The 54,761-nt window shown below is 45.2% G+C and carries 68 protein-coding genes and 3 tRNA genes (1 of these 71 running past the window's edge); 40 read left to right on the top strand and 31 right to left on the bottom strand.

Going from position 1 to position 54,761, the window contains the following annotated elements; all coding sequences use genetic code 11:
- Positions 1–104, bottom strand: the 5' portion of a protein-coding gene (locus ICN49_RS04825; protein WP_216166330.1) for an ABC transporter ATP-binding protein. The gene continues 1,003 nt to the left of window position 1, outside the view; 104 of the gene's 1,107 nt are visible here — the first part of the coding sequence; its start codon is at positions 102–104; the stop codon falls past the left edge of the window.
- Positions 104–760, bottom strand: coding sequence for a molybdate ABC transporter permease subunit (gene modB, locus ICN49_RS04820; protein WP_216166328.1), 657 nt, complete (start codon positions 758–760; stop codon positions 104–106). Before modB ends, ICN49_RS04825 begins: the two co-directional genes overlap by 1 nt.
- Before the next feature lie 99 nt (positions 761–859).
- Between modB and ICN49_RS04815 the strand changes: the two genes are divergently transcribed.
- The 7 genes from ICN49_RS04815 to ICN49_RS04785 are packed head-to-tail and all read left to right on the top strand — an operon-like array spanning position 860 to position 4,402.
- Positions 860–1,387, top strand: a complete 528-nt coding sequence (locus tag ICN49_RS04815) for a YeeE/YedE thiosulfate transporter family protein (protein WP_216166326.1) — start codon at positions 860–862, stop codon at positions 1,385–1,387.
- A gap of 1 nt (position 1,388) precedes the next feature.
- Positions 1,389–1,958: a YeeE/YedE thiosulfate transporter family protein gene (locus tag ICN49_RS04810; protein WP_216166323.1), complete on the top strand. Its 570-nt coding sequence runs from the start codon at positions 1,389–1,391 to the stop codon at positions 1,956–1,958.
- 20 nt (positions 1,959–1,978) lie between these two features.
- Positions 1,979–2,212: a hypothetical protein gene (locus tag ICN49_RS04805; protein ID WP_216166518.1), complete on the top strand. Its 234-nt coding sequence runs from the start codon at positions 1,979–1,981 to the stop codon at positions 2,210–2,212.
- A 9-nt stretch (positions 2,213–2,221) separates the two neighbouring features.
- A complete protein-coding gene (locus ICN49_RS04800; protein WP_216166321.1) occupies positions 2,222–2,854 on the top strand; it encodes a DUF6969 family protein in 633 nt (210 codons plus the stop codon).
- A gap of 13 nt (positions 2,855–2,867) precedes the next feature.
- Positions 2,868–3,845, top strand: coding sequence for a sulfurtransferase (locus ICN49_RS04795; protein WP_216166319.1), 978 nt, complete (start codon positions 2,868–2,870; stop codon positions 3,843–3,845).
- 12 nt (positions 3,846–3,857) lie between these two features.
- Complete coding sequence (locus tag ICN49_RS04790) at positions 3,858–4,175, top strand: ArsR/SmtB family transcription factor (RefSeq protein ID WP_216166317.1); 318 nt, start codon at positions 3,858–3,860, stop codon at positions 4,173–4,175.
- A 14-nt stretch (positions 4,176–4,189) separates the two neighbouring features.
- Positions 4,190–4,402 carry a YgaP family membrane protein gene (locus ICN49_RS04785; protein ID WP_216166315.1) on the top strand — a complete coding sequence of 71 codons (213 nt, stop codon included), beginning with the start codon at positions 4,190–4,192 and terminating at the stop codon, positions 4,400–4,402.
- Between the two features lie 42 nt (positions 4,403–4,444).
- On the opposite strand, the gene ICN49_RS04780 is transcribed toward ICN49_RS04785, so the two are convergent.
- Genes ICN49_RS04780 through ICN49_RS04765 form a run of 4 tightly spaced genes read right to left on the bottom strand, consistent with a single transcriptional unit; the run spans position 4,445 to position 7,766 of the window.
- Complete coding sequence (locus ICN49_RS04780) at positions 4,445–5,347, bottom strand: prenyltransferase (protein WP_216166314.1); 903 nt, start codon at positions 5,345–5,347, stop codon at positions 4,445–4,447.
- Between the two features lie 43 nt (positions 5,348–5,390).
- Positions 5,391–5,699: a high-potential iron-sulfur protein gene (locus ICN49_RS04775; protein WP_216166312.1), complete on the bottom strand. Its 309-nt coding sequence runs from the start codon at positions 5,697–5,699 to the stop codon at positions 5,391–5,393.
- Between the two features lie 12 nt (positions 5,700–5,711).
- Positions 5,712–6,521, bottom strand: coding sequence for a sulfite exporter TauE/SafE family protein (locus ICN49_RS04770; RefSeq protein WP_216166310.1), 810 nt, complete (start codon positions 6,519–6,521; stop codon positions 5,712–5,714).
- Positions 6,522–6,524: 3 nt separating this feature from the next.
- Complete coding sequence (locus ICN49_RS04765) at positions 6,525–7,766, bottom strand: NAD(P)/FAD-dependent oxidoreductase (RefSeq protein WP_216166308.1); 1,242 nt, start codon at positions 7,764–7,766, stop codon at positions 6,525–6,527.
- 145 nt (positions 7,767–7,911) lie between these two features.
- Here ICN49_RS04765 and ICN49_RS04760 point away from each other — a divergent pair, with 145 nt between their 5' ends.
- The 17 genes from ICN49_RS04760 (at position 7,912) to mnmH (ending at position 21,119) form a co-directional block, all read left to right on the top strand.
- A complete protein-coding gene (locus tag ICN49_RS04760; protein ID WP_216166306.1) occupies positions 7,912–8,772 on the top strand; it encodes an MBL fold metallo-hydrolase in 861 nt (286 codons plus the stop codon).
- A gap of 51 nt (positions 8,773–8,823) precedes the next feature.
- Positions 8,824–10,185 (top strand): sulfite dehydrogenase, encoded by a 1,362-nt coding sequence (gene soxC / locus ICN49_RS04755; RefSeq protein WP_216166304.1) that lies wholly within the window; start codon positions 8,824–8,826, stop codon positions 10,183–10,185.
- Positions 10,169–11,245 (top strand): c-type cytochrome, encoded by a 1,077-nt coding sequence (locus tag ICN49_RS04750; RefSeq protein WP_216166303.1) that lies wholly within the window; start codon positions 10,169–10,171, stop codon positions 11,243–11,245. The genes soxC and ICN49_RS04750 overlap by 17 nt, the downstream gene beginning before the upstream one ends.
- Before the next feature lie 67 nt (positions 11,246–11,312).
- On the top strand, positions 11,313–11,765 hold the full coding sequence (soxY, locus tag ICN49_RS04745) for a thiosulfate oxidation carrier protein SoxY (RefSeq protein ID WP_216166301.1): 453 nt from the start codon (positions 11,313–11,315) through the stop codon (positions 11,763–11,765).
- A 46-nt stretch (positions 11,766–11,811) separates the two neighbouring features.
- Positions 11,812–12,120: a thiosulfate oxidation carrier complex protein SoxZ gene (gene soxZ / locus ICN49_RS04740; RefSeq protein WP_216166299.1), complete on the top strand. Its 309-nt coding sequence runs from the start codon at positions 11,812–11,814 to the stop codon at positions 12,118–12,120.
- Between the two features lie 25 nt (positions 12,121–12,145).
- The gene (gene soxA / locus ICN49_RS04735) at positions 12,146–12,958 is read left to right on the top strand and encodes a sulfur oxidation c-type cytochrome SoxA (RefSeq protein ID WP_216166297.1); all 813 of its coding nucleotides are present in this window, start codon (positions 12,146–12,148) and stop codon (positions 12,956–12,958) included.
- A gap of 4 nt (positions 12,959–12,962) precedes the next feature.
- A complete protein-coding gene (gene soxX / locus ICN49_RS04730; protein ID WP_255535407.1) occupies positions 12,963–13,607 on the top strand; it encodes a sulfur oxidation c-type cytochrome SoxX in 645 nt (214 codons plus the stop codon).
- 10 nt (positions 13,608–13,617) lie between these two features.
- Positions 13,618–15,348 (top strand): thiosulfohydrolase SoxB, encoded by a 1,731-nt coding sequence (soxB, locus tag ICN49_RS04725; protein ID WP_216861132.1) that lies wholly within the window; start codon positions 13,618–13,620, stop codon positions 15,346–15,348.
- Positions 15,349–15,372: 24 nt separating this feature from the next.
- Positions 15,373–15,825 (top strand): DsrE family protein, encoded by a 453-nt coding sequence (locus ICN49_RS04720; protein WP_216166296.1) that lies wholly within the window; start codon positions 15,373–15,375, stop codon positions 15,823–15,825.
- A 36-nt stretch (positions 15,826–15,861) separates the two neighbouring features.
- A complete protein-coding gene (locus tag ICN49_RS04715) occupies positions 15,862–16,797 on the top strand; it encodes an MBL fold metallo-hydrolase (RefSeq protein WP_216166294.1) in 936 nt (311 codons plus the stop codon).
- A gap of 56 nt (positions 16,798–16,853) precedes the next feature.
- The gene (locus ICN49_RS04710; RefSeq protein WP_255535406.1) at positions 16,854–17,171 is read left to right on the top strand and encodes a hypothetical protein; all 318 of its coding nucleotides are present in this window, start codon (positions 16,854–16,856) and stop codon (positions 17,169–17,171) included.
- Between the two features lie 16 nt (positions 17,172–17,187).
- On the top strand, positions 17,188–18,309 hold the full coding sequence (locus tag ICN49_RS04705; RefSeq protein WP_216166292.1) for a YeeE/YedE family protein: 1,122 nt from the start codon (positions 17,188–17,190) through the stop codon (positions 18,307–18,309).
- 24 nt (positions 18,310–18,333) lie between these two features.
- Positions 18,334–18,771: a YeeE/YedE family protein gene (locus ICN49_RS04700; protein ID WP_216166290.1), complete on the top strand. Its 438-nt coding sequence runs from the start codon at positions 18,334–18,336 to the stop codon at positions 18,769–18,771.
- A gap of 1 nt (position 18,772) precedes the next feature.
- The gene (locus ICN49_RS04695) at positions 18,773–19,210 is read left to right on the top strand and encodes a YeeE/YedE family protein (RefSeq protein ID WP_216166289.1); all 438 of its coding nucleotides are present in this window, start codon (positions 18,773–18,775) and stop codon (positions 19,208–19,210) included.
- A gap of 54 nt (positions 19,211–19,264) precedes the next feature.
- Positions 19,265–19,609, top strand: coding sequence for a protein tyrosine phosphatase family protein (locus tag ICN49_RS04690; RefSeq protein WP_216166287.1), 345 nt, complete (start codon positions 19,265–19,267; stop codon positions 19,607–19,609).
- A 7-nt stretch (positions 19,610–19,616) separates the two neighbouring features.
- A complete protein-coding gene (locus ICN49_RS04685; RefSeq protein WP_216166285.1) occupies positions 19,617–20,036 on the top strand; it encodes an acyl-CoA thioesterase in 420 nt (139 codons plus the stop codon).
- A gap of 9 nt (positions 20,037–20,045) precedes the next feature.
- Positions 20,046–21,119 carry a tRNA 2-selenouridine(34) synthase MnmH gene (gene mnmH / locus ICN49_RS04680; RefSeq protein WP_216166283.1) on the top strand — a complete coding sequence of 358 codons (1,074 nt, stop codon included), beginning with the start codon at positions 20,046–20,048 and terminating at the stop codon, positions 21,117–21,119.
- On the opposite strand, the gene ICN49_RS04675 is transcribed toward mnmH, so the two are convergent.
- A complete protein-coding gene (locus ICN49_RS04675) occupies positions 21,116–22,294 on the bottom strand; it encodes an acyl-CoA dehydrogenase (protein ID WP_216166281.1) in 1,179 nt (392 codons plus the stop codon). The genes mnmH and ICN49_RS04675 overlap by 4 nt on opposite strands.
- A gap of 116 nt (positions 22,295–22,410) precedes the next feature.
- On the opposite strand from ICN49_RS04675, the gene ICN49_RS04670 reads away from it, so the two are divergent.
- Both ICN49_RS04670 and ICN49_RS04665 read left to right on the top strand, forming a co-directional pair.
- A complete protein-coding gene (locus tag ICN49_RS04670; protein WP_216166279.1) occupies positions 22,411–23,121 on the top strand; it encodes a queuosine precursor transporter in 711 nt (236 codons plus the stop codon).
- 99 nt (positions 23,122–23,220) lie between these two features.
- Positions 23,221–24,828 carry an ABC-F family ATPase gene (locus tag ICN49_RS04665; RefSeq protein ID WP_216166277.1) on the top strand — a complete coding sequence of 536 codons (1,608 nt, stop codon included), beginning with the start codon at positions 23,221–23,223 and terminating at the stop codon, positions 24,826–24,828.
- Here ICN49_RS04665 and ICN49_RS04660 read toward each other — a convergent pair.
- From ICN49_RS04660 to ICN49_RS04625, 8 genes are all read right to left on the bottom strand, one after another.
- On the bottom strand, positions 24,825–25,085 hold the full coding sequence (locus ICN49_RS04660) for a DUF1289 domain-containing protein (protein ID WP_216166275.1): 261 nt from the start codon (positions 25,083–25,085) through the stop codon (positions 24,825–24,827). The genes ICN49_RS04665 and ICN49_RS04660 overlap by 4 nt on opposite strands.
- Positions 25,082–26,257, bottom strand: a complete 1,176-nt coding sequence (locus ICN49_RS04655; protein WP_216166273.1) for a GNAT family N-acetyltransferase — start codon at positions 26,255–26,257, stop codon at positions 25,082–25,084. Before ICN49_RS04655 ends, ICN49_RS04660 begins: the two co-directional genes overlap by 4 nt.
- A 6-nt stretch (positions 26,258–26,263) precedes the next feature.
- Positions 26,264–26,650 carry a lactoylglutathione lyase gene (gene gloA / locus ICN49_RS04650; RefSeq protein ID WP_216166271.1) on the bottom strand — a complete coding sequence of 129 codons (387 nt, stop codon included), beginning with the start codon at positions 26,648–26,650 and terminating at the stop codon, positions 26,264–26,266.
- An 87-nt stretch (positions 26,651–26,737) separates the two neighbouring features.
- Positions 26,738–27,532, bottom strand: coding sequence for a peptidylprolyl isomerase (locus ICN49_RS04645; RefSeq protein WP_216166270.1), 795 nt, complete (start codon positions 27,530–27,532; stop codon positions 26,738–26,740).
- A gap of 63 nt (positions 27,533–27,595) precedes the next feature.
- On the bottom strand, positions 27,596–27,874 hold the full coding sequence (locus ICN49_RS04640) for a BolA family protein (protein WP_216166268.1): 279 nt from the start codon (positions 27,872–27,874) through the stop codon (positions 27,596–27,598).
- Positions 27,871–28,419 (bottom strand): septation protein A, encoded by a 549-nt coding sequence (locus ICN49_RS04635; RefSeq protein WP_216166266.1) that lies wholly within the window; start codon positions 28,417–28,419, stop codon positions 27,871–27,873. The genes ICN49_RS04640 and ICN49_RS04635 overlap by 4 nt, the downstream gene beginning before the upstream one ends.
- Before the next feature lie 26 nt (positions 28,420–28,445).
- The gene (gene msrB / locus ICN49_RS04630; protein WP_216166264.1) at positions 28,446–28,856 is read right to left on the bottom strand and encodes a peptide-methionine (R)-S-oxide reductase MsrB; all 411 of its coding nucleotides are present in this window, start codon (positions 28,854–28,856) and stop codon (positions 28,446–28,448) included.
- Positions 28,857–28,883: 27 nt separating this feature from the next.
- Positions 28,884–30,350: a protein adenylyltransferase SelO gene (locus ICN49_RS04625; RefSeq protein WP_216166262.1), complete on the bottom strand. Its 1,467-nt coding sequence runs from the start codon at positions 30,348–30,350 to the stop codon at positions 28,884–28,886.
- Between the two features lie 57 nt (positions 30,351–30,407).
- Between ICN49_RS04625 and ICN49_RS04620 the strand changes: the two genes are divergently transcribed.
- The gene (locus ICN49_RS04620) at positions 30,408–30,890 is read left to right on the top strand and encodes a PaaI family thioesterase (protein ID WP_216166260.1); all 483 of its coding nucleotides are present in this window, start codon (positions 30,408–30,410) and stop codon (positions 30,888–30,890) included.
- Positions 30,891–30,900: 10 nt separating this feature from the next.
- Here the strand turns inward: ICN49_RS04620 and ICN49_RS04615 are convergent, their stop codons facing one another.
- Together ICN49_RS04615 and ygfZ are read right to left on the bottom strand one after the other, a co-directional pair.
- The gene (locus ICN49_RS04615) at positions 30,901–31,758 is read right to left on the bottom strand and encodes an NRDE family protein (protein WP_216166258.1); all 858 of its coding nucleotides are present in this window, start codon (positions 31,756–31,758) and stop codon (positions 30,901–30,903) included.
- A gap of 13 nt (positions 31,759–31,771) precedes the next feature.
- Positions 31,772–32,764 carry a CAF17-like 4Fe-4S cluster assembly/insertion protein YgfZ gene (ygfZ, locus tag ICN49_RS04610; protein ID WP_216166499.1) on the bottom strand — a complete coding sequence of 331 codons (993 nt, stop codon included), beginning with the start codon at positions 32,762–32,764 and terminating at the stop codon, positions 31,772–31,774.
- A 98-nt stretch (positions 32,765–32,862) separates the two neighbouring features.
- Here ygfZ and mltG point away from each other — a divergent pair, with 98 nt between their 5' ends.
- The 6 genes from mltG (at position 32,863) to ICN49_RS04580 (ending at position 37,770) form a co-directional block, all read left to right on the top strand.
- Positions 32,863–33,867 (top strand): endolytic transglycosylase MltG, encoded by a 1,005-nt coding sequence (gene mltG, locus ICN49_RS04605; protein ID WP_255535405.1) that lies wholly within the window; start codon positions 32,863–32,865, stop codon positions 33,865–33,867.
- Between the two features lie 19 nt (positions 33,868–33,886).
- The gene (gene tmk / locus ICN49_RS04600) at positions 33,887–34,525 is read left to right on the top strand and encodes a dTMP kinase (protein WP_216166254.1); all 639 of its coding nucleotides are present in this window, start codon (positions 33,887–33,889) and stop codon (positions 34,523–34,525) included.
- Positions 34,526–35,677 (top strand): DNA polymerase III delta subunit-related protein, encoded by a 1,152-nt coding sequence (locus ICN49_RS04595; protein WP_255535404.1) that lies wholly within the window; start codon positions 34,526–34,528, stop codon positions 35,675–35,677.
- An 11-nt stretch (positions 35,678–35,688) separates the two neighbouring features.
- Positions 35,689–36,477 (top strand): TatD family hydrolase, encoded by a 789-nt coding sequence (locus tag ICN49_RS04590; RefSeq protein WP_216166252.1) that lies wholly within the window; start codon positions 35,689–35,691, stop codon positions 36,475–36,477.
- Positions 36,474–37,178, top strand: coding sequence for an ankyrin repeat domain-containing protein (locus ICN49_RS04585; protein ID WP_216166250.1), 705 nt, complete (start codon positions 36,474–36,476; stop codon positions 37,176–37,178). The genes ICN49_RS04590 and ICN49_RS04585 overlap by 4 nt, the downstream gene beginning before the upstream one ends.
- A gap of 76 nt (positions 37,179–37,254) precedes the next feature.
- Complete coding sequence (locus tag ICN49_RS04580; RefSeq protein ID WP_216166248.1) at positions 37,255–37,770, top strand: ion channel; 516 nt, start codon at positions 37,255–37,257, stop codon at positions 37,768–37,770.
- A gap of 8 nt (positions 37,771–37,778) precedes the next feature.
- Here the strand turns inward: ICN49_RS04580 and ICN49_RS04575 are convergent, their stop codons facing one another.
- The 5 genes from ICN49_RS04575 to ICN49_RS04555 all read right to left on the bottom strand — a co-directional run bounded on the left by ICN49_RS04575 (position 37,779) and on the right by ICN49_RS04555 (position 42,353).
- Positions 37,779–38,741 (bottom strand): DUF3108 domain-containing protein, encoded by a 963-nt coding sequence (locus ICN49_RS04575; RefSeq protein ID WP_216166246.1) that lies wholly within the window; start codon positions 38,739–38,741, stop codon positions 37,779–37,781.
- Between the two features lie 25 nt (positions 38,742–38,766).
- Positions 38,767–39,378 carry a YqiA/YcfP family alpha/beta fold hydrolase gene (locus ICN49_RS04570; protein WP_216166244.1) on the bottom strand — a complete coding sequence of 204 codons (612 nt, stop codon included), beginning with the start codon at positions 39,376–39,378 and terminating at the stop codon, positions 38,767–38,769.
- A 5-nt stretch (positions 39,379–39,383) separates the two neighbouring features.
- Positions 39,384–40,283: a 2-hydroxy-3-oxopropionate reductase gene (gene glxR / locus ICN49_RS04565; protein ID WP_216166242.1), complete on the bottom strand. Its 900-nt coding sequence runs from the start codon at positions 40,281–40,283 to the stop codon at positions 39,384–39,386.
- Between the two features lie 52 nt (positions 40,284–40,335).
- Complete coding sequence (locus ICN49_RS04560) at positions 40,336–41,313, bottom strand: 2-hydroxyacid dehydrogenase (RefSeq protein ID WP_216166240.1); 978 nt, start codon at positions 41,311–41,313, stop codon at positions 40,336–40,338.
- Positions 41,314–41,411: 98 nt separating this feature from the next.
- On the bottom strand, positions 41,412–42,353 hold the full coding sequence (locus ICN49_RS04555) for a 2-keto-3-deoxygluconate permease (protein ID WP_216166238.1): 942 nt from the start codon (positions 42,351–42,353) through the stop codon (positions 41,412–41,414).
- Between the two features lie 524 nt (positions 42,354–42,877).
- Here ICN49_RS04555 and ICN49_RS04550 point away from each other — a divergent pair.
- Both ICN49_RS04550 and ICN49_RS04545 read left to right on the top strand, forming a co-directional pair.
- Positions 42,878–43,483, top strand: coding sequence for a hypothetical protein (locus ICN49_RS04550; RefSeq protein ID WP_216166236.1), 606 nt, complete (start codon positions 42,878–42,880; stop codon positions 43,481–43,483).
- A 141-nt stretch (positions 43,484–43,624) separates the two neighbouring features.
- Complete coding sequence (locus ICN49_RS04545; protein WP_216166233.1) at positions 43,625–44,350, top strand: M48 family metallopeptidase; 726 nt, start codon at positions 43,625–43,627, stop codon at positions 44,348–44,350.
- Here the strand turns inward: ICN49_RS04545 and ICN49_RS04540 are convergent.
- The gene (locus ICN49_RS04540) at positions 44,347–44,811 is read right to left on the bottom strand and encodes a DUF4118 domain-containing protein (RefSeq protein ID WP_216166231.1); all 465 of its coding nucleotides are present in this window, start codon (positions 44,809–44,811) and stop codon (positions 44,347–44,349) included. The genes ICN49_RS04545 and ICN49_RS04540 overlap by 4 nt on opposite strands.
- Positions 44,812–44,858: 47 nt before the next feature.
- Here ICN49_RS04540 and ICN49_RS04535 point away from each other — a divergent pair, with 47 nt between their 5' ends.
- Complete coding sequence (locus tag ICN49_RS04535) at positions 44,859–45,713, top strand: alpha/beta hydrolase (protein ID WP_216166230.1); 855 nt, start codon at positions 44,859–44,861, stop codon at positions 45,711–45,713.
- Positions 45,714–45,763: 50 nt separating this feature from the next.
- Here ICN49_RS04535 and ICN49_RS04530 read toward each other — a convergent pair.
- The 4 genes from ICN49_RS04530 to gltX form a co-directional block, all read right to left on the bottom strand.
- Positions 45,764–45,840 (bottom strand) — tRNA-Asp (locus ICN49_RS04530).
- 54 nt (positions 45,841–45,894) lie between these two features.
- Positions 45,895–45,970, bottom strand: a tRNA-Glu gene (locus ICN49_RS04525).
- A 33-nt stretch (positions 45,971–46,003) separates the two neighbouring features.
- Positions 46,004–46,079 (bottom strand) — tRNA-Ala (locus ICN49_RS04520).
- A gap of 78 nt (positions 46,080–46,157) precedes the next feature.
- Positions 46,158–47,564, bottom strand: a complete 1,407-nt coding sequence (gene gltX / locus ICN49_RS04515; protein ID WP_216166228.1) for a glutamate--tRNA ligase — start codon at positions 47,562–47,564, stop codon at positions 46,158–46,160.
- A gap of 58 nt (positions 47,565–47,622) precedes the next feature.
- Between gltX and hslO the strand changes: the two genes are divergently transcribed.
- Complete coding sequence (hslO, locus tag ICN49_RS04510; RefSeq protein WP_216166226.1) at positions 47,623–48,588, top strand: Hsp33 family molecular chaperone HslO; 966 nt, start codon at positions 47,623–47,625, stop codon at positions 48,586–48,588.
- 2 nt (positions 48,589–48,590) lie between these two features.
- Here the strand turns inward: hslO and ftsB are convergent, their stop codons facing one another.
- From ftsB to pyrG, 4 genes are read right to left on the bottom strand one after another with little or no spacing between them, the layout of a single operon-like run.
- A complete protein-coding gene (gene ftsB / locus ICN49_RS04505) occupies positions 48,591–48,896 on the bottom strand; it encodes a cell division protein FtsB (protein ID WP_216166223.1) in 306 nt (101 codons plus the stop codon).
- Between the two features lie 27 nt (positions 48,897–48,923).
- Positions 48,924–50,210: a phosphopyruvate hydratase gene (eno, locus tag ICN49_RS04500; RefSeq protein WP_216166221.1), complete on the bottom strand. Its 1,287-nt coding sequence runs from the start codon at positions 50,208–50,210 to the stop codon at positions 48,924–48,926.
- A gap of 32 nt (positions 50,211–50,242) precedes the next feature.
- On the bottom strand, positions 50,243–51,106 hold the full coding sequence (gene kdsA / locus ICN49_RS04495) for a 3-deoxy-8-phosphooctulonate synthase (RefSeq protein WP_216166219.1): 864 nt from the start codon (positions 51,104–51,106) through the stop codon (positions 50,243–50,245).
- Positions 51,107–51,115: 9 nt separating this feature from the next.
- The gene (gene pyrG, locus ICN49_RS04490; protein ID WP_216166217.1) at positions 51,116–52,777 is read right to left on the bottom strand and encodes a CTP synthase; all 1,662 of its coding nucleotides are present in this window, start codon (positions 52,775–52,777) and stop codon (positions 51,116–51,118) included.
- A 105-nt stretch (positions 52,778–52,882) separates the two neighbouring features.
- Here pyrG and ICN49_RS04485 point away from each other — a divergent pair, with 105 nt between their 5' ends.
- The 3 genes from ICN49_RS04485 to ICN49_RS04475 all read left to right on the top strand — a co-directional run.
- Positions 52,883–53,335, top strand: a complete 453-nt coding sequence (locus tag ICN49_RS04485; RefSeq protein ID WP_216166215.1) for a DUF2147 domain-containing protein — start codon at positions 52,883–52,885, stop codon at positions 53,333–53,335.
- A 10-nt stretch (positions 53,336–53,345) separates the two neighbouring features.
- A complete protein-coding gene (locus ICN49_RS04480; RefSeq protein WP_216166213.1) occupies positions 53,346–53,534 on the top strand; it encodes a superinfection immunity protein in 189 nt (62 codons plus the stop codon).
- Positions 53,535–53,677: 143 nt separating this feature from the next.
- A partial coding sequence (locus tag ICN49_RS04475; RefSeq protein ID WP_500797042.1) for an aconitate B occupies positions 53,678–54,761 on the top strand: 1,084 nt, incomplete at its 3' end.

The raw sequence follows: 54,761 nt of genomic DNA, 5'->3' as shown, positions 1-54,761 counted from the left end.
CCGCTTCCTGATGGACCCACTAAGGCATGTAGTTCACCTGATAGACACTCTAAGTTCACTTGAAGTGGCATTGGCAAGTCTTGAGCTATCTTAATTTTTAACATTAGATAGCTCGATTCAGGGAAGATGATTTTCTAGGGCTAAGAACACCATATGACAGTGCAATAGCTAGTAAAGAGATAGCCAGCAGCAATAGAGAGAGCAAGCCTGCTCCAGCAGTATCAAAACTTTGCACCTTGTCGTAAATAGCGATCGAAACTGTTTTGGTTTCACCGGGAATAGCGCCGCCAACCATCAGCACGACTCCGAATTCCCCAAGGGTATGAGCAAAGGTGAGAACCGCTGCGCTAGTAATGCCACGCCAAGCTAGAGGCAGTTCAATGAGTCGAAATGTTTGCCAGGCTGACAGTCCGCTAACTTGCGCAGCTTCACGTATCTCTGGATTAATGGATTCAAATGCGCGTTGTATCGGTTGAATAGCAAATGGTAGGTTGACTATCAATGATGCAATCAGAATGCCCGTGAATGAGAACACCAGAGGTATGCCAAAAATACTGCCTCCCCCAAACCCCACTAAGAAGTAATAACCAAGAACAGTCGGTGGCAATACTAGGGGGAGGGCTAATAAGGCCTCAATCCACCCCTTGCATGATCCAGCCCTAACAAGGGAGTGGCCAACCCAGATCCCAAAAGGCAGTAGCAAAACTAGCGTCCAGAGGGCTAATTTGAGTGATAAAAGGATGGCTTCTAGATCAAACACACCTTTATTGTATTGCCACTCAATGCCCTTATTAAACAATTGCTTTACATAATACTTTATGATATATTATAAATAAGTAAATTAATAAAAAGGCAATAAATGTCTAAGACAGAGAGTTCAAGGCTTCCTCAGCCATATTGGAATCCCCTAGTAGCAGGTCTGCTACTGGGCGTGGTTCTGTTGGCTACATTTGTGACGACAGGCCACGGATTGGGTGCAACGGGATTTACAACACGCTTCACTGCTTGGATGGGGATGCAGATCGTGCCGGTTGCAACTAATGCAAACGACTACTTAGGTGGCATGGTGGAGGACGGCAAACCATTAAGCGCTTGGATAACTTGGCAAGTTATAGGTGTTGCACTTGGCGCGCTTATCTCTGCATATTTAGCACATAGAATTCAGTTTCAAATGGACGGTCGCAAGTTTTTAGGTGGCTCTAAACGGCCATTGACTGCCCTACTAGGTGGGGTATTGGCTGGTTTTGGTGCCCGCATCGCCGCTGGTTGCACTAGCGGCTTGGGCTTATCTGGCGCAGCAGTCTTGAGCCTTGCCGGCTTTACTTTTTTATGCACATTCTTCGCCGTGGGATTGCTTGCCAATCTCCTTATGAAAGAGGAGAAATAATATGGAAATGATCATTTCAGGCCTTCTTTTAGGTGGCGCGTTTGGATTTGTATTGGAACGTGCTGGTTTTGGTAACCCCAATAAATTAACTGCCCAATTTCGTTTGAGCGATTGGTCAGTCTTTAAGGTCATGTTTACAGCCATCGTCTTTGCTGCTGTTGGTCTCATGATCTTTGAAAGACTTGGTATTGTGGCTAGCGAGGAGTTATTTGTCCCGCCTGCATTTTTAGGCGCCGCTGCTTTGGGTGGTGCGCTAGTTGGAGCTGGCTTCGCTATTGGCGGATATTGCCCTGGGACCTCTGTTGTTGGTTTGATGTCTGGCCGCATCGATGCAGCTATCTTTTTAGTGGGTTTATTGCTCGGTACAGTGATATTTGCTGGCGTTTACCCAGCCATTGAGTCTCTAACCACCTTAGGTAAATTTGCCAAGGCTGATGCCTTACCAGAAGCTCTCCACGTATCGAGTTTTTCAGTTAATGTGGTGATGGTATTAGCAGCGGTAGGCGTATTTCTTCTGGGATCGTGGATGGAAAAGAAGTCTTCAGGCCCGGTAAGCTCCACAACGAATTAATGCACTTTTAAGGGAAATTTATGTCAAAGAAATCAACTGTCGCAGCTTTAGTATTAGCGCTATCTGGTCTAGCTGCCGCTCCTATTGCGCATGCTGCAGACGCACCCAAAACACCGGCTGGCGCAGAGCAAAAAAATCCTTGTGGACCTAAAAAGGATGCTACAAACCCATGTGGTCCGGCGAAGAAAAAAGCTGCAAACCCATGTGGTCCAGCAAATCCTTGTGGCCCAAAAAAACGTAAGACAACTGATTAATTACAGTTGATGCTTATAAAAGAAAACCTTTCTTCCGCAGCACAGGATCTTGCTGGTGTGCAAGCAGCCTATGCAAATAGGGGTATCTCGTTGAGTGAACTTGCCTTATGCGGCGCTAAAGAGTTTGTAGAGTGGCAGCATTATCCAAATAATGACTTAGTGGATGCTATTAGTGGGTATGAGTTTTATTACCACTCACATTCATCTGACGAGATGCCTAAAGGGGAGCATGGTCATTTTCACCTTTTCAAACGTCATGCTACAAACCCAGAAAAGTTTCATCATTTGATTGGCATTGCCTTGGATCCTAAAGGAGTGCCAGTAAGAATTTTTACGACCAATCAATGGGTCACTGGCGAGAGCCTATTGGCTGCGTCAACTGTATTAAGGCTCTTAAAAAATTTCAATGTTTCAGCTAAAGGACGAATGAGTCCATTAGCCAAGTGGATCAATGCATTTACTAAGTTGTTTTATGCCGAAATGGAAAAATTGATTGTCGAGCGCGATCGAGTTATCGAAAATCTCGTTAAAAAAATGGGTTCTAGATCGGTAGCGTTAGAGTCTAAAAAACATCATGTAGTAACTCAGTGCAAGATTGACCTCATGCAAGGTCTTTCAAAACATTTATCAGCATCACATTAATGAAGGAATGGAAATGAAAAAGATTCAATGGATATTGGCCTTTGCTATAGCTTCCCTTGTTGGCTTGGCTCAGGCCATCACCTTACCGGGTCCGGTAGTTAGCGCCGATTGGCTCGCCAATAATCAATCTGAAGTACAGATCATTGAAGTTAGAACTGATGTGGCTAGCTACCTAAAAAATCCAGAGTTTGATGTGGATAAAAAGACGGGAAAGAAATTCTTAGTCGAAGTAGGTGGTCATATCAATAACTCAAGCTTGCTAGACTTCAAAAAGGTCAGGGTTGAGCGCATGTTGGATGGTAAGAAGGTGAAGTTCTTAATCCCTGAAAAAGCAGACTTTGAAAAGTTGATCCAGTCATTGGGCGTTAATGCTGATAAACCCATTGTGCTAGTACCAATGGGTCAGGATATGTCTGATGTAGACGAGGCATTAAGAACCTATTGGCAGTTCAAGGTATACGGCGAAGACCAAATTGCTGTGCTTGATGGTGGTATTGCAGGGTGGCTTGGTCAAGGACGCGAATTCAGTACTGCAAATACTCCAAAAGGCGTGGGTAATTGGATTGCAAAAGCAGAGCGCAAAGAATTAATTGCCAGTTCTGATGACGTTGCAGCAGCATCAAGCAGCGGTAAACCTCAGTTACTCGATGCTCGTCAGCCAGCCCAGTATTGGGGCGTGGCAAAGAGTCCGGCCGTGATGATTTATGGCCATGTAGCAGGCTCCAAGGAATTAGCCCCGGAATTATTAACCAGGCCAAATAATGGCGCATTGTATTTCTGGAATAAAAATACTTATGAAGCTTTAATGGCCGCTAACGGATTGAATACTAAAGCAGCCACTATCAGTTATTGCAATACAGGACACTTGGCTGCAGGCGGTTGGTTTGTTATGTCCGAATTGGCTGGTAATAAATCGACAAAATTATATGATGGGTCTTTAGCTCTTTGGACCCTTGAGGGCCGTCCACTGGTCGGCGTTCCACTAAATTAACCCATTACGAACATGACAGTCATCAATTCAAAAATTAATCTTAAGAAAATGCAAGCATCTGCTGATGAGGCTTGCCGCCTGATGAAAGTGCTATCAAATCGCGATCGTATGTTGCTGCTCTGCGAGATCAGTCAGGGTGAGAAGTGTGTTGGAGAGCTCGAAGAGGCTCTCGACATTCATCAGCCAACACTTTCGCAGCAATTAACCGTATTGCGTAATGAAGAATTAGTTGAAACAAGAAGGGAAGGTAAGCAAATTTACTACTCCCTCTCAAGCAGTCCAGTATTGGATGTGATGGGTATTTTGTATAAAAATTATTGTGGTAAATAAAAAGGGGTATTAATATGAAATGTAACGTCGGCGGTATTGATCGTGTATTGCGTATTGTTGTTGGACTGGTTTTGATCGGTTTGGCAGCCAGTAATGTCGTTGGTGTATGGGGATGGATTGGTATTGTTCCCTTGGCTACCGGCCTATTTAAGTTCTGCCCGCTGTATCCAATGCTCGGCATAAATTCATGTGGAACAGGTTGTGGCGGCGGAGGTTGCTGCAAGTAAAACTTGCTGAGGTATTCCTATGTACTAGGGATACCTCAAGTTTTATCCCCAATACAGCCCGACGCACATCAGTAGGGCGTATAAGTGAACTCCCAATATATTGCAGGGAATGATGATCGCTAGTTGAGAGCGATCTAATGCACGCCTCTTCAGCTCAATGCTGCAGTGAATAAATAGCGGCATTATAAGAATTGTTAGCAATGTAAAAACAGGCGTAAGTAAGCAATAGACAGCTAGTATTTGCAGCCCATAGGCACTGACGAAAAATAGGGTGTACCACTTCCACAGGTCCCGGGGCAATGATTGCGCGGCCAAAGTATTCTTTCTAGATGCTTTATCAGCCTTGATATCAGGCACTTGATTTAAGAACAAAATATTAGCAACCATCAACCCATAGGATATTCCGATGGGTATTAACTGCGCGTCAATGTGGCCTGTTTGTAATGCAGAAAAACCGATGACTACAAGAGACCAGGCTATCGCTATGGCGATCTCACCTAATAATCCACGTGACATTAACTGTAAAGGTGGTGCCGAATAGGACCATCCGATGATTACTCCTGCAATTCCGATTGCCAGAAGCATCCAGGTGCTGATATAGCAGAGATAGAGGCCAAGGATTGCAGATAGCGTTAAAAGTAACAATCCAAAGCCGAAGATTTGCTTTGGGCTAAAAATATTATTTTGAATATAACGACTTCCGCCCGTGAATGGACTGATCCTATCAACATTTATGGAGTCACTTCCATTGAGGTGATCAAAGTAATCGTTCAGCACATTGGCAGATGCGTGGACCAACAACACTATTCCTACTGCAAGAGTATTTATAGACCACCCTGCGCTGCGAGAGCTGTAATTACACAAAAACCCAATTAAACAACCCAACAAGGTAATTGTTAGAAATGTTGGTCTGGTGGCTAAGAAGTATTTATTTATAGTAATCATTTAAAAAGGCTGCCGAAGCAGCCTTTGGTTAGGTCTTAAGATATCACCCTTTCTTAGCGTAAGCAGAGCACCAGCCTTTAGCAGCAACTTGCTTGCCAGCAAACAGTGCGCAACCACCAGCAGCAGAACCAGCAGCACCTTGATAGAGGGCGCAATTACTACAAGCTTGTGGAGCAGCATATTTAGCGTACTTTGCTTTATCTACTTTAGAAGCATCCGCTTTGTAACCCAATGCAGCTGCTTGTGGATCTGTTTCAGCAACCATGGCTTGAGCTTGCACCTTGCTATTTAAAGCCAAAGTTGCAGCACCTGCGGCTGACATGATCATAAATTGACGACGGGTAGTTTTCATAGTTTCTCCAGGTTAAAAAAGACATTTGTAAATAAGACTAAGTGCAACTAAAAAAGTAAAGATAGAAAAAATTTGCTGAACTCTTGGACCGCTAATATTTTTTTCTAATATTTTTCCAAATAAGAGTCCAATTAATGCACCAATTGCAAAAGGTCCTGCAATAGACATATTGAGTGTGCCACTGGCAAGAGAAATGGTTGCGCCACCAGCTGAGACAATGGCAAGCACGCCTAAAGAGGTGGCAACAATTGCTTTCATTGGTAAGTCGGTAAAATTTTTCAAAGAAGGCACGATGATGAACCCGCCTCCAACACCCAATAGCCCTGATAGAAAGCCGGCAGTTGCGCCAGCAAACATCAAGGCTCTTGCGCAGGGAACTGTCCATATCAATTTTCCAATTGACATATCGAGTTGGCAGGGCGGCGGCTTCATCATTGGCGGAGTTGTTCCTGCCAACGTTTGAGATGCTTGAATATACATACGAGTTGCTACGTAGATTAAAACCGCACTAAATAAAATTAGTAATGGTGTATTGGGGGCATGTTGTCCAACCCAGAGTCCAAGTGGCGACAATATCAATCCAAAGCTAGCCATAAATATCGCCGCTTTATAGCGCAATACTTTTTCCTTCAAGCCGATTAAGGCCCCTACGCTAGCCGCTAGGGCGATTGCAGATAAAGCAATCGGTCCAGCTTCAGCGATAGGCATATGGAAAGCGAATATGAGCAGAGGAACAGATAAAATCCCGCCGCCTGCTCCCGTTAAACCCATCAGCACTCCGACAAAAATGCCTAGTGCTGGTGCCGTCAAAAAACTTTCCATTATTTAGTTTTCAAAAGGACGGGCTAACCATTCCCTGCCTTTAAGCATGGCATTCCAATACAACCAAGGAAGGACATCCTTTTTGAGGATCCAAGCAAGTTTAGTGGCCTTCAACGGATTAATAAGCCAAGGGAATGTCGGTAACAGTTTTCCGCCATATCCAAATTCTGCTAAAACAATTTTTCCCCGCTCAACTGTTAGCGGGCATGAACCGTAACCATCGTATTTCAATGGCATTGGCTGATTCGACCTAAAGGCTAATAAATTCTCGGCCACTACAACCACTTGTTTTCTAGCGGCAGCCGCAGTTTTAGAGTTCGGGGAGGAACAGCAATCGCCTAGACCAAATATATTTGGGTAGCGAGTGTGTTGCAAAGTATGTTGATCAACCTCAACCCAACCAGCAGCATCCGCTATCGGGCTTCCTTTAACGCAGTCTTGTGGGCCTTGCGGTGGGACTACGTGCAACATATCAAATGATTTTTCAACTTGTGTAATGTTGCCTTCCGCATCCTTAACGGCAAAGGTTGCTTTTTGTTCTGGCCCATTAACTGATATGAGGTTGCAGCTAAAATTTAATGTGGCATTGTATTTTTTTACATACTCCATCAATGATGGCACGAAGTCTGCAACACCGAATAATGCCCCGCCTGCATTATTTAACTCGACTTCAATGTTCTTGAGATTCCCTTGCTTTTCCCATTCGTGGCAAGACAGATACATGGCCTTCTGTGGTGCTCCAGGACATTTGAATGGCAGTGGAGGTTGGGTAAAGATCGCTTTACCTGATTTCATTTTTTTGACTAACTCCCATGTATATGGAGAGTGCATATAGCTGTAGTTAGAAGTCACACCATTCTTACCAATTGTGTCTGTTAGGCCTGGAATAGCATCCCAATTTATCTTCAGGCCGGTAGCAACAGCGAGGTACTTATATTTAACTGGATCTTCGTGACTAAGTATTACTTCATTCAATTCAGGATTGAAACTGCTGATCCTGTCTTTGATCCACGTAACACCTGAGGGCATTACATCTTTGGTATTCCGCCTGCTATTTTTGACATCAAATGCTCCGCCACCGACGAGGGTCCATGATGGTTGATAGAAGTGGTGATCTGATGGCTCAATAATGGCTATTTTTAGCGTTTTATCGCGACATTTCAGACTTGCTGCTAGACCGATACCAGCAGATCCTCCACCTGCAATGATCACGTCAAAGACGTTGTTTTGCTGTTTTTCACTCAACTTTATCTCCTCCTAAAGCAATGGTTATATAGAAACCCCGCTTATATAACCAAAAGTAATATATATATAAGGGTTAGTTATTAGTGTGTTTTTACCAGCTTTATTAAATAATTGCACTTAGAAATTTTACTTAGGCGAGCTTGAGATGAATCCAGTTGTAAAGGGCTTTTTTGATCCAGAAACATGGACAGTGACTTACGTTGTTTATGAGAAGCCGGGATCAAGCTGCATCATTATTGACTCAGTACTGGCTTATGACCCAAAATCAGGGCGTACACACACCAAACCGGCCGATGAAGTCATTGAGTTTGTAAGGCGCAATGAGCTTAAAACCGAGTGGATTTTAGAAACCCACGCGCATGCTGATCACGTTACCGCCGCTCCTTATTTGAAATCTCACCTCGGCGGAAAGATCGCCATTGGCGACCATATTTCTGTAGTGCAGGGTGTTTTTAAGGGCATATTCCACCTAGAGCCAGGTTTTCCAGTGAACGGCTCCCAGTTTGATCAGCTTCTTAAGGACAATCAAGAAATTCGTTTTGGCAATCTCAGCATGAAGGCGCTGTTTGTTCCTGGGCATACGCCTGCATGCATGGCATACCAGGTAGGTGATGCCATCTTCGTAGGCGACACCATGTTTATGCCAGATGTTGGTACAGCACGTTGCGACTTTCCAGGTGGTGATGCGCATACCTTGTATCAATCAATGAAAAAGATTTTGAGCTTTCCGCTGCAGACGCGTTTGTTTATGTGCCATGACTATCCACCCAATGGTCGGCCAGTTAATTTTGAAACGACTGTTGCAGAAGAAAGAAAATCCAATATTCATATGCATGACGGCATTTCTGAGGAGCAGTTTATCGAGATGCGCACCACCAGAGATGCCACGTTAGAGATGCCAGTACTCATTTTACCGGCGATCCAAATCAATATCAGGGCAGGTGAACTCCCGCCCAAGGAAGCCAATGGGATTTCTTATCTGAAAATTCCCGTTAATGCGCTGTAACAAATTACAAAAATTATATTTAGAACATACATTCAGAGGAACTTTTATTCAATGACGCGAATAGATACAAAGCGAAGAGGCCAGATTCAGCAAGCCCCTGAGAATTTTTTAACCCAAGATGCCATTACAGACTTAAACAAAAATGGTATGGATGACACCCGTCGCGGCTTTATGCGTAATGGATTTATGGCTGCCCTTGGCGGTGCCGTTGGTCTGGGCGCCTCTATGAATGCACTGGCATCCTCAGAAGGGGATCCTGCAATTCTTGAAAAACAAGTATGGCAAACGACCTTAGGCAAAAATGTAGCGACGATGCCATATGGCACTCCATCTATTTATGAAGCCAACCTCATTCGCCGTGAATCACCAGGCTTGACACGTGTTTCAGCAGCATCCGTTGCATTCACACCATTGCAAGGGCTCTTTGGCATCATTACTCCAAACGGCTTGCATTTTGAAAGACAGCATCAAGGTTGGTACAACATTGATCCTGAGATGCATCGCTTGATGGTAAATGGCTTAGTTAAACATAATCGTGTTTTCACAATGAACGATTTAATGCGCCTACCGTCTGTATCGCGCATCCACTTCATTGAGTGTGGTGCAAATACTGGATTGGAGTGGGGTAACGTCGCAGTTCCAACTGTGCAGTACACCCATGGCATGCTTTCTTGCTGTGAATTTACTGGCGTACCTTTATCTGTGCTTTTAGAAGAGTGCGGCGCAGATCTTAAAAAAGGCAAGTACCTCTTGGCTGAGGGTGGTGATGGTTCGGGCATGACTCGTACCGTCAATTTAGACGACGTACTAAATGATGCCATCGTTGCTTGGGGCATGAATGGTGAAATGTTGCGCCCAGAAAATGGTTTCCCTCTTCGTCTAGTCGTTCCTGGTGTGCAAGGCGTTAGTTGGGTTAAATGGTTGCGCCGTTTAGAGGTTGGCGATATGCCATATGCCACTAAAGATGAGGCAGTTCATTACAACGATCTAATGCCGGATGGCCTGGCTCGTCAATACACCTCCATTCAAGAATGCAAATCAGTGATTACAACGCCATCAGGCGGTCAACAGTTGTTGGATAAAGGCTTTTACAACGTGAGCGGTTTAGCTTGGTCTGGTCGAGGAAAGGTAAAACGTGTAGACGTTTCGTTTGACGGCGGCAATAACTGGAAAATGGCTCGATTAGAGACCCCGGTTCTTACCAAAGCATTAACACGCTTCAATATTGATTGGGTGTGGGATGGATCACCAGCAATACTTCAGTCCAGAGCCATTGATGAAACGGGTTATGTTCAACCACCTATTAAGTTGCTAAGAGATGCACGCGGCACAAGGTCGATTTATCACAACAATGCAATTCAATCTTGGAAAGTAGATTCAAACGGGGAGGTTAGCAATGTTCAGGTTGGTTAAGTTTGCTACTTCCGCAATTCTGCTCTGTATAACGCTAGCAGTCGCTAGTTCCGCTGTTGCACAAAAATCGAATGCTAAATTTCCGGGAATTGGTAGGGATGCCACTCCTGCAGAAGTCGCAGCTTGGGATATTGATGTGCGACCTGACTTCAAAGGATTGCCAAAGGGATCTGGCTCAGTAGAAAAAGGGCAACAGCTTTGGGAATCCAAATGCGCTGTCTGTCATGGTACCTTCGGTGAATCCAATGAAATCTTCACTCCAATCATTGGCGGCACAACTCAAGACGACATTAAAACAGGTAGGGTAGCTTCGCTTTCCGATAGAAAGCAGCCACAAAGATCTACCATTATGAAGGTTGCCACCGTTTCTTCGCTGTGGGACTATATATACCGCGCAATGCCTTGGAATTCACCAAGATCATTATCGGCTGACGATACTTTTGCGGTAGTAGCCTACCTCTTAAGTATGGCTGAAGTTGTGCCGGATGACTTTGTGCTCTCGGATGCCAATATCGCTGAAGTACAAAAAAGAATGCCTAACCGAAATGGCATGACGCTAAAGCATGGTTTATGGAATGCAAAAGGCAAGCCCGATGTTCAAGCCAGTGCTTGTATGCATAACTGCGTAGCGTTTGTGCAAATTGGCTCTGTTTTGCCTGACTATGCGAGAAGCGCACACGGCAATATTGCAGAGCAAAATCGTGAATATGGCCCTTTTAGGGGTTCTGACTCCACCAAGCCACCGCTAGAGAAGTTGCCTGGCTCGGGTTCCACACAAACAGTAGCGCATTCGGCTATTGCTAAACCAAAGACGCCAGAAGACTTATTTAAGGAAAATAACTGCTCGGCATGTCATGCCAAGGCCACAAAGCTGGTGGGACCGTCCACCTCTGAAATAGCCAAAAAATACCAAGACCAATCTGGAGCAGAGAATAAGCTGGTTGCGAAGGTAAAAGCGGGCGGTTCTGGGGTATGGGGACCTATTCCTATGCCATCGCACCCTGACGTTTCTAATGAGACACTTCATACACTGGTTCACTGGGTGCTAAGAGGTCAGTAATACAGACTAGACTCAAGTAAGATAATTTAAATTTAATTTATTAATAAGTTTCAAAAAAGGAGTTTTTATGAATCAGCAACGTAGAGCGTTAATAAAGTATTCAGCAGTATTTGGATTAATGGCTTCGGCTGGTTTGATCAGCGTCGCTCAGGCAGAGGAATGGAATAAAGCAGCATTTGAAGGCAAAAGCCTCGATGATGTTTTTAAATCCTTAGGCGCTTCTAGTCCCGATAAGTCATCTGCAGTGACATTGAATGCACCAGATATTGCAGAAAATGGTGCCGTTGTTCCCGTGGGAATTTCAACAACGCTCAAGGCCGAGCAAATGGCCATTTTGGTTGAGAAAAATCCAAGCACTCTTGCTGCTCAGTTTTTCCTCCCAGCAGGTACCGAACCTTTTGTGACCACCCGCATCAAGATGGGTCAAACATCGAATGTTTATGCTTTAGTCAAAGCTGATGGTAAATGGTCAATGGCCGTTAAAGAGATCAAAGTGACTCTTGGTGGTTGTGGCGGTTAATTAAGCCAAATCAGAATATCTATTTATAAAATATTAAGGAATAAAAATGTCAGATCCAATGCGCGTTAGAGCAACCGAAAAAGACGGTATCGTCGATGTAAAAATTTTGATGAAGCATGATATGGAATCAGGGCAACGTAAAGATGCTTCTGGAAAAGTCATTCCAGCGTGGTTTATCAGTGCACTCAATGTAAAAGCCCAAGGCAAAGATGTATTCAATGCTCAGTTTGGCCCAGCAGTCTCAAAGGACCCATTTTTGAATTTCAAATACAAGGGTGCCAAAGGGGATAAGTTGGTTGTCAATTGGGTTGACACTAAAGGCGATAAGCGCACCGACGAAGCAACCGTTTCTTAATGATTAAAGAATAATAGGTATACCCATGGCTCCTGTATCCGCTTTATTAAAGAGATGTCTTATTTCATCGCTGTTGATTGCGTTTGGTCAAGGCGCATTTGCGCAAACTGCCGCTGATGACATCGCCAAATACCGAGAAATGATTGCGGACGGCAATCCATCTGAGTTATATGAGATGTCTGGCGAGGAGTTGTGGAAAAAACCTGCTGGCCCGAAAAATGCCACATTAGAAAAATGTGACTTAGGTCTTGGCCCTGGAGTGGTCGATGGCGCAGCAGCAGTGCTACCAAAGTACTTCAAGGACACCAACCGTGTGCAGGATCTTGAATCTCGCTTGATGACTTGCATGGATAAGCTGCAAGGCATACCTTCACAGGGCATTATTGATGCTAAGTTTGGGGCTGGCCCTAAAAAGGATATGGATGCGATTGTTGCTTACATCGTTACCCATTCAAAAGGCAAAAAAATTAACGTTAGTACTGCCCATCCAAAAGAAAAAGAAATGTATGCCATGGGTAAACGTGCCTTCTTCTTTCAGGGCGGTCCTTTTGATTTTTCTTGCGCCTCCTGCCATGGAGCAAGCGGTAAGCGGATTCGTTTGCAGGACCTACCAAACATAACGACTCAAGAAGGAGCCGCACTTGGCTGGGGATACTGGCCTGCTTATCGTGTTTCAAGTGGTCAATTTTGGACTATGCAGCAAAGGTTAAATGACTGCTTTAGACAACAACGCTTCCCATTCCCAATTTATGGCTCTGACGTAACCATTGCTCTATCAATGTATATGGCAAAGAACGCCAATGGTGGAATGATTCAAACTCCTGGATTGAAGCGCTAAGAATATGAAGACACTCATGATGACATCGACAAAACACCTTTTCTTGGTATTTCTTGGTTGTGGTGCATTGGCTATTTCCGCTAATGTTTCCGCGCAACAGAAAGCTGATCCCCAGTTTGAAAAGATGATGAAGAATAGTTTCCGAGCTGAAGGCATCGCCGGTCTTGATCGCATTGATCAAGATGCAACGCAAAAGTTTTGTTCGGATCCAATTTTTGCATCTAGTAAGGCTGGCGCTGCTAAAGCTATTGAGATCCAGAAAATCAATATGGCAACGATTAAACAACCGATGGATGGCAAATACGTAGGCGATTGGAAAAGCGGTGAGGCTATTGCCCAAAGCGGACGTGGGGCAACGTGGACAGATACGGCTACAACCCCTATCGGTGGTGGCTGCTATAACTGCCATGAGATCGATAAAAAAGAGATTTCATACGGCAATATTGGACCAAGCTTATGGAATTACGGCAAGAACAGGGGCTACTCTCAGGAAGTGATGACCTATACGTGGAATCGCATTAATAATTCCAAGGCATACAACGCCTGTAGCAATATGCCCAGGTTTGCACACTTCAAACTTTTGAACGAAAAACAAATACAAGATCTTATGGCGCTGCTATTGGATCCACAATCACCAGTTAATCAATAGGCTTTACATCATGTCAATTAATCGTAGGGAGTTTTTGCAAACTCTCGCTATCGCTTCGGCTGGTGGTTTGAGTCTCAACTCTGATTTTGCTTTTGCCCAGGAATCGGCTAAGAAGTTTTATGAGCTGCCTAAATTTGGCAATGTTCATTTACTGCACTTTACTGATTGTCATGCGCAGCTATTGCCGATTTACTTTCGCGAACCGAATGTTAATTTAGGAATTGGGATTCAACAAGGTCGTACACCCCATTTAGTTGGCGAATATTTCCTACAAGCAAATGGCATCCCTGCGGGAACAAGAGATGCGCACGCATTTACGTACCTAAACTTCACAGAAGCAGCAAAGACTTATGGAAAAGTAGGTGGGTTTGCACATCTATCGACACTCGTTAAGCAGATGAAGGCTTCCCGACCAGGTTCATTGCTATTGGATGGTGGTGATACATGGCAGGGCTCAGGAACTGCCTTGTGGACCAATGGCCAGGATATGGCCGATGCTGCTTTAGCTCTTGGCGTCGATATCATGACGGCTCACTGGGAAATGACCCTCGGTGAAGAGCGCGTCATGGAGATTGTAAACAAAGACTTCAAGGGCAAAATTGAATTCTTAGCTCAGAATATTAAGACATCTGATTTTGGTGATCCCGTTTTTCCGGCTTATACGATTCGGAAAATGAATGGCATTCCTGTGGCGATTATTGGACAAGCCTTCCCATACACGCCAATTGCTAATCCTAGTTATATGGTTCCGAACTGGACTTTTGGCATTCAGGAAGAGAACCTGCAGAAGACGATTGATGAGGCTAAAGGAAAGGGCGCAAAAGTCGTCGTCCTCTTGTCCCACAACGGCATGGACGTGGATTTGAAGCTAGCTTCACGAGTGAGTGGGTTGCATGCCATTTTGGGTGGCCATACCCATGATGGTGTGCCGATTCCAGTCCAAGTTAAGAATCCTGGCGGCATGACCTTAGTGACCAATGCTGGCTCAAACGGCAAATACCTCGGTGTATTAGATTTTGATGTCAAAGGTGGTAAGCCCGTCGACTTTAGATACAAACTCATGCCAATTTTCTCGAACCTGATTCCAGAAGATAAATTCATGTCGGCGTTGATTCAAAAAATTAGAAAGCCTTATGAATCGAAGTTGCAGGAAAAGTTGGCAGTTACAGATAGCCTGCTTTATCGTCGTGGCAACTTCAATGGCAGCTTTGACCAAGTGATATTAGATGGCTTGATGGCTCAGAAGAATGCAGAAATTGCTTTTTCACCTGGATTTAGATGGGGAACTACCTTATTACCAGGCCAAACTATCACGATGGAAAATTTGTTGGATCAAACAGCAATTACATATCCGTACACTACCGTCAACATGATGACGGGGGAAACGATTAAGACCATCTTAGAAGATGTTGCTGATAATCTCTTCAATCCAGATCCGTATTACCAGCAAGGTGGCGATATGGTTCGGGTTGGCGGCCTGCATTACACCATCGATCCAGCAGCTTCAATGGGTAAGCGCATTTCTGAAATGCGTCTCAATGGAAATCTCATTGACGCCAATAAATCTTACAAAGTAGCAGGCTGGGCTCCCGTAAGTGAGACAGCTAAAAATCTTGGTGGCGAGCCAATCTGGGATGTGATTGCCCGGCATTTGCGTGACATTAAAACTGTCAAGGCCGTCAAACTCAATGAACCAGTAATCAAGGGTGTTTCAGGAAATCCTGGCATCGCTCCCATCTAGACCTCAATCAATATGAAAGTCCATATGCCTAAGTTAGCTAAATTATTCCTCAATACTATGTTGGTGGGCTGCACTTTTTTGGGATTTGCTCTCAATGTCCATGCACAACAATCGGCAAACCCAACAAAAGTGGTTTATCACATTGATGATGCAGAATCACAGGGTTTAAAGGGCTTACGAAATATCCGAAACCATTTAGATATATCACCAACAACCCAGATTATTGTCGTCACACACGCCAATGGCATTGATATGCTGATGGAAGGTGCGAAAGACAAGAAAAATAATGTGGAATATGCACCATTGATTGGCGCCCTGAAATCACGTGGCGTTCGCTTTGAGGTCTGTGAAATCACTCTTAAAAATAGAGGCATTAAGAAGGATGTCTTCATTCTTGACGCTGACTTTACACCCTCTGGTGTCGTGCGAATTGCTGATCTCCAAGCAAAAGATCACTACGCCTATATCAAGCCTTAGGTTGATTTAAGTCATCCATTATCTAGCCTTCGATCAATGAAGTATTTTATTGCTTCGATATTGAGCCTCATTCTGTCGAGCCTTTGCTTTGCCGAACCCGTTGACCTTGTTAATCTAAAGCCAATTCAGGTTGCACAAAATACCTATTTTGTTCAAGGTTTCCCAGAAATGGGCTCGAGTAAAAACCAGAACTTTATTTCTAATGCAGGGTTTGTAGTAACGCCTAAAGGTGTTGTGGTAGTAGACGCTTTGGGATCGCCAGCTCTTGCGCAAAAGTTGCTCAGTGAGATTGCAAAAATCACAAAACAAAAAGTGGTAGCAGTCATTGTTACCCATTACCATGCAGACCATATATATGGCCTTCAAGTTTTCAAAAAAACAGGTGCAAAAATATACGCACAAGAGCTCAGTAAGGACTACTTAAATTCTGATGCAGCTCGCCAAAGACTGGAATCCTCTAGAGTAGATTTTGCTCCATGGGTCAATTCAAGTACTCACTTAGTGGCTCCTGATCAGTGGATCAAGTCTGAAAAAACATTAACAGTTGGCGGAGTAGATTTTTTGATTTCAAAAGTAGGTCCTGCGCATACGTCTGAAGATTTAATGGTCTATGTGCCTAGTGAGAGCGTCCTGTTTGTCGGGGATCTTGTTTTTAGAGGTCGTATTCCATTTGTTGGCAACGCTGATAGCAAAGGGTGGTTGGCGTCGCTCGACCGTATTGAGGGCTTAAAACCCAAGATCGTGATTCCTGGGCATGGTGCTTATTCACCGAGTCCAACTCAAGACATCGCCTTTACCCGTGAATACTTACGATATCTGCGTGAGTCTATGGGTGAAGCCGCAAGAAATATGGATTCATTTGATGAGGTCTATACCAAGACAGACTGGTCCGAGTATGAGGGGATGCCTTTATTTCGGTCTGCCAATAGGATGAATGCCTATAACATCTACCTTTCCATTCAGGGCGAATAGCAGTTTTGTCATATAGGCTCTAAAATAGCGCTTTAAACGCTAAATCCCTGATTTGCATGAAGTTTCTAATAAAATCCTTGGCACTTGCAGTGATGGCAACATTTTTGCTGAGCTCATCCGTATTTGCGAATGAGCCACTTGCCAATGGCAAGGTAATAGATCAAGAGAAATGCTATGCCTGCCATGCAAAGAAAACGGGTTTTGGAAACGGTGACATGATCTACACCAGGTCTGACAGTAAAGTCACAACGCTCGCAAAATTAAACTCGATGATTTCAGTTTGCAATAGTGAATTGCGATTAGATCTTTTTCCAGAGGATGAGAGTGATGTCTCAAAATACCTCAATCAACAATTTTATAAATTTAAACCTTAAGCAGAATTTTTAGATCATGGATGTTGTAGATATTGCCTCACTAACTAAATCAGCTTTGCTTGCAAGCTTCATTGCGACGTTTATTCTTGGTGCGACCATGCAAAAAACGGGCTTTTGCAGCATGGGTGCCGTCTCAGATATTTTCATCATGAATAGTTGGGATCGTCTTAAGCAGTGGTTCCTTGCTATTGGGATAGCCATCATTGGTTTTGCTGTGATGTCCTATATTGGCCTCATTGATCCGCTTACGAGTTTTTATACCGGCAATAAGTTTCTTTGGCTCTCAACCATTATTGGTAGCATCTTATTTGGCTTTGGCATGGTTTTAGCCTCTGGATGCGGAAGTAAAACGCTGATTCGCATTGGCGGCGGCAATCTTAAGTCAGTCATTGTTTTTCTGGCGCTTGGTCTAAGCGCTTATATGACGATCCGTGGCTTCCTAGGTGTTATACGCATCAATACACTAGATTCTGTTTTTATCAATCTTAATACCCCTCAGGACCTACCAAGCTTGCTCAGCGCTTCAACTGGCATGATGCGATCTTCTTTGCATCTTATTCTCGGCCTAGTGATTGGTTCTGCATTTATTATTTTTGCACTGGCTAAGAAGGCGTTTTGGACTGCTGAGAATCTTTTTGCTGGCATTACCGTCGGCCTCATCATCTGCTCTATTTGGGCTATCTCAGGACACTTTGCCTTTGTAGCGGAAGACCCGAATACCTTAGAAGAGGTTTTCTTAGCTACGAATTCAGGAAAAATGGAAAGCCTTTCATTCGTTGCTCCGTATGCCTATTTCTTGGATTGGCTCATGATGTATAGCGATACATCAAAGGTCCTCACCATTGGAGTGGTTGCCGTCATGGGCATGATTTCAGGTTCGGCCGTAGTTGCACTTTTAACGAAATCGTTTCGCTGGGAAACTTTTCGCAACCCCGAAGATACAGCCAATCACCTGATTGGCGGTGCGCTGATGGGTTTTGGCGGAGTAACTGCTTTAGGGTGCACTATTGGACAAGGCCTCAGTGGTGTTTCCACCTTGGCGCTCGGATCTTTTTTAGCTTTACCAGGGTTTTTCTTGGGCGCATATTTGGCATTACGCTATTTGCAATATCGACTTGCTCCGAACCCCTGCAATTAATCGATTTCATAGATAGGAAATTCAATGCAGATCAACTGGTTAGAATTTACTCCTGGCCCGGCGTTGTTAGGCGGGATGATTCTGGGTCTTGCTGCTGCGCTATATGTACATCTACATGGCCGAATTCTTGGAATCAGCGGGATTATTTCAGGCTTACTGCATCCCAAATATGGCGATGTGCTTTGGCGCTTGAGTATGGTGTTTGGTTTATTAAGCGCGCCATTTTGGGCTGTTTGGCTATTTGATATGCATCCAATCCAAGTCATTGATTCAGATTGGACTGCAGCAGTGGTCGCTGGTCTGTTAGTTGGCTTTGGGTCTGCCTATGGCTCAGGCTGTACTAGCGGCCATGGCATTTGCGGGCTATCTCGCCTATCACCACGCTCTTTAGTGGCTACACTTTCATTCATGTTGGCAGGCTTCATCACTGTATTTGTGATCCGTCACATGATTGGGGCTTAAGATGAGAAAACACTTCACTCTCATTAGCCAATATTTGATTGGCGTATTTTTTGGTTTTGGCCTGATTATTTCAGGCATGACAAATCCGCAAAAGATTTTGAACTTCTTAGATCTCGCTGGTTCATGGGATCCTTCGCTGTTATTTGTGATGGGTGGAGCAGTACTGGTTGGTTTGGCCGGCTTCTATTTACTCACTAAACGCAGCCAGGCTTTTTTTGGTGGCGCCCTGCATGTGCCTACCAGGCGTGATATTTCAAAACCCTTGGTGATTGGTAGCATCATTTTTGGTGTTGGTTGGGGTATAGCAGGCTTTTGCCCAGGTCCCGCCATTGTTTCCATCGGGTCTGGTCAAGCCAAGGCTTTTGTCTTTGTGATTGCCATGCTTGCTGGCATGTGGATCTGTGAGCATTTTTTTACAGCTCATAAGCAATCAGCCTGATTTAGAATCAAAGGTATTAAGCGTCTTCTGTCTGATTAATTTTTTGAGGTTGAAATGAGTCTTCCTATTGCCTGTCATAACGATCAATTCGGTACACTTGGTCAAATTGATCCTAGTCACCTTGCTCTGATTGCAGCACAGGGTTACAAGAGTGTGATTAACAACCGGCCTGATAACGAAGGCGGCCCTGATCAACCAAAGAATGCTGATATTGCCGCTGAAGCTGAAAGACTTGGTCTGCACTATGTATATCTGCCAGTCGTTAGCGGTGCATTTACTCCTGAACAAGTTGTTGAGATGGCCCGTCTAATAAAAACGATGCCAGAACCGATCTTGGCCTTCTGTCGATCGGGTGCACGCTCTACCAATCTTTATCAATTAGCCTTACAGGTTCGCTAAGTAGTCTATGCGGATCGAGATACCCAAAGAAAAGAGGCTTGTGCATGAGATGCTCATGCCGATTCGTTGGGGTGATATGGATGCCCTACGTCATGTCAACAACACGCTTTACTTTCGTTACATGGAGCAGGCTAGGGTAGAGTGGATTGAGACCTTGGGTTTACAAGTGGCGCCTGGAAAGGCTGCCATGCTGATGATGAATGGCTTTTGTAATTTCTATCAACAGTTATCTTATCCGGGTGAACTCATTTTGAAGACATACATTGGCAACCTTGGAAAATCCAGCGTTGACCTCTTTACTTCAATGTCTCTAAGCACAAGCCCAGATGTCATTAGTGCAGAAGGCGGCGCAACTATGGTGTGGGTAGATCTAGAAACCAATAAATCAACTCCTTGGCCGCAATATCTTCTTCAGAAGATGGTTTAGGAGTGCTGCTTGCAGCCTAGCAATCCATACATCCTATCGATCGATCGCTTCAGATCGGAACGCAATCACTTCGATGTCATTATTGATGTTCGTTCACCTGCAGAATTTGCCCTTGACCATGTCCCTGGCGCAATGAATTGCCCGGTTCTCAATAATGAAGAACGCGAACAAATCGGTACTCTCTATAAACAAGTTTCTCCTTTTGCTGCGAAGAAGCTTGGTGCCGCATTGGTTTCTCGCAATATTGCCAATCACCTAGAGAGCTCCTTCATTGATTTTCCAAGAGAGTGGCGCCCGTTAATCTATTGCTGGCGTGGTGGAGAGCGAAGTGGTGCTTTCACACACATTCTGAATCGTATTGGTTGGAAAGCGATGCAACTTGAAGGTGGTTATCAAGGATTTCGTCGCACGGTGATTGATGACTTGGATCAGGCCGCGAAAGACTTTTCCTTTGAAGTGATTTGTGGCATGACTGGCAGCGGTAAGACGCGCGTCCTTCACGAAATCCAAAAGCTTGGCGCTCAAGTGCTTGATCTTGAGGGTCTAGCAATTCATCGTGGTTCTGTCTTGGGTAACGAGCCCAATATTGAGCAGCCCACGCAGAAAGGTTTTGAGACAGCACTCTGGAATGCCTTTCAATCACTAGATAAGAATCAGATTGTTTTTGTAGAGTCTGAAAGTAAAAAAGTAGGCGGCGTACATATCCCCGATCCACTAATGGAAACGATTCGGAGTGGCCAGTGTATTGAATTGCGCTCCAGTACCAAAACCCGAGTTTCTTGGCTGATTCGTGAGTACCATCATTTTCTATCGGATACAGATAGCTTTAAGCATAAGCTGGGGCTGCTCACTTCTCGTTACGGCAAAGTGCAAATAGCCAAGTGGGAAGAAGAGATCGATGCAAAGCATTTCGAATCTCTCGTAGAGGAGTTGTTGGTGATGCACTACGACCCCTCGTATCAATCATCGATTGAGAGAAACTTTCCTAAATACAGCGCGGAAAAATTTGTGCAGTTAGATGATGATGGTGATGAGGCCTTTGCCAAGTCAGCAAAGGCCATCATGGCAGCGGTAAAGCCTTAACTAAAAGCCTGAATACCGGTTTGTGCGCGACCTAGAATCAGCGCATGAATATCGTGAGTGCCTTCATAGGTATTCACAACTTCTAAGTTGAGCATATGACGCACAACACCGTACTCATCTGAAATACCATTCCCACCGTGCATGTCGCGAGCCATACGGGCGATGTCTAAAGATTTTCCGCAAGAGTTGCGTTTCATGATTGACGTAATCTCTGGAGAAGCAATACCTTCATCCTTCATGCGGCCTAAACGTAGGCAGCCTTGCAAACCAAGAGCAATTTCGGTTTGCATGTCGGCCAACTTCTTTTGGATCAACTGATTGGCAGCAAGAGGGCGGCCAAATTGTTTACGATCCATCGTGTATTGACGAGCAGCATGCCAGCACCATTCAGCGGCGCCTAAAGCGCCCCATGCAATACCGTAACGCGCAGAATTTAAACAAGTAAATGGGCCTTTCAGGCCAGTAATTTCGGGGAATTCATTTTCAGTCGGTACGAAGACTTCATCCATGACGATTTCACCAGTGATGGAGGCGCGTAGACCCATCTTGCCAGTGATTTTAGGAGCGCTTAAGCCCTTCATGCCTTTTTCAAGGATGTAGCCGCGTATCACGCCTTCATCATTTTTAGCCCACACCACAAAGACATCAGCAATCGGTGAATTGGAAATCCACATCTTTGAACCCGTTAAAGAGAATCCGCCTGGAACTTTCTTGGCGCGAGTAATCATGCCGCCAGCATCAGAGCCGTAGTTTGGCTCGGTTAATCCAAAGCAACCAATCCATTCACCACTTGCTAATTTAGGTAGATATTTTTGCTTTTGTGCTTCGCTACCAAATTCATTAATGGGGACCATCACTAAAGATGATTGAACACTCATCATGGAGCGATATCCAGAATCGACCCGTTCGATTTCCCGAGCAATCAGACCATAAGAGACGTAATTGAGGTTTGCGCCGCCATATTGCTCTGGAATGGTGATGCCAAGCAGACCCAATTCGCCCATTTCACGAAAAATGGAAGGATCAGTCGTTTCATTACGATAAGCATCATGAATTCTTGGCGCTAGTTTGCGTTGGGCGTATTCAGCAGCTGCGTCACGAACCATGCGCTCTTCTTCGCTCAACTGGGTGTCAAGGAGGAGGGGGTCTTCCCAATGAAAGCTCGGTTTACTCATGATGTTGTGTCCTATTTGATTTTTGATAAGGAGTCCTGTGCGTTTTCAGGAATCGCTATATTCTTACTTCTATTATCCATTTTTTAACGTCTAGAGCACGCCAAAGCCCATAAGCCATGTCAGCCATCAGAAGTCACCATCGTTACTATGACTTAATCTTGGCCGCCTTTGTGGTGGTTCTGTTGTGCTCTAACTTTATTGGCGCCGGTAAGGCTGCTGTGATTGATTTGCCTTACTTTGGCCCTGTCATTTTTGGCGCCGGTATTCTTTTCTTCCCGATTTCTTACTTTTTTGGGGACATCCTGACTGAGGTATATGGCTACGCCTATGATCGCAGGGCTGTCTGGGCTGGATTTGCTGCATTGGCCTTTGCGGCCATCATGGCGCAAATTGTGATTGCACTTCCAGTAGCCCCTGGTGAATATATGGCTCAGTACCAACAGGGCATGGTCTCGGTATTTGGTAATTCCTGGCGGATCGCTTTAGCCTCGATGCTGGCTTTTTGGTGTGGCAGTTTTGTTAACAGCTATGTGTTGGCTAAGCTCAAAATCTGGACCCAGGGACGCTTTTTATGGGTCAGAACGATTGGCTCGACTGCTTTCGGTGAGTTAGTAGACTCCTCCTTGTTTTATGTATTGGCTTTTTACGGGATTTGGCCTATTCAAGAGCTCATACAGGTGGCATTAGTGCAATACGTTCTAAAGACCTCTTGGGAGGTTCTAGCGACGCCATTGACCTATTGGGTAGTAGGCGCCCTGAAGCGCAAGGAAAGCGTTGATCACTACGACATTCACACGAATTTCACCCCATTTCGGGTCAAAGTCTGAATTTGGCTTTAAAGCCGTTAACCCGTTAAAATATTGGACTTTACCCCCATTGCTGGGGTATTCCCTTTGAATTGAATTTCAGAAAGCTAGAAAACATCCGTGCTGTCAGCATCTAATATCACTATGCAGTTTGGGGCAAAACCCCTGTTTGAGAACATCTCCGTTAAATTTGGCGGCGGTAATCGCTACGGCCTCATTGGCGCGAATGGTTGCGGTAAATCTACTTTTATGAAAATCTTAGGTGGTGAATTAGAGCCAACCAGCGGAAACATCAGCCTGGATCCAGGTATTCGTCTTGGTAAATTGCGCCAAGATCAATTTGCTTATGAAGATGTACGCGTTTTAGATGTGGTGATGATGGGGCATGAAGAGATGTGGAAGGCCGCAGCTGATCGCGATGCCATCTATGCCAACCCCGATGCTACTGATGAAGACTACATGCGCGCCGCAGAGCTCGAGGGCAGCTATGCCGAGTACGGTGGCTACACAGCAGAAGCTAAAGCAGGGGAGTTGCTTTTAGGTATTGGCATTCCCATTGATCAACACAATGGTTTGATGAGCAACGTGGCCCCAGGTTGGAAGTTGCGTGTATTGCTTGCCCAAGCCCTTTTCTCAGATCCTGATGTGCTCTTGCTTGATGAGCCAACCAATAACTTGGATATTCATTCGATTCATTGGCTTGAAGATATCCTCAATGAAATCAAAAGTACGATCGTCATCATTTCTCATGATCGCCACTTCTTAAATGAAGTGTGTACCCATATGGCTGATATGGACTTTGGAACACTTAAAGTGTATCCAGGCAACTATGACTCCTACATGCTTGCATCCGTTCAAGCGCGCGCTCAACAGCTGAGCTCGAACGATAAAGCCAAGGAAAAGATTGCTGAACTACAGGCTTTCGTTAGCCGCTTCTCTGCAAATGCCTCTAAAGCCCGTCAGGCTACATCGCGTCAGCGTCAATTAGAGAAAATTGAGATTACAGAAATCAAACCCTCTTCACGTCAAAACCCATTTATTCGTTTTGACACCGAGAAGAAGTTGCACAACATGGCTGTCGAGTGCAACGCGTTAACTAAATCTTATGACCGAACCATTTTTAAGAACTTTAAATTGGCTATTCGTGCCGGTGAGAAAGTTGCCATCATTGGTCAAAACGGTGCAGGTAAGACCACGCTTCTCAAAACGATTCTGAGCAAGCGCTTTGATGGCATTGTTGCTGATAGTGGCGATGTGAAGTGGGCTGAGAATGCCAATGTGGGTGTGATGCCGCAGGACAATACCGAACTCTTCGCTAAAGACGAGTTGCTGATGGATTGGATGAATTGGTGGCGCAACACAGGCGATGACGATCAAGTGATTCGTGGCACCCTAGGTCGCTTATTGTTCTCTGGTGATGATATTGGCAAGTCTGTCAAAGTCCTTTCTGGTGGAGAAAAAGGCCGCATGATTTGGGGTAAACTCATGCTCCAAAAATATAACGTCTTAGCGATGGATGAGCCAACCAACCATATGGATATGGAATCCATTGAGAGTTTGCAAATTGCTCTTGAGAAATACGATGGCACACTCATTTTTGTTTCTCATGACCGTGAATTCGTGTCTGCTTTAGCTAACCGCATCTTAGAAGTCAAAATGGATGGCACCATTAATGACTACTCAGGGACTTACGAAGAGTATTTGCGTAGCCAGGCTATTACTGGTTAAGCAGTTTTAGAGTCTTTTGCTTGGCGCTGGAAGCGCATGGCTGTGCCATCTGCACGGATGCGTTTCCACACTAGGTCTTTTTCTTCCTGACTAAAAAATACCCAGTTACTCACTTCATTTAGGGTGCGACCGCAACCCTGACATATCTCATCGTATAGGGTTGTGCAAACACCAATACATGGTGAATCTGAGTGCTCATCTCCAGTGGAAAGTGAATTAGCTCCGCTCTGGTTTGTTGGATTGCTAGATTGCGTCATAGCGCTACTGTAGACGATTTCAGTGGACTGTGCTCCGCGAGCTCATCAACATAAGCCGCAATACCATGATGCTCACGCTCTAAAAATAATTTGATGGCTTTAGAGAATTGTGGATCTGCAATCCAATGGGCAGAATGGATTGTGGTTGGCATAAAACCTCTTGCCATTTTGTGCTCACCTTGGGCGCCACCTTCAAAGATCTGAATGTTTTCCTGAATGCAATATTCAATTGCTTGATAGTAAGCAGTTTCAAAATGGAGGCAATCGATGTGTTCAAGTGCACCCCAATATCTACCGTATGCCTTTGCATTGAGCTTATCCACAATCAGCAATGAACAGGCGAGACGTTGAGCATCTTTACTGGCTATGATCAAATGCAAATTCTCGGGCATCGTGCTAGCTAGTTCTTTAAAGAAGGACTCGGTCAGGTAGGGCGAAGATTGATGCTCTAGATAAGTGTTTTCATAACAGCGATAGAAAAATTCCCAATCGGCTTTAACTGTCTCTACACCTGGTATATGGGTAAAGCTAATATTTTGAGCTGCAACTATGGCACGCTCGCGACGTATATTTTTACGGCGCTTCATCGTCAAGATAGCTAAAAATTGATCGAAATCTTTATAGTCGTGGTTTTGCCAATGAAATTGCACTGAATCTCGCAACATAAATCCTTGTTGCAGCATGGAATCAATTTCAGATTGTTCTGGAAAGAGAATATGGGCAGAGGAGAGTTTATTTTGGTTAACTATGCTCTTCAGACCGGTAAGAAGGGTCGCGCGTATCTGTGGAGCATCTTCACTGCTGCCACAAAGCAGTCTTTGACCTTGCACAGGGGTAAACGGGATTGCGCAGAGGGCTTTAGGGTAATACTGCATACCGTGTTGCTCATAGGCTTGAGCCCAAGACCAATCGAAAACAAATTCACCATAAGAATGCTGTTTGAGATAGAGCGGCATGGCACCTATGAGCTTGGTGCTGTCGGGTGATTTTAAAACCAGGTGAGCAGGTTGCCAGCCGGTGTTTTCACCAACGCAACCACAGTGCTCTAGTGCACTGAGAAATGCATAGCTTAAGAAAGGGCCTGCATTGGCTGGAACAATGGCATTCCACTCGCCTGCGGATACTTCAGCAAGGTTTCCAATAATCTCGAGTTGATATTCCTGCTGGTTCAATGCAAATTAACGCTGAATCAGTTCAATTTTGTAACCATCCGGATCGGTTACAAAGGCAATGATGGTATCGCCACCCATAACAGGGCCAGCCTCGCGAGTGACATTGCCACCAGCCGCTTTGATCTTGTCGCATGCAGCATAGGCATCAGGGACTTGAATCGCAATATGTCCATAAGCAGTACCCATGTCATATGCATCAACACCATGGTTATAGGTCAACTCGATTTCTGATTGGCCGTCAGCATTACCTTTGCCATAAGCAACAAATGCCAGAGAATACTTTTGCTCTGGGCGTTCAGTTGTTCGAAGCAAATTCATACCCAATACATTGGTATAGAAATCAAGAGAGCGAGCCATATTGCCGACTCGAAGCATGGTGTGAAGAATCATCATGATTTAAATATAACTCGAATTGAATGTTCTTGTTGGGCATGAAAAAACCCAGGACATGCCTGGGCTTGTGATCAGAAGGTCTTAGATTTACTGGATCTTGGCCTTGGCACGGAGTTTTTGCATCATCTCGGTGAACTTAGCCTTTTGCCAATTTTGGTCAGAGGCGATCATTTGCTTTAGTTGATCTTTGATCTCTTCCATTGGTGGGGCCTTGACGTCACGCACATCATCCATCTTAATAATGTGCCAGCCAAATTGAGTCTTCACTGGCTTGTCAGTAATTTGACCTTTTTTGAGCTGAACCATGGCTTTGGAAAATTCAGGAACTAACGATTTTTCACTGACCCAGCCAAGATCCCCGCCAGTAGGCGCAGAGCCTGGATCCTTGGATTTTGCTTTGGCGAGCTCTTCAAAATTTGCTCCAGCTTTCAGTTGAGCGGTAATTGCTTTGGCATCTGCTTCTTTTTCAACCAGAATGTGCTCGACGTGATATTCCTTCCCTGCGTACTGAATCTTTACAGATTCATAAGCAGCTTTAAGGTCTGCTTCTGCAACCCCTTCTTTTTCAACATAGTCTTGAAATACGGCAGCAACCAAAATACCCATGCGTGATTGCTCAATCTGTTCTTTTACAGCGTCACTTTGGGACAAGCCACGATTATTGGCTTCTTGCAGGATAAGTTCTCGGGTGACCAACATCTCACGCGCTTGATCGCGAACTTGTGGGTTGTCAGCTTGACCAGTCTTTTGTACCAACTTATCCAACTGTGCTTTTGGAATGGGTTTGCCGTTAACGATCACGGCATTTTGGGCAAAAACAGGACCCACTATCAGTGTGGCACCAAGTGCAGTGATGCTTAGAATTTTTGGTATTGAGATCATTTCAAATTGTCAAAATAGGTTAGAAACAGTTTGCTGTAGGTATTAAACACTATTTAATGAGTCTTAAACCTCGTCAGGAGCTAAGGCATTGATAGTTAAAGCATGTATCTCGGCTGGGATGTGTTTTTGGAGGGCGGCGTACACAGCCCTATGACGACCTACCAGGTTAAGACCTTGAAATTCTGGGGTGCATATGGTGACTTTGAAATGTCCTCCGCCACTAGCAGCGCCCGCATGTCCTGCATGAAGGTGACTTTCATCTTCTATCAGTAGTTTGGTGAGTTGGAATGAAGACCTGAGATCTTGCTCAAACAGTTTGATGCGTTCTTGATTGACGCTCATGCTGACGGGTGCTCCATATGACGACCGAGCCAAATACCTTGTGCAATAACAAACACAATGAGCAAGCCAGTACTGCCAAATAATTTGAAATTCACCCAAGCCTCTTCTGAGAACTCAAAGGCGACATATAAATTGAGGCAACCCATCAGGAAAAAGAAACATGCCCAAGCTAGATTGAGTTTGTGCCAGACCGATTTTTCACTCTCTTGTTTTAAAGTGATCTGTTTACCCATCATGACTTGAATCCAGTTCTTATTAAAAAACTGTAGGCTAACAAACAGGGCGCCAGAGAATAACCAATACAGAGCGGTTGGTTTGAGCTGAATAAAGGTCTTGTCATGCAAGAAGATCGTCAGGCTACCAAACACAACAATCATGACTAAGCTGACCCATTGCATGGCATCAATTTTGCGGTGGCGATAATAAACCCAGAGGATTTGCCCAACAGTTGCGATCATGGCAACAATGGTTGCAGTGTAAATATCACCTAATTTAAAGGCGACAAAGAACAGAATGATGGGGAAGAGGTCGAATAAAAATTTCATAGGGGCATTATCCAGCTATTTAGGGTCTACTTCTCTTCTGTGGTTTTCGCGTTTGCGCTAGGCTCAAATTGTAAGGAAGCAGAGTTGATGCAATACCTCAGACCTGTTGGCTGTGGGCCATCCTCAAAAACGTGACCCAAATGAGCATCGCAATGGCTACAGCGGACTTCCGTACGAACCATGCCGTGAGTCATATCCTTATGCTCGATGATTGCAGCCGAATTTAGCGGGGCGTTATAGCTTGGCCAACCGCAACCCGCATCGAATTTAGTATCAGATAAAAATAAGGGGGTATCGCAACAAACGCAGCGGTACTGACCTTGATCCCAGTGGTCCCAAAATTTACCGGTGAATGGACGTTCTGTAGCGGCTTCTCGCGTGACGCGATATTCAATATCAGTTAGGGCTTGTTTGTATTCTTGGTTTGATTTTTTCATGGTGTAAATAATATTCTGGTTTGGACTCTAAGATGAGCAGCTTACTGAAATAGATTGCAGATGCTCTGCGGGGGCCTGTGAGTAACTCTCGTTTTCAGGCTGCTCATCAAAAGGCTTGTTAAGAATATTTAATAGCTTATGGACTTCAGAAAAATCATCTTGCTGGGCAAGTTCTATTGCATGTTGGGCTAAATGATTTCTGAGAACGTACTTTGGATTTACTGTATTCATGATCGTTCTGCGTGCTTCATCACCTAAAGACTCTTTTGCTAACCTGGTAAGGTAATCCTTCAGCCATAAATCAATGCCATCTCGATCAATAAAATGATCGCGCAAAGCAATATCTTTAACTAGGGTGCTCTTATCGATGTTTCCTAAACTTCTAAAGAGGGTGGTGTAATCCACGCGGGAATCGTGCATGAGTTGCAGCAAACGCTCAATCAATTCGATATCTGCCTCTTCGGAGGTATGCAAGCCCAGCTTATCTCGAAAGCTTTTTTGCCAAGCCGCTGCGTACGTTATTGGAAATTCTTCCAGAGCACTTCTTAGTAGTGTTTGGGCTTCTTCGTCAGAATGGCTTAGCTCAATCAAGGGCAACATTGCGCTGGCAAGGCAGGCCATATTCCAATGCATGACTTGTGGTTGGCGGTGATAGGCGTAGCGGCCAGAATGATCACTGTGATTGCAAATATGGTCGATCTGAAATTGATCCAAGAATCCAAATGGGCCATAGTCAATGGTGAGTCCTAGGGCGCTGATGTTGTCACTATTCAGAACACCATGACAAAAGCCAACAGCTTGCCATTGAGCGACTAGGGTGGCATTTCTGCTGGAGATACTTTTGAAGAGCTCAAGATAAGGAATTTTAGAGTTGCGACAATCGGGATAATGCTTGGCAATCAAATCATCCGCCAACTCTTTTAATCTCTCGGTATTTTGCAGTGATGCAAAGTGCTCAAAGTGCCCCACACGGACAAAGCTGGGTGCAACTCTGGCGCAGACAGCAGCAGTCTCTCTGGTTTCTCGTATAACCGGCATTTTGGATCCCACCACCGCTAAGGCCCTACTAGTTGGAATGCCTAAAGAGTGCATAGCTTCACTGCAAAGGAATTCTCTAATAGAAGAGCGCAACACAGCTCTGCCATCACCCATGCGCGAGTAAGCTGTTTTACCTGCTCCTTTAAGTTGCAGTTCTTGATTCGCAATATCGCCCAGCAAAATCGCTCGGCCATCACCCAGTTGCCCAGCCCACACGCCAAATTGATGACCACTATAAGCGCTAGCAATCGGGGCTGTAAATTGATTGGATTCTGTTTCGAGGGAATTTCCAGATAGAAGCTCAAGCCACTTGTGATCGGTTGGCAAATCATTGTTTGCGAGTGGAATATCGATCAGCTCTGCACAAGATTTAGAAAACGCCACCCAATAAGGGTCAGGAATCGGAGTAGGTGGGGTATGGCGAGCAGCGTCGTCGCCCTGAAGTGGGAATGCCATAGTGAAGCTATTCTAGGGGGAATTCCCAATCTGCGCCGAAGCCCCTAAAATAGCCAAATGGAAAATAAAGTTCAAATCAATCCAGCCACCCAACTAGCCAATTTGGGTGAAGAATTAAATGTCCCATTTTTGAAGTTATTGGGCGTCCGCTTTTTGAGTGCAGAAATGGGTAAGGGCGAGATTCTTCTGGCCTTAAAGCCTGAGCACACCAATACCTGGGAAGTTGCCCATGGCGGCGTCTTATTGACTTTAATGGATGTGGCTATGGCAGTCGCTGCACGCTCGGCTGATCCTGGTGATCGTAGTGTTGTCACGATTGAACTCAAAAATAACTTTATGCAGGCAGCCACTGGAATCTTACGCGTCAAAGCAGACACTGTTCGCCACACTGCCACGATGGCGTTTTGCGAGGCTAAGCTATACAACGATCAAGGTGAAGTGTGCTGTATGTCTACCGGAACTTTTAAGTACCTTAGGCGCTTGGCGACGCGTAACGCCAAAGGTGAGCGCGTAGTTAACGACGATCTACGCGAGCAGTAGACAATTCTTTTTAAACAGCTAGATTAGATCCTGGTGCGGCAGTCAGTGCACCGGTCACAACATCATGACCAATGGTGCCGTTAGCGTCAAAGCGTCGCTCAACCATTTCAAAAGTCCCATCTTTGCGAACTCTTAACACCGTACTTGAGCGAGTGCCATATGCAGGGGTTTTAATAAATGCGGGGGAGAGTGCTTTTTCCCAGTCTTTGCTGACTCCGGTACTTGGTAACTCATGATCGCTGGCTTCATGAGTATCGGCCAAGAGCTTTAAGTAATGATCCGCATTTTTTAACTGACCACTATCCATGGCCAAGGTCTGAGCAAAAGCAGCTACACGGTGATTTACTTTTGGCCAAGGGGTATCCAGCATTGCATTGGAAAGCCCATACACACCTGGATTTAAGGCTTGCTCAGGAAAAATCTTTCGGGGGCGGATATTTTGACCCATCATCAGGCGATTGCTGACCCAGTGCATTTCTGCATTTGCTGGATCACTCAGATCTGCCATTAATAAATTAAAGCCGTTGTATTGTTGAAAGCGCTTTGCATTGGATTGAATGAACTCATTAGGGCGATCCTTGCCTGTGAGATACATCGAAGATAGCTCTCCCCGCGTTCTCGCATCCGGCTTCTTTTCACTGGGGGCTCGCACATTAGTGAGTGCTGCAAAGCGACCTGTTTTTGAAAAGCCTAGCCATGTCCCTGGGCTGCCCAACACATCAGCCTTGTCTTTGCCTGCTAGTACATGGGGGTGGTCTGCCCACCAATTCATTTGCTCGGTATCGCGTTCGTAGAATTCGTCACGATTGGCAGCCACCACCAATGGGTAGTCTGGGTGTGATTTCCAAGCGAATAAGATCAGGCACATATGAGTTAAGGATCTATATCTCGATCAGTTGATAGGGTAGTAAGCTCATTTTTAACACAGGTCCAGCCACACTACCTAGATGAATTTCTCCATACTCCAGAGCCTCTAGCTTGCACTCTATCTGTAGCTTGATGGAATCAGGCTCTTGGGGATCAATCGCGGAAAGGACCACCATACCGGCTGGTTGTGAAGCGTCATCAGAATGGAATAACTCAACCCCTGGGGCGTAGCTTATCGAGTTCGATAAATCTATGTTGAACCCCGCTATTTGCAAGCGTCGTTTAATCACACCACGATATTGGCTGCGCGCAACGATTTCTTGACCTGGATAACAACCCTTTTTAAAGTCGACTCCAGCAACGGATTCAAAATTAATCATTTGCGGCACAAATTGTTCTTGAGTGGCTAGAACGATTCTGGGAATGGCGCTCAATACTTCAAGTAAATTCCACTGCATGAGTGCAGCCCCATCAACTGAGTATTCAGAGGCATAGGGCGTCGCCATTAAAACTCGTGCAATTGATTGATCTTGATATAAAACATCGGGCATTTTCAAGGCCAGAGAATCGGTGGCATTGGCAGCATCAGCTTGAGAACCATAGAAGCCCGAGATATGCCAAGCATCAGATACATCGCTCACTTTAACTTTGGAGCGTAAGACGAACATTGAAAGTCGCTTGGCAGTACTGGCAGCAATATCTTTTGATATGAAAAGAGCAAAGCGATCCTCTCCCTGTTCACTTTGAGGTATGAGTGCAAGCCATGCACTTGCTAACAAGCGACCCTTGGGACTGCAGTAACCGACTAAACGGACGGCAGCGGGGCCCTCGGCAATTTTGCCTGGTTTTGATCGCTTTAAACCTAAGATTGAATTTGTGAGTTGATTTTGCAAAAAACTCGCTGCATCTACACCCTCAACAAATATCAAACCCCAGTGAGAAAGGGATGCATGTCCAAAAGAGGGGTTTATGAGAGAGTTTGGAGTGTTTTTGGGGGTAATTGTCATCACGCTTTTATCATAGCCTGATGAGCAGAAAATTTCACAGAAGACCACTTTTCACCCAAAAACAAAAGTCGGGGTTCAGGCTGCCCCCATTTCAAATAATGATTCTTGGTTTATTGGTCAGCTTGGTGCTGGTATATGGGGCGATATTTCTGTTGCCGGTCGTGCCAAGCCAATCAAATGCCTCAGATGGTTTGAGCTACCAAGTCAAAATTAAGCCTCAATCAGGGCTCACTGCAATTGCAGAGCAATTATCTGAACAGGGTTTAATGGTTTCGCCACTCCTGTTTAAGTTTGGTGCTGGCTCCTTATTTGTAGCTGGAAAACTTAAACCCGGCACATATTTGCTGCAATTACGCGGTAGCTTGGGTAAGGTGCTCATGCAGATGGCGCGCGGAGATAGAGTCCGAGAAAGTATTGCGATTATTCCGGGAATGACCATTTGGCAACTTCGGGCTTTAATCGACGCACACCCAGCCTTAATTCACCAGACCAAGGGCATGAGCTCAAAAGCACTTCTTCAAAATCTCAATTTGAGTTACCCAGGCGATGAAGGGCTGTTCTTTCCTGACACTTATGTATTTGATCCTGACGAACCTGACATCAACATCTATCGTCGATCTTCCCAAGCCATGCAAAAGCAGTTGGTCCTCGCATGGGAGAAAAAGGAGGTGCAAAGCCCCTTGAAGACACCTTATGAGCTCCTTATACTGGCATCGATCGTTGAGAAGGAGACTGGCAGACCGAGCGATCGTGATTTGGTGGCGGCTGTGTTTACCAACCGCCTCAATAAAGGCATGCTCTTACAAACAGATCCAACCGTTATCTACGGGATTGGCAGTAAATTTAATGGCAATTTGCGGAAAGCAGACCTGCGTAAAGACAGTCCCTACAATACCTACATGCGTAAAGGTCTTCCACCAACCCCGATAGCAATGCCAAGTAAAGAGTCATTGCAGGCTGCCGTACATCCAGCAGAAAGTGCTGCCCTATATTTTGTTGCAAAAGGTGATGGCACTAGCCACTTCTCAAAATCCTTAAATGAACATGAGGCAGCGGTTGATCGATATCAGCGCAGACCTCATCAGACTCCTGTAAATCCTTAAGTTACTTAAACTACCGAACATGAACATTCAGTACCCCGGATATTTTCTCAGCTTTGAAGGCATTGATGGTGCCGGGAAAAGCACCCACATCGAAGCGTTTGGCGAACTATTAAAGCAGCAGCATCCAAACCGTGAAGTGGTCATGACACGTGAACCAGGTGGTACACCTCTGGGTGAACAACTCAGAAAACTCTTGCTCGATGCGCCAATGAATCTAGAAACCGAAGCATTGCTGATGTTTGCTGCACGCCGTGAACATATCGCTCAAGTGATTGAGCCAGCCCTGCAAGCAGGCAAGATCGTGATCTCGGATCGATTTACAGATGCAAGCTTTGCCTACCAAGGCGGCGGTCGAGGCTTAAGCTTGGAAAAACTCAACGCATTAGAAATGTGGGTGCAGGGCAGAACTGACGGTGTCTTACTCCAGCCTAATTTGACTATCTTGTTTGATTTACCTGGTGCCATAGCAGAAGCGCGTCGCTCACAAGTGCGAGCACCTGATAAGTTTGAGCAAATGGATTTGGATTTCTTCGAGCGCGTCCGTCAAGAATATTTGCGTCGGGCTAAGGCTGATCCAAAGCGTTTTCATTTGGTTGATGCCACTCAAACACGTGAAGCAATTTGGGAAGAACTCAAATCACTACCGCTTGAGATCTAAATGAACCAAGCAATGTTTACTGAAACTAGCCAGTCAAAAGTTGCCCCTTGGCTAGCGCCCCTCTGGGAAAGTCTTGATCTCACTACGTTTCCGAATGCGATCCTGTTGCATGGACAGTCTGGCATTGGTAAGTTTGAATTTTCCATTGAGCTAGCTAAGGCTTTGCTGTGCGAGAGTTCAGCCGGGGGAAGCTCTAAACCTTGCAAGCAATGCGAAGCCTGCCATTGGTTTGATTCTGGTAATCATCCTGATTTCATTGCGCTTGTACCGGAGACCCATCGCAAGCTTTTGCCACATGGTGATTTTGAAGCTGATGGCGATGCTCCAAAGAAAACCAAGTCATCACGCGATGACTCAGATGGCGATGTAGCCGAAAAGAAAGAAAAGAAAAATATTTCCATCGAGGAAACCCGCAGTGCGATAGAAGGACTCTCTATCGGTACGCACCGCGGCGGCAATCGGGTGATTTTGATTTATCCATTGGAGATGTTACGTCCAGACTGCGCAAATACTTTATTGAAGTCTTTGGAAGAGCCCCCTGCAAATACGATATTCATATTGCTGGCTGATCGACTTGATCGAGTGCTGCCTACTATAAGATCGCGTTGTCGTTTGTTAAGTGCTCCTAGGCCAGACAGAATCTCTGGCTTAAATTGGCTGCGCACTCAACTACCGCGCATCAGCGGTGCAAAAATCACTGATGCAGATGTTGAATCGATTTATGACGAACAGGGTGGGGCGCCCTATGCAGTTTTTGACTCTTTAGTTGCTAGGCACAATAAAGATGAAAAAGATGAGCTCACAATTGCCATCCAAGCATCGCGTTATATTCTTCAGGCAATGTCACAGGGTGTGCGCATCAACTGGTTGGATGCTGCAGAAAAAACCAGTAAAGCGCAATTTTCCATCTTGCTTGCAACAATGCAACGCTGGGTTTCTGATGTGCAAGCAGTTAGCAATGGTTCTGCGCCACGCTATTACCCAAAACATGAGTCCGCACTGAAGACGCTTTCTCAACAAGCTCGCACACCAAAATTACTGCGTTTCTGGAAATCACTGCTACTGGCTCGTCGTTCTGAAAATCACCCCTTAGCAACCCGCATTCAGTTAGAAGCCTTGCTTTCTCAATATCAACAGATATTTGAAGACTAAAATGGCGGGTCATGTTTATAGACTCCCATTGCCATCTCGATTTCCCTGAATTTCAGACCCGCTTACCAGAGGTCCTGGCCAATATGGCCGAGGCTAAGGTAAAGAATGCACTCTGTATATCTGTGGACTTACCGTACTTCCCCAAAGTTCTCAAACTGGCGGAAGATTACCCTCATCTATATGCTTCAGTTGGCGTGCATCCGGACTATGAAGATACGCCTGAGCCAACGGTTGAATTCCTCGTTGAAACAGCAAAACACCCCAAAATCATTGCGATCGGCGAGACGGGCCTGGATTACTACCGAATGGGTGATCGCAGCTATGAATCGATGGAGTGGCAAAGAGAGCGCTTTAGGGTCCATATTCGGGCTGCAATTGCTTCGGGCAAGCCTTTGATCATCCACACTCGCTCTGCGTCTGTAGATACGCTAAAAATCCTTAAAGAAGAGGGCGCTGAGCGGATTGGCGGAGTAATGCATTGCTTCACAGAATCCTTAGAAGTGGCTAAAGCAGCTATGGAAATGGGCTTTTATATCTCCTTTTCGGGGATTGTGACCTTTAAAAGCGCAAAAGACCTGCAAGAGACCTGTCGACAGGTCCCATTGGAAAGAATGCTGATTGAGACGGATTCGCCATATTTGGCCCCAATTCCATATCGTGGCAAGATTAATGAGCCAGCCTGGGTCGCTAAAGTGGGTGAATTTGTAGCCAGCTTGAAGGGTGTTTCAGTAGAAAAGCTTGCAAATCAAACTTCAGAGAACTTTTTCCAATGTTTTCAAGTAAATAGAGATACTTTATGAAGTTGAATATTAAGTTATCTCATAGTATTGCCGCTTGTTTATTCGGCTTTTCCAGTCTTATTTACAGCCAGTCTGAAGATCAAATCACCAACTTCACAAAAGCAGCTAAATTTGACGATATTTCCGAGATTAAATCCCTTATTAAGGCTGGCGTAAGCCCAAATACGCTAGATCCAAAGGGAAATCCCATGCTTTTCTTGGCAGTTAAGGAAAATTCCTCAAAAGTCATCGATTATTTAACCAATTTGCCTGGCATTGACATTAATCTGCCAAACAAGAGTGGCGAAACCCCATTAATGATTGCATCCATAGAAGGTAATCTGCCGGTGGTTAAGTACCTGGTTTTGACTAAAAAGGCGGATGTAAACAACTCTGGATGGACTCCATTGCAATATGCTTGTACTAGAGGTCATCTTGAAGTTGCAGAATTCTTAGTAGCTAATGGGGCCAAAGTGAACGCACTGAGCCCAAATAATTCAACTGCCTTGATGATGTCCGTGATGTCGGGAAACGAATACCTTGTTAAATACCTTTTGGATAATGGTGCAGATCTCAAAATGCGTAATCAACAGGGGCTAACTGCAATCGACTTTGCTGATATATATACCAAGCCATGGATAGGAGACGGACTGAGATCTAGATGGGCAAAGCTTTACAAATCCCCATATCCAGAGGCTCCAAGCCGTGGTCCTACGAATTAACGATATATGCTAACTGCGTATAATCATTATTATGTCAAATAAGAAATCAACCCATATAAAGTAAAGCAAAAACACTATGGATTTCAGCATCTTCTCTAACCTGCCTAGTTTTAGCACCCTTTTTTCTGAGATTAATGCAGATATGGGAAATAGCCAGATCTGGTTCATCATCGTGGCTGCTTGCCTCATGTTGACGATTCATGGCGTTGCAGTTTTGGGTATTGCTGGTGCATTCCATGCCTTAGATCGCCATATGCAAAACAAGAAGATCTATGGGGCTAATTTCCTCTCGTATTTCATAGCAATATTGTTGATTGTCGGCAGTCATCTTGCCGAAATCGTAGCTTGGGCATATTTATGCGTGGCGTTAAAGGTATTTCCCACCAACCCCCAAACCTTCTATTTTGCCGGCGAGATGTATACAACCGTCGGGTATGGCGATTACAGCCTGTCAGAGCAATGGCGGATCCTACCAATCATTATTTCATTTTCAGGCATCTTTGCCGTGTCAATGTCGGGTGCAGCTATGTACTCAATGATGGGAACATTATTGGGTCACACAAGTCAGAAAACTCAGACTCAACCAGACTAACTAACGGATTAACCGGGTTTTATAGGGTTCTTTTGTTTAAATACTAGTTCTAGGACCCGTCCATTGGCCTCCTGGGAGCGAATGCGGCCCGGAAGCCATTCGAGGTCCTTGGCAAGCCAAATATCGACCTGGCGCTTGTATGGGTCGTTTTCACGTTGCATTAAGGCGTAGTGACGCACTGTCGTCTTCCCTAGGCTGGGCACATCATCAGAAATGGCCTCTCCATAACTTTTGAATTGCCACATCTCTAAGGTGTTGTAGTCAACTACTGGTAATGCCCGAATACTGCCGGCCTCATCTATCTTGCCATCACCATTTAAGAGTGAGGCAAATTGAAACAGCAGACTAAAGCGATCCTGAGTACCTGGCAATAGCTCTGGAGTGAAATCAGGCTTTTCAGAAAAGAACATCTTCCCCCCTCCTTTGTTGTCACGATCAAAACGAGAAAATCGAGGCGCATTCGTGCCGCGTTGTGTCCAGTAGATAGTCGGGGCGATACCATACGCATCGACCGAGCCACGCGATTCAAAAACAAACGGGCCAATAAAGGCGTATGGAATATTGACGTATAGACGATAGTTATTTCCCTCTACAATCCACTGCAGTTCTCCGGTCTGATATTTCTGACCATCCACATAAGCGTCGTAGTACAAAGTGCCTGAATCTGGCAAACGAAAAGCCTGGCCTTGTTGGTCTAATAAGCCGCCCTGCTCACTCGACTCATTCGCAGTGGTATTGCCTTGTTCGGAAGTAATGGGGGGCAGCTTTTTAGACGCCCTTGCTAGCTTTATTTTTTTGGGCAACTCCAGTAGCAAATCTGTTTTGATGATGAGTTCATCGGATACTGCACTTGGCAATAACGGCGACCAAAAAGGGATCCCAAAGAAAAGGACTAAATGCCCCAATACTGAAAGTATTAAGGCGGCAAAAATAACGCGCAGCGATCGACTGCTCAAGGATTTTTTCTTCACCTCTAAATCCAGTGGCAAATAAACCCTAAGGCTTTGCGTGTGTTGAGGTGCTAGGTTGAATAAATTTCAGAACCTGAGGGAGGTATTTTGAGTAGTCAGAGATGCCGTGATCGCCGCCCTCCAACACCAGCTGATGGGCGCCTGAATAAAAAGCAACCATCTCTTTCCAATCTAAGAGCTCATCACCTTTAGCAGCCATCAAGAAATATCTGGATGGGTTTGTTATAGCTTTCACCTGTAAAGCGTTTAACTCATCAATATATTCTGGACGAAAATCAAAGGGCTCTTCACTATCGTAGGCAGTCATCATGCCAACATGTGGCGCAAGCTCCCTTGGAGCCCTAACAGCAGGATTTAAAGCAACCGCCTTGCATCCATACTTCTCAGCAAGAAAATTGGCATAGAAACCACCAAGAGAAGATCCAATGACAACGATTTCATCTGCTTTTGACTTCTCGATATGCTCAATCACTACTTCCATGCTAGCTCTAGGTGAGGCCAGCAGTTGCGGGCAATACCACTCAATTGGATTGGTATTACTGGAAAGTGCCCCTAGGGCCTCTCCAGTCATCACAGCCTTGCTAGATTTTGGTGAGGAGCGAAATCCGTGAAGATAGACCGCCAGCAAGGATGACATTAGATTTATGACTTTTGACCAATTTCAAAGTTTGCCATCATCTCAAGTGCTTTGACCATTGCAGAATGGTCCCAAGCCTTACCACCATGTGCTGCGCAAGAATTAAATAACTCTTGTGCAGTAGCAGTATTCGGTAGCGAGACTCCCAATGCACGCGCACTATTCAAGGCAAGATTTAAATCTTTCTGATGGAGTTCAATCCGAAAGCCTGGGTCGAATGTGCGCTTGACCATGCGCTCACCATGAACTTCTAGGATTTTAGAACCTGCAAATCCACCCATCAATGCTTGACGAACTTTTGCTGGATCGGCGCCGGCCTTAGCAGCAAACAAGAGCGCTTCAGCAACAGCCTCAATATTTAAAGCCACAATAATTTGATTCGCTACTTTTGCAGTTTGACCATCACCATTGCTGCCAACCAGGTTAATGTTCTTACCCATTAAATCGAAAATGGGTTTAATTTTTTCGAAGACTTTTTCATCTCCACCAACCATGATAGATAGCGTCGCATTTTTAGCGCCAACCTCACCACCGGAAACTGGGGCATCGAGGTAGTCACAGCCAAGTGCATTAATCTTCTTGGCAAATTCTTTGGTAGCAATGGGCGAAATAGAACTCATATCTACCAAGACCTTGCCTTTAGATAAACCGGATGCAACACCATTCTCGCCAAAGAGAACTTTTTCGACATCAGGGGTATCGGGAACCATAGTGAAGATGATGTCCGCTTTTTGAGCAACCTCAGCCGCACTAGTGCATTGAATAGCTGAAGATTGTGCAATTTCAGCGGCAACTTTACTACGCGTATAGACAAAGACTTCATGTCCTGCTTTGACTAATTGGCCCGCCATTGGGGCGCCCATAATGCCTAGACCTACAAAACCTAACTTCAATTGATTGCTCATGTCTTAATACCTTTATTTATTATGCAAGTGCGAAAAAACAAATTCGTCTTTTTTATTTTAATACTTGAGGGTTGATGCAAGTTTGTGGAGCACCTCCAGCCAATACGCTGATCACGTTATCAATCGCAATCTTGCCCATTGCTAGGCGGGTTTGAGTCGTCGCTGAGGCAATATGCGGAACAATAACCACATTATCTAGGTCTGCAAGACCTGCGGCTAGCTTTGGCTCATCTTCAAACACGTCTAAGCCTGCTCCAAAAATAACCTTATTTTTCAGCGCCTTGACCAAGGCTTTTTCGTCAACTAGCGGCCCACGAGCAGCATTAATAAGAATGGCTGTGGGTTTCATTTTGGCTAACTCATTTTCACCAATATAGTATTTGGTTTCAGGCAATAAGGGTAGGTGTAAAGAAATATAGTCAGACTCTCTTAGTAAAGTTTCTTTATCTACAAAGCTAGCACCAAATTCCTTTTCAAAATCAAGGTCGCGCTGTTCATTGGTATAAATAATGGGCATATCAAAGGCCGCCGCTTTCCTGGCAAACTTTTTACCAATCCGCCCTAGACCTGCAACCCCTAAAGTTTTACCATCTACATCCTGACCAATAAACGCCATGGGCGCCCAACCCTCCCATTTATTTGCGCGAACATATCTTTCGGATTCAGAGATCCGACGCGCTGTTGCCAGCAATAAAGCCCATGCATGAGTTGCAGTAGCATCATCTAAAACCCCAGGCGTATTCGTCATTACCACGCCCCTTTGTGTGGCAGCATTCAAATCAAAATTATTAAAGCCGACAGCATAATTGGCGACGATTTTACATTGTGAGCCTGCAGCATCTAAAACCTCGCCATCCACTGCGTCCGTTAGCAAGGTAATAATGGCGTCTCGCCCTTTGACGGCCTTGAGTAGCTCTTCACGGCTTAATGCACGATCCAGTGGATTCACCTCAACATCATGAACTTTACGTAATTCCTCTATAGTCTCATTGGGAATCATCCGAGTGACATATACATTGGCTCTTGTCATATTTAGCTCCTAATAAATAAAAAATGCGCAAGCCGACAAGGCTTGCGCGATTGAATGCTATGGCTAGAATCTATCAAGCCATAAAGCACCTTGTAGACTTAACTATTTTCCGTTTTATTCTTATTTCTGCGGTAAATAAAGGCAGTCAAGATAGGCGTTAATACAGCAGTCACGATCACTGAAGCGGCAACTTGAACTGTAGCGATTGGAGCAATGGCAGCAAAAGTTGGGTCAGCCAACGCGACCGCTTGCGGTGTGCCTGTTGCGTTACCAGCGGTGCTCGATGCTGCTGCGCCTGCAACACCAGAACCGCCCAGCAAGCGATCAGCCAGAATACAGACAATGCCAGTAATCACCAATACAGAAATTCCCAGCATGATGCCAGGCAAACCAGCGGTAGTAACAGCCGTGAGGTTAATGCCTTGACCTAAAGTAAATGCCATAAAAGGGATGATGATTGGTTCATGTGAACCGAAGAAGTCTCTTAAATCTTCATCCAAGTTACCCAAAATTGCACCCGCTATGATTGGGGCAATAACGGAGAACATCGTCATCCAAGGAATAACAGCCAGGCCAGCGCCCACCAAAACGAGCATGGTGAGGAAGGGTCCAGTCTCAATACTTTGCGGAACATAAGTGCCTGCATCTTCTTTATTTCCAAAAGTACTGGTTAAGGCAAGGAACATACCACCGTTGGTGTCATTCATGGCGGCCAAGACAGCCAAAGTAGTTAAACCAAAAACATCACCATCAAAAAAATGGGCAACCGCAAGTGCCAGCGCAACAGCAATACCTACCTTTGCAAACATAATCCCAAAACCTCTTTTGAGCATCGTAGGTGCCGCATTTAAAGTCATTTTTGTACCAACGGTAAAAAGGTACATGGCTAAAAAGGTTGGATAACCTTGATTGGTTAAGGCTTGCGTAAAACCGCCAATCTTCATGGCATTTGGCGCAAACGTATTGAGGAGCATGCCTAGAAACAGTGGCACCACCATTAACCCACCTGGCACTTTATTAATTGCTTGATATATTTTCATTGATTACCCTCCCTTTTCAGGAAAAAATACGATGTTCCAATAGCAAAATTTGCTTTTTTATTAGTTATAAACTTTGGATGAAAAGTTCTTCCACGCTTATTTAATCAAGTTGATTCTGAATTTATATTGATCTTGGTCAACATCTAGCGCAAACACCTAGAAGTAAATGCCAATAAAAAGCCCCATCTTAGATATGGGGCTTGCGGAACGGTAAGGGCTAGAATGAGTCTTACTAGCTACTTAAAAGAATGTAATTCTTTGAAAATCGCTGATCGACCTCTAATTGAGCGTCTTTAATATCTTTTACGAAGTTTTTGATCCAATTCATTGCTTATTTTCTCCTATTGCCTGTTATTAATAAGGGTTAACCCTTAAAATTATAATGGTAAAAATTCAATATTGAAAGAATTAAAACAAAAAGCTATAGGAATATGCATAGATTGCTTCAATAACTGCAAAAGGGGCAATTGCGCACGAAATTCTAGGCTAATATCGAAAAGTAATAATCGCCAAACAAGGAAGATATGATCATCAAATTAAGTAAAGCCACCCTGCTTGCCATTGCTTTAGTAGCAAGTTCTATGAATGCCATGTCACAAAGCGGCAAGACTGTATCAACTGACAAGCCGATGGTGATCGATGCTGCTGTCACTAGTAACCGTTACCAGTTGTACGAAGGCGATGTAACAAATGTTGATAAAAAGACTCGCACTATTACCTTTAAAAATAAGGAAGGCGAATCTAAGTTTGTGGCTGGTCCGGAAATCACTAATTTTGCCCAGATTAAAAAAGGCGATCACCTTAACGTGAGTTATGAACTTGCAGTGGCGATTGAACTGATTAAGACAAAAAGCAATGGTATTCGCAGCAAGGTTGAAACTGAATCCGTTACGAGCTCTAAAGCAGGTGAAAAGCCAGCAGAGAAGATTACCAATACAACAACGGTCATTGCTGACATCGTTGCCGTAGACCGCGATAAAAAATTGGTAGCTGTTAAAGGTCCAAGTGGGAAAGTAACAACGGTGTTTGTTAAGAACCCAGCCCTATTAAATGATGTTGCCGTAGGCGAGCAGGTCAAAGTAGTTTATTCCGATGCCATGGCTGCTTCTATTACCACTCCAAAGAAATAATCAGAATTGTTGCTTAAGAAGTAAATGCAGGAACAGTATTTAAGTTTTAAGCTGTATGCTAGCCTCGCTGTAATAGCCCTTCTCTCGGCTTGTGCCAACACCACAAGACCGGGAGCTGTTGGCGTTAACAGGTCTCAATTTATGATGATTTCTTCTTCTGAGGTAGATCGTCTCTCAGCAATTAGCTACAACGATCAAGCACAGAAGGCCAAAGAAAAAAATATTCTGGTCACATCCGGACCAACTTACGATCGATTAAAACGTATTGCCAATCGGCTCATAACTCAGACAGGAGAGTTTCGGGACGATACCCGCCAATGGAATTGGCAGCTTACCCTGATCGATGCCCCAACGCTCAATGCTAGTTGTGCACCTGGAGGAAAGATTACGTTTTACACTGGGATTATTGAGCAACTGAATTTAAGTGACGATGAAATTGCCGCCATCATGGGCCATGAAATTGCCCATGCTATACGGGAGCATGGACGTGAGCGCGTATCTCAAGCGATGGCGCAAAGTGCTGTAGCAAATATTGCAATGGCTGCGGCTGGTGGATATGGTTCAGCTGTGAGCGCTGCCAATCAGGTCGCACAATATGTACTAGTACTTCCAAACTCTCGCCAAAATGAATCTGAAGCTGATGCGATTGGTTTAGAGTTGGCTGCGAGAGCTGGATACAACCCTCAAGCTGCCATTAGCGTTTGGAAAAAGATGATTAAAGCAACTGATGGTAAAAAAACACCAGAGTTCTTATCTACGCACCCTTCAGGTGAAACGCGTATCGAACAATTAACAGCATTAATGCCTGCTGTTGAGCCACTCTATAAAGTTGCACCCAAACCAGATCAAGTGCAAAAGAAAATTTAACGTAATTGTTTGTTAGCTTTTTTCAATAGAGTGCGAATCTTCTGATCACCCTCAAGCATAAGTTTAAAGCGGGACTCGCTTACAAGGACGGCCATCTCGGCGTTATATTGCTCTCTACGCAATAGCTCTACTAAAACACTAGCAACGACAGTGTATGAAATATAGACAAAAAGCGTAGTGATGTCCCGCTGGTCTAGGACTGAGAACTCATTAAAAGGGGCAATAAAAAAGAAGATCAGCAGCGGTCCACTTAATAATACGGTCAGGATCGCCGGCCCAAAACCAAAGAAAAAGGCAATGACGATAGTATTAATTTGGAAGAAAAACAAGGGTAATGAGCCCTCAAGAACGGGATGAAGCGCATACCGTAAGACAAAAGCAAACATGACCCCTGCTAGAGCTATCAGGTAGCCGTAGCGTTTATTGGTGCACCATCTTTTAGCATTTAGATTATGTCTCATAGATGCGTGTATCCTAACCTAATTCAATATGAAAATCTTTAAAAACAATGTCTGAGAACGTTAATACAGCTCAAATAAAGAGCTTAACCATCCTCATTCCAGGCTTAAATGGTAGCGGGCTAGAACTTGGGCAGCTACCCCGCTTCCTGGAAAGTAATGGGCACGAAGTTCTGGTTCCAGAAATTGAGGGTTATCTATACGGCAGCCCTCCGGGTGCATATGAAACCTGGCTTAGTCAGATGGATATATTGATTGATGCCCAGCTAGAAAAATATGACTCTATCCATATCGGGGGGATTAGCATGGGGGCAACTCTGGCTCTAGCCATTGCCTCACAGCGCTCTGATATTAATAACTTAATTCTGATGTCTCCTGTATTGAAGTACGACGGGTGGTCAGTTCCATGGTATCGACCTTTGTTGGATTTCTTTTATCTACTGGGAGTTCGTAATTGGAAATATGCCGAGCGAGAACCCTACGGTGTTAAAAATTCTGAGCTCCGGCGTCGTATTGCTGAAAAATTTAAAACATCTGAAGTATCTGATGTTGGTGCTGCCACCATTACTGCAAGGCATTTACATGCGGCAAAAGGTTTGATGGCTTTTGCCGACGCCTATTTGTATAGCGTTACCAACCGCTTATTGATTATTCAATCTGTAGAGGACGATACTTGTTCGGTATGGTCTGCGAATAAAATTTTGCAGCATACCAATTCCGAGCTAAGGAGAGTGATCTGGCTCGGTAATAGCTATCACATCGTCACAATCGATAATGAGCGTGAGATCGTATTGAATGAGGTATTGAGATTTCTAGATCGCGCCGATGCTGCAAATCTTTCTGTAGATACCTATTACAGCGACCGCAATCTAAAAAAGTTGAAGGCAAGAGACGTAGAGGTATAAGCTCTTTCGCCCACAATGAAAAAGCCTCCCAATGGGAGGCTTTTTAAATTTGGCGGAGCGGACGGGACTCGAACCCGCGACCCTCGGCGTGACAGGCCGATATTCTAACCAACTGAACTACCGCTCCAAATTACAACGCGTACAACAAATGTCACTTACTACAACTACTAGCCAAAATCTTTGGCGTCCCCAGGGGGATTCGAACCCCCGTACTCACCGTGAAAGGGTGATGTCCTAGGCCTCTAGACGATGGGGACCTGGACTACTACTGCACTGCTTATTTTAAACCTTGGTGGAGATAAGCGGGATCGAACCGCTGACCTCTTGCATGCCATGCAAGCGCTCTCCCAGCTGAGCTATACCCCCTAAATCTCGCGATCAAACTACAAGACACTCAAAACAATCCAAGATTTTATCCTATTTTGCTGCGAATGCGCAAATTGCCTACAGGACTACCTTTGATAGGCGTTTCAGAGCTTCATCTTTACCCAGCACCACCAAGACAGAATCAATCGCTGGCGTCTGTGAGGTGGCAAATAAAGCATAGCGCACAGGCATAGCTAAAGCCGGCATCTTTAGTTGGTGCTGGGCTAATACCTGTTTAAAAGCGGCACCATAAGACTCTTTTTTGGGTTCGGCTAATTCGATTGCTTTGATCAGATCGACCAGAGCAGGCTTAATGGCATCGGGAATATTGTCAGCTAACTGTTGAGCACTATGTGATGGCGCCGGGAGATAGAAAAGTTTTGCACCTTCAGCAATTTCGATCAAGGTATTGGCACGATCTTTGAGCAAGGCAACTACTTGCACAAAATCGGGGCCATTTTCAGTATCAATACCCAATGCATGTGCGAATGGCTTTGTGGCCTCAGCCAATTTAACAGGATCAGCATTCTGAATATATTGATGGTTCAACCACAATAATTTTTCAGGATTATGCTGCGCGGGTGAACGCCCTAAGTTATCTAAATCAAACCAATCTACAAACTGTTCTTTGGTAAAGACCTCTGCATCACCATGAGACCAGCCAAGGCGAGCTAAATAATTGAGGATGGCTTCTGGCAAGTAACCTGCTTTTTGATAGTCGCGTACGCTCATCGCCCCATTGCGCTTACTCATTTTCTCGCCAGAATCATTTAGAACCGTTGGTAAATGGGCATACACAGGAGGTGTACCTCCCAGGGCTTTCATGATATTAATTTGACGTGGCGTGTTATTCACATGGTCGTCACCACGAATCACATGAGTGATATTCATATCCAGGTCATCTACTACTACGCAGAAGTTGTATGTAGGCGTTCCGTCAGGTCTTGCGATCACCAGATCATCTAGTTCGTCATTACTGATTTCAATTGATCCCTTAACGGCGTCCGCCCAAATGACAGAGCCCCCAATGGGATTTTTAAAGCGAATCACTGGCTCAACCCCCGCCGGTATTGCCGGCAAAGTTTTGCCAGGCTCAGGGCGCCATAAGCCGTTGTAGCGCGGCTTTTCTTTATTGACCATTTGCTGGTCGCGTAACTTATTGAGCTCATCTTCACTCATATAGCAGGGGTAAGCTAAACCAGCATCGAGTAATTGCTTTACAACTTCCCGATAACGATCGATGCGTTGCATCTGGTAGATGGGCCCTTCATCTAAATCCAGACCTAACCACGCCATTCCCTCAATAATCACATCAACCGCTTCTTGAGTTGAGCGCTCTAAATCCGTATCTTCAATCCTGAGAATGAAATCACCTTTATTGTGACGAGCAAATGCCCAAGGATATAAAGCGCTGCGAAGATTGCCCAAATGTATAAAGCCCGTTGGACTGGGGGCGAAACGTGTACGAATATGCATAAAACGCATTATCTCAGGTCAGTCAAATACCAGCTGAATTTATGAAAAACGTGGATACTTTCATCCTATGAACGAACTACTTGTATTTATGTGTGATGGCGCCCCTGTACGAGGGGAGATTGTCTCGATTGGGAGTGCCTGGCAGGCTGTTTTGGAGCGTCGTAACGACCCCCCTGCTATCCGTAAAATCCTGGGCGACTTTGTTGGTGCTGCCACGCTCCTAAGTGCTAGCCTCAAGTTTGACGGCACTTTGATTATTCAGGCGCAGAGTAAGGGCCCCATTCAACTCCTGGTAGTTGAGTGCAAATCCGACCTATCGATGCGGGCTACCCTGAAACTATCCGTTGATCCCTCTGAGATTGAGCCAGACGCAACGCTGGGCGAACTCTTGGATGCCAGTCATTCAGGCCGACTGGTCATTACTCTGGATCCAGCAGACCGCGAGCCAGGGCAAGCGCCCTATCAAGGCATAGTCGCCCTTCAGGAACATGCTGGCATGGTCATCAAGCCTGTCACAAGCGCTGCTGAAGCCATTGCTTTATATATGCAGAATTCTGAGCAGCTTGATACCCGTATCTGGTTAAGCTCGAATGAAACACACGTTGGTGGTTTATTGCTGCAACGGCTCCCGGATTCTGGAGGGCATGCGCACCTAGATCCACAAGAGGCTGCCGAAGGCTGGAACCGCATTCAGGCGCTGGGCGAGACCATTACAGATGAAGAGCTTCTCACTCTTACTCCCGAAGTGATTCTGCGCCGCCTCTTTCTAGAGGAGTCAGTTAACAGTGGTGTTCGCAGCTTTCCAGCACGCAAAATTCAATTTTCCTGCCGTTGCTCTCGCACTAAGGTTGCCGATATTTTAAGAATGTTGGGCGAGGAAGAGGTAGAAGACATCATTGCTGAGCAAGGCAAAGTAGAAACTGCCTGTGAGTTCTGCGGCAAGATGTATCAATTTGATGCAGTAGATTGCCGACAAGTTTTTAAAACAGATCTGCTAAGTGATGCAACAAGGCCGCCCTCAAGCGGTCATTAAGTCTACTGTTTGATGGTGGCAGGTTGTTGTGGCCTATCGTTAGGCAGAATTTGCACGAAAAACTCACCGTCTTTAATCATGCCGTGCTCAACTCTGGCCCGCTCTTCAATGGCCCGCGTGCCCTCTTTTAAATCCTTAACATCGCCTGATAGTTTGGCGTTTCTTAAGCTTAGCGCACTGTTTTTGGCTTCTTGAAGCTCCAGTTGTCGCTCCATCTCATATACTTTAAGCCATCCACCCTTCCCCAGCCACAAGGGGTACTGGATTGCCATTAGCAATAACAGCATTGAGTAGATGACAATCCGCATAGTCTATTGAAACGCAGTATTGCTTGTTTAGCGTTTGAGGTTATAGAAAACAGACTTGCCAGGGTAGCTAGCAACATCACCCAAGTCTTCTTCGATACGCAAGAGCTGGTTGTACTTAGCAATACGGTCTGAGCGTGACAGCGAACCTGTTTTGATTTGACCAGCATTGGTACCAACAGCAATATCAGCAATGGTGCTGTCTTCAGTTTCACCAGAGCGATGTGAAATCACTGCCGTGTAATTAGCGCGCTTCGCCATCTCGATAGCTGCAAACGTCTCAGTTAATGTACCGATTTGATTAATCTTGATCAGAATCGAGTTTGCAACACCCTTTTCAATACCTTCTTTCAGAATGCGTGTATTGGTAACAAAAAGATCGTCGCCAACCAACTGAATTTTTTTACCAAGCTTCCTAGTGATGTCAGCCCAACCATCCCAATCACTCTCATGCATGCCATCTTCAATAGATACGATCGGGAATTGATCTGCTAAGTTGCCGAGATAATCAGAAAACTCACTCGATGTCAGTTGGAGACCTTCACCGGATAGGTGGTATTTGCCATCTTTATAGAACTCACTCGCGGCACAATCCAGGGCCAACAAGACATCGTCGCCAGCTTGGTAGCCAGCACCTTCAATGGCTTTCATAATCGTTTGCAAGCACTCATGATTGCTCTTGAAATTCGGCGCAAAACCACCTTCATCACCAACCGTCGTTGGCATGCCTTGGGCGCCAAGAATCTTCTTCAGTTCATGAAAAATTTCAGCACCACAACGCAAGGCTTCGCGGAAGCTTTGCGCACCAACCGGCATGATCATAAATTCTTGAATATCCAAGCTATTGTTGGCATGTGCACCACCGTTCACGATATTCATCATGGGCACAGGCAATTGCATAGAGCCAGAGCCACCGAAATAACGATACAAAGGCAGGCCAGCCTCTTCTGCTGCTGCTCTTGCTACAGCCATAGAAACAGCTAAGGTTGCATTGGCACCTAAGCGAGCTTTGTTATGAGTGCCATCGAGCTCATTGAGCGTATGGTCTAAGAAAGCTTGCTCGCTTGCATCTAGACCCAGAATCGATTCTGCAATTTCAATATTAATGTTCTGGACAGCTTTGAGAACGCCTTTGCCAAGATAGCGCGCTTTGTCTCCATCGCGTAGCTCAATCGCCTCACGTGAGCCTGTAGAGGCGCCAGAAGGAACGGCGGCACGACCCATAACGCCAGATTCCAGCAAGACATCGCACTCCACCGTTGGATTGCCACGTGAATCTAAAATCTCTCTACCGATGATGTCAACAATGGCGCTCATCTCAATCTCCTAATTCCAAAATAAAATAAAAATTACTGAAAACTGTCTTCTAAGAATGAGCCAGTTTTCTTAACTACGGAATCAATGGCTACTAAAGATTCCAATAGTTCACGCATACGATTTAATGGCACTGCATTTGGGCCATCTGAAAGCGCTTTGGCCGGGTCTGGATGGGTTTCCATAAAGAGGCCGCTAATCCCCACTGCAACTGCAGCTCGAGCCAAGACGGGGACAAATTCTCGCTGTCCACCACTTGAATTGCCTTGGCCACCAGGTAGCTGTACAGAATGGGTCGCATCAAATACAACAGGCGCATGAGATTCACGCAAGATGGCTAAGCTACGCATATCCGACACTAAATTGTTGTAACCAAATGATGCGCCACGTTCACACACCATAAATTGATCGGGCAGATTTTTTTCTGCAGCCGCTACCCTTGCTTTTTCAATCACATTCAACATCTCGCGCGGCGATAAGAACTGACCTTTTTTAAAGTTCACAGGTTTACCGCTTTGCGCGCAAGCGCGAATGAAATCCGTTTGTCTGCAGAGAAAAGCTGGTGTTTGAAGAACATCAACTACCTTGGCGACCGGTTCAATCTCGCTGATGTCATGGATATCGGTCAGCACTGGCACGCCGATTTCACGTTTGACTTTAGCAAGAATCTCTAAACCTCTTTCCATTCCTAGGCCACGGAACGAAGTACCAGAGGAGCGATTGGCTTTGTCGAATGACGACTTGTAAATAAAGGGGATTTGAAGCGCGCTCGTAATCTCCTTGAGCTCACCAGCGATGTCAATCGCAGACTGCTCTGACTCAATTACACAAGGGCCGGCAATTAGAAAGAAGCGATGCTGTAAGCCAACTTCAAATCCACAAAGCTTAAATGTACTCATATCTCCCCCTTATGCAGACTCTTTGAGGTCAGCATCTTGATGTGTGAGTGCGGCCGTAATAAAGGCAGAGAATAAGGGATGCCCATCACGTGGGGTGGATGTGAATTCCGGATGGAACTGCACACCAAAGAACCATGGATGCATGGTGCTAGGAAGCTCCATCATCTCTGGCAAGGACTCATTAGGCGTTCTTGCTGAAATAATCAAACCAGACTTCTCCAGACGCGGAACATAAGCATTATTGACTTCATAGCGGTGACGGTGACGCTCATTCACCTCGGCACCATAAATACGACGCGCCAAAGTACCCTCTTTTACCGGACAGCGTTGTGAGCCAAGCCTCATGGTTCCGCCCATATCAGAATCATTGCTGCGCTTCTCAACGCGGCCTTCACGGTCAAGCCATTCAGTGATCAAAGCTACCACTGGGTTGTCGGTTTCAGGATCAAACTCAGTACTGTTAGCTTTCGAAATATTGGCAACATGCCTTGCAAACTCGATAACCGCTAACTGCATTCCTAAGCAAATTCCGAGATAAGGAATTTTGTTCTCACGGGCAAAGCGAATGGCCGCAATCTTGCCTTCAGTACCTCTTTTACCAAATCCACCTGGAACTAAAATCGCATCCAGATTATTGAGGCAGTCAATACCGTCTTTTTCAATTTGCTCTGAGTCAATGTAGGTAATGTTGACACGCGTTTGTGTGTGGATACCAGCATGACGCAATGCTTCAATTAAAGATTTGTAAGATTCCGTGAGCTCAACATATTTACCAACCATGCCGATTGTGACTTCATGCTGCGGGTTGGCCATCTGATAAACCAGATTAGCCCAAACAGATAAGTCGGCTGGTTTAGCTTCAATTTGCAGTTCGCGGCAAATCAAGTCATCCATACCTTGGGCATGCAACATTTCGGGAATCTTATAGATCGTATCGACATCCCAAACAGAGATCACAGCATCTTCACGTACGTTTGAGAATAAAGAAATCTTCGCGCGCTCATCCTCGGGAATGGGGCGATCTGCACGACATAGCAGAGCGGTTGGCATGATGCCAATCTCGCGCAATTTCTGGACGGAGTGTTGGGTGGGCTTGGTTTTTAATTCACCAGCGCTGCTGATATATGGAACTAAGGTTAAATGAACAAAGGCACAGCTATGGAGCGGTAAGCGCAGACTCATTTGCCTTGCAGCCTCCAAGAACGGTAGCGACTCGATATCGCCTACAGTTCCGCCGATTTCGCAGATGGCAATGTCAGCATGGCCATCATGACTGGCTTTAGCGCCCCGCTCTACAAATGCCTGAATTTCATTGGTGATATGCGGAATAACTTGAACTGTTTTGCCAAGGTATTCACCACGACGCTCTTTGCTAATGACTGATTCGTAAATCTGACCCGTCGTGAAGTTATTGCTCTTGCGCATCTTGGCAGAAACAAAACGCTCGTAATGGCCTAAATCAAGATCAGTTTCAGCGCCATCTTCAGTAACGAAAACCTCACCATGTTGAAGCGGACTCATTGTTCCGGGGTCAACGTTGATATAAGGGTCTAATTTTAGGAGGGTGACTTTCAGACCGCGGGATTCGAGAATCGCGGCAAGCGAGGCAGCTGCGATTCCTTTCCCTAAGGAAGAAACCACACCACCAGTGACAAAAACGTATTTGGTCATCGCTTAGGCTCTGTTGGAAAAAGTAATTATAACGATAGCGATACCAACTTAAGAAATTTTCTAGGCGTTAATATCTGCCCATCACCATGTTTAAATGGCTCAAAAATGAAGAAATTCCGAATTCAGATCTTTCCAGGCCTTCTGCTAATCGCCCTATTTGGGCTGCAGCCCTTATTCGCCCAAGATACGAGCGTGATTACGGGTGTGTGGAAGACTTTTGATGACGATACAAACCAGCCTGCAGCTTTGGTTGAAATCACCGTTAAAGATGGGGTTTATAGCGGCATCATTAAAAAACTCCTAGATCCAAGCGCCCTACCCACTTGTGAAAAATGCACCGATTCTCGCAAAGGTAAGCCGGTATTGGGCATGGAAATCCTGACTGGATTGAAAAAGTCTGGGGAATCCTATGTTGATGGCCGAATTTTGGATCCAGATGACGGAGAGATCTACCGTACCGAGATGAAGCTCAAGGACCAAGGCAGCAAATTGGAGGTTCGTGCCTATATTGGCATTCCTTTACTAGGCAGGACTCAAACATGGGTAAGAGAAAGGTAAATTTTCAAATATGCGCCTCTTTTTCGCCATTCTCATCACCATTCTCTCGCTTTTTTACTTCCTGCCCTTCGCCATAGCATTTAATAGGAAGCGGGCTAATACAGGGGCGATTTTTGCTCTCAATCTCTTCTTAGGCTGGTCCTTAATTGGCTGGGTCGTAGCCTTGGTCTGGGCACTCAAAGAAGAGCAAGTGATTTAAGCCCTTTTTTGGCACATTTTGGGCCAAAATCAGTAGTTAAACCCATACTCAGAGCATGCCCAAGCTACTACAATAGCCTTGATCGGGGTCAACTTTCCCGCTTGCCATTTTCTGTTGACAACACTTACCTCATAGGAAACACGATGTTAGAAGCCTACAACGCCCAAGTTGCCGAACGCGCAGCCCTTGGCATCCCAGCCCTCCCCTTAACCAAGGATCAAACAGCTCAGCTGGTTGAACTACTAAAAAACCCACCAAAGGGTAAAGAGGCTGAGCTTGTAGAACTGATTACTAATCGTGTTCCAGCTGGCGTGGATGATGCTGCGAAGGTTAAAGCTGAGTTTTTGGATGCGCTTGCAAAAGGCACTGTTAAATCCCCGCTGATCTCCAAATTGAAAGCTACGGAACTTCTAGGCACCATGCTGGGCGGCTACAACATTAAACCGCTAGTAGAGCTCTTAGTTGATTCTGAATGCGGCACAGCGGCTGCAGAAGCACTCAAGAAAACACTCTTGATGTTTGATTACTTTAATGATGTGCAAGAGCTTGCTGAAAAAGGCAACGCTAATGCAAAAGCGGTTATGAAAAGCTGGGCTGATGCCGAGTGGTTTACAAGCCGCCCTGCTGTTCCAGAAAACATGAAGCTCACAGTATTTAAGGTCACCGGGGAAACCAATACCGATGATCTCTCTCCAGCGCCTGATGCTTGGAGTCGTCCAGACATTCCTTTGCATGCAACGATCATGCTGAAGAACCCACGTCCAGGCATTGAGCCGGATGAGACAGGCGTTCGCGGCCCAATGAAACAAATCGCAACGCTACAGAAAAAAGGCAATCAAATTGCTTATGTTGGCGATGTGGTTGGTACAGGTTCTTCACGCAAATCCGCAACCAACTCAGTTCTATGGTGGACAGGTCAAGATATTCCATTCGTACCAAATAAGCGCTTTGGTGGTGTTTGCCTTGGTACTAACATTGCACCGATCTTCTTCAACACCATGGAAGACTCTGGTGCATTGCCAATCGAGTTAGATGTTTCCCAAATGAATATGGGCGATGAGATTGAACTACGTCCATACGAAGGAAAAGTATTTAAGAACGGTAGTGAGATCACTAGCTTCTCCCTTAAATCACCAGTGATTTTGGATGAAGTACGTGCTGGCGGGCGTATTCCATTGATTGTTGGTCGCGGCTTAACAGCTAAAGCACGTGCAGCATTGGGATTAC

It is taken from the genome of Polynucleobacter finlandensis, assembly GCF_018881755.1.
Classification (GTDB): domain Bacteria; phylum Pseudomonadota; class Gammaproteobacteria; order Burkholderiales; family Burkholderiaceae; genus Polynucleobacter; species Polynucleobacter finlandensis.
This window is presented reverse-complemented; position numbering and strand designations above follow the sequence as displayed.

Bases quoted from the DNA above. Each gene is read 5' to 3' on its own strand.
- ICN49_RS04615 (WP_216166258.1), bottom strand. From the start codon at position 31,758: ATGTGCCTGATCTTATTCGCTTGGAAATCACACCCAGACTACCCATTG.
- ICN49_RS04675 (WP_216166281.1), bottom strand. From the start codon at position 22,294: ATGAGTAAACCGAGCTTTCATTGGGAAGACCCCCTCCTCCTTGACACC.
- ICN49_RS04760 (WP_216166306.1), top strand. From the start codon at position 7,912: ATGAATCCAGTTGTAAAGGGCTTTTTTGATCCAGAAACATGGACAGTG.
- ICN49_RS04550 (WP_216166236.1), top strand. From the start codon at position 42,878: ATGATCATCAAATTAAGTAAAGCCACCCTGCTTGCCATTGCTTTAGTA.
- ICN49_RS04590 (WP_216166252.1), top strand. From the start codon at position 35,689: ATGTTTATAGACTCCCATTGCCATCTCGATTTCCCTGAATTTCAGACC.
- eno (WP_216166221.1), bottom strand. From the start codon at position 50,210: ATGAGCGCCATTGTTGACATCATCGGTAGAGAGATTTTAGATTCACGT.
- ICN49_RS04720 (WP_216166296.1), top strand. From the start codon at position 15,373: ATGCCTAAGTTAGCTAAATTATTCCTCAATACTATGTTGGTGGGCTGC.
- ICN49_RS04685 (WP_216166285.1), top strand. From the start codon at position 19,617: ATGCGGATCGAGATACCCAAAGAAAAGAGGCTTGTGCATGAGATGCTC.
- ICN49_RS04625 (WP_216166262.1), bottom strand. From the start codon at position 30,350: ATGGCATTCCCACTTCAGGGCGACGACGCTGCTCGCCATACCCCACCT.
- ICN49_RS04815 (WP_216166326.1), top strand. From the start codon at position 860: ATGTCTAAGACAGAGAGTTCAAGGCTTCCTCAGCCATATTGGAATCCC.
- ICN49_RS04560 (WP_216166240.1), bottom strand. From the start codon at position 41,313: ATGACAAGAGCCAATGTATATGTCACTCGGATGATTCCCAATGAGACT.
- ICN49_RS04485 (WP_216166215.1), top strand. From the start codon at position 52,883: ATGAAGAAATTCCGAATTCAGATCTTTCCAGGCCTTCTGCTAATCGCC.
- ICN49_RS04775 (WP_216166312.1), bottom strand. From the start codon at position 5,699: ATGAAAACTACCCGTCGTCAATTTATGATCATGTCAGCCGCAGGTGCT.
- ICN49_RS04670 (WP_216166279.1), top strand. From the start codon at position 22,411: ATGTCAGCCATCAGAAGTCACCATCGTTACTATGACTTAATCTTGGCC.
- ICN49_RS04790 (WP_216166317.1), top strand. From the start codon at position 3,858: ATGACAGTCATCAATTCAAAAATTAATCTTAAGAAAATGCAAGCATCT.
- mltG (WP_255535405.1), top strand. From the start codon at position 32,863: ATGATTCTTGGTTTATTGGTCAGCTTGGTGCTGGTATATGGGGCGATA.
- tmk (WP_216166254.1), top strand. From the start codon at position 33,887: ATGAACATTCAGTACCCCGGATATTTTCTCAGCTTTGAAGGCATTGAT.
- soxX (WP_255535407.1), top strand. From the start codon at position 12,963: ATGAAGACACTCATGATGACATCGACAAAACACCTTTTCTTGGTATTT.
- ICN49_RS04705 (WP_216166292.1), top strand. From the start codon at position 17,188: ATGGATGTTGTAGATATTGCCTCACTAACTAAATCAGCTTTGCTTGCA.
- ICN49_RS04700 (WP_216166290.1), top strand. From the start codon at position 18,334: ATGCAGATCAACTGGTTAGAATTTACTCCTGGCCCGGCGTTGTTAGGC.
- soxC (WP_216166304.1), top strand. From the start codon at position 8,824: ATGACGCGAATAGATACAAAGCGAAGAGGCCAGATTCAGCAAGCCCCT.
- ICN49_RS04555 (WP_216166238.1), bottom strand. From the start codon at position 42,353: ATGAAAATATATCAAGCAATTAATAAAGTGCCAGGTGGGTTAATGGTG.
- ICN49_RS04635 (WP_216166266.1), bottom strand. From the start codon at position 28,419: ATGAAATTTTTATTCGACCTCTTCCCCATCATTCTGTTCTTTGTCGCC.
- ICN49_RS04580 (WP_216166248.1), top strand. From the start codon at position 37,255: ATGGATTTCAGCATCTTCTCTAACCTGCCTAGTTTTAGCACCCTTTTT.
- ICN49_RS04545 (WP_216166233.1), top strand. From the start codon at position 43,625: ATGATGATTTCTTCTTCTGAGGTAGATCGTCTCTCAGCAATTAGCTAC.
- gloA (WP_216166271.1), bottom strand. From the start codon at position 26,650: ATGATGATTCTTCACACCATGCTTCGAGTCGGCAATATGGCTCGCTCT.
- ICN49_RS04570 (WP_216166244.1), bottom strand. From the start codon at position 39,378: ATGTCATCCTTGCTGGCGGTCTATCTTCACGGATTTCGCTCCTCACCA.
- ICN49_RS04795 (WP_216166319.1), top strand. From the start codon at position 2,868: ATGAAAAAGATTCAATGGATATTGGCCTTTGCTATAGCTTCCCTTGTT.
- soxY (WP_216166301.1), top strand. From the start codon at position 11,313: ATGAATCAGCAACGTAGAGCGTTAATAAAGTATTCAGCAGTATTTGGA.
- ICN49_RS04785 (WP_216166315.1), top strand. From the start codon at position 4,190: ATGAAATGTAACGTCGGCGGTATTGATCGTGTATTGCGTATTGTTGTT.
- ICN49_RS04780 (WP_216166314.1), bottom strand. From the start codon at position 5,347: ATGATTACTATAAATAAATACTTCTTAGCCACCAGACCAACATTTCTA.
- pyrG (WP_216166217.1), bottom strand. From the start codon at position 52,777: ATGACCAAATACGTTTTTGTCACTGGTGGTGTGGTTTCTTCCTTAGGG.
- msrB (WP_216166264.1), bottom strand. From the start codon at position 28,856: ATGAAAAAATCAAACCAAGAATACAAACAAGCCCTAACTGATATTGAA.
- ICN49_RS04695 (WP_216166289.1), top strand. From the start codon at position 18,773: ATGAGAAAACACTTCACTCTCATTAGCCAATATTTGATTGGCGTATTT.
- ICN49_RS04805 (WP_216166518.1), top strand. From the start codon at position 1,979: ATGTCAAAGAAATCAACTGTCGCAGCTTTAGTATTAGCGCTATCTGGT.
- hslO (WP_216166226.1), top strand. From the start codon at position 47,623: ATGAACGAACTACTTGTATTTATGTGTGATGGCGCCCCTGTACGAGGG.
- ICN49_RS04660 (WP_216166275.1), bottom strand. From the start codon at position 25,085: ATGACGCAATCTAGCAATCCAACAAACCAGAGCGGAGCTAATTCACTT.
- ICN49_RS04645 (WP_216166270.1), bottom strand. From the start codon at position 27,532: ATGATCTCAATACCAAAAATTCTAAGCATCACTGCACTTGGTGCCACA.
- ICN49_RS04770 (WP_216166310.1), bottom strand. From the start codon at position 6,521: ATGGAAAGTTTTTTGACGGCACCAGCACTAGGCATTTTTGTCGGAGTG.
- ICN49_RS04620 (WP_216166260.1), top strand. From the start codon at position 30,408: ATGGAAAATAAAGTTCAAATCAATCCAGCCACCCAACTAGCCAATTTG.
- glxR (WP_216166242.1), bottom strand. From the start codon at position 40,283: ATGAGCAATCAATTGAAGTTAGGTTTTGTAGGTCTAGGCATTATGGGC.
- ICN49_RS04715 (WP_216166294.1), top strand. From the start codon at position 15,862: ATGAAGTATTTTATTGCTTCGATATTGAGCCTCATTCTGTCGAGCCTT.
- ICN49_RS04640 (WP_216166268.1), bottom strand. From the start codon at position 27,874: ATGAGCGTCAATCAAGAACGCATCAAACTGTTTGAGCAAGATCTCAGG.
- ICN49_RS04595 (WP_255535404.1), top strand. From the start codon at position 34,526: ATGAACCAAGCAATGTTTACTGAAACTAGCCAGTCAAAAGTTGCCCCT.
- ICN49_RS04750 (WP_216166303.1), top strand. From the start codon at position 10,169: ATGTTCAGGTTGGTTAAGTTTGCTACTTCCGCAATTCTGCTCTGTATA.
- soxB (WP_216861132.1), top strand. From the start codon at position 13,618: ATGTCAATTAATCGTAGGGAGTTTTTGCAAACTCTCGCTATCGCTTCG.
- ICN49_RS04710 (WP_255535406.1), top strand. From the start codon at position 16,854: ATGAAGTTTCTAATAAAATCCTTGGCACTTGCAGTGATGGCAACATTT.
- ICN49_RS04810 (WP_216166323.1), top strand. From the start codon at position 1,389: ATGGAAATGATCATTTCAGGCCTTCTTTTAGGTGGCGCGTTTGGATTT.
- ICN49_RS04480 (WP_216166213.1), top strand. From the start codon at position 53,346: ATGCGCCTCTTTTTCGCCATTCTCATCACCATTCTCTCGCTTTTTTAC.
- ICN49_RS04585 (WP_216166250.1), top strand. From the start codon at position 36,474: ATGAAGTTGAATATTAAGTTATCTCATAGTATTGCCGCTTGTTTATTC.
- ygfZ (WP_216166499.1), bottom strand. From the start codon at position 32,764: ATGACAATTACCCCCAAAAACACTCCAAACTCTCTCATAAACCCCTCT.
- gltX (WP_216166228.1), bottom strand. From the start codon at position 47,564: ATGCGTTTTATGCATATTCGTACACGTTTCGCCCCCAGTCCAACGGGC.
- ICN49_RS04800 (WP_216166321.1), top strand. From the start codon at position 2,222: ATGCTTATAAAAGAAAACCTTTCTTCCGCAGCACAGGATCTTGCTGGT.
- ICN49_RS04690 (WP_216166287.1), top strand. From the start codon at position 19,265: ATGAGTCTTCCTATTGCCTGTCATAACGATCAATTCGGTACACTTGGT.
- kdsA (WP_216166219.1), bottom strand. From the start codon at position 51,106: ATGAGTACATTTAAGCTTTGTGGATTTGAAGTTGGCTTACAGCATCGC.
- soxZ (WP_216166299.1), top strand. From the start codon at position 11,812: ATGTCAGATCCAATGCGCGTTAGAGCAACCGAAAAAGACGGTATCGTC.
- ftsB (WP_216166223.1), bottom strand. From the start codon at position 48,896: ATGCGGATTGTCATCTACTCAATGCTGTTATTGCTAATGGCAATCCAG.
- ICN49_RS04540 (WP_216166231.1), bottom strand. From the start codon at position 44,811: ATGAGACATAATCTAAATGCTAAAAGATGGTGCACCAATAAACGCTAC.
- ICN49_RS04535 (WP_216166230.1), top strand. From the start codon at position 44,859: ATGTCTGAGAACGTTAATACAGCTCAAATAAAGAGCTTAACCATCCTC.
- soxA (WP_216166297.1), top strand. From the start codon at position 12,146: ATGGCTCCTGTATCCGCTTTATTAAAGAGATGTCTTATTTCATCGCTG.